The organism is Caulobacter sp. GW456-12-1-14-TSB4 (genome assembly GCF_059424195.1).
Genome location: NZ_JBWKZF010000030.1, coordinates 1 through 54,562, shown reverse-complemented (window position 1 = coordinate 54,562; position 54,562 = coordinate 1). Strand labels below are relative to the sequence as shown.

Here is a 54,562-nt window from a genome sequence, read left to right as displayed (position 1 = left end):
CGATCGGCGGGCTGTCGTTCATGGCCGCCTGGGCGCTGATGGCCTGGCGCGGCTTCTCGATGCCAAACGCTAAGGCCTAGGCCTTCTTCGCGCCCGGCAGGGCCAGGAAGAAGATCGCCAGGGCCGAGCCGACCAGGCAGGCGAACATCACGGCGGCGACCGGCTTGGCCGTGCCGTCGTGCAGCAGGCCGCCGGCCCACGAGGCCAGCGCGCCGGCTCCGAACGAGGCCGAGCCCATCAGGGCCGAGATCGAGCCGGCCCGGCGCGGATCGACGCTCAGCGCCCCGGCCATGGTGTTGCCGCCCATCAGACCATACAGCGACAGCGAGGCGAACAGCAGCGGCAGCACGGTCCACTGGCCGCCCCAGCCGGTGAAGGCCGCGATGGTCAGCAGGAAGGCCGCGACGATCGAGGCGACGCTGGCCTTGCTCAGCACCTGGTCAGGCAGCATCCGGCGCAGCAGCAGGCGGTTGACCTGGCTGGCCCCGATGATGCCGACGGCGTTGAAGGCGAACACCAGGTTGAAGACCAGCGGCGTGTGGCCGTAGGTGCCCATCACCAGGTCCGGCGCGCCCGAGATGTAGGTGAACAGCACCGCCCCGTTCAGCGCCCCGGCGATCGCATAGCCCATCAGCCGACGCATGCGAAACAGCGCCCCGTAGGCGCGCAGCGGGTTCTCGGACCGGGCCTGGGCCTCGGTCTCGGCCGAGCGGGATTCCGACAGGCTGACGATGACCCACAGGCCGATCAGGGCGCCGAAGCCGACCAGCGTCCAGAACACGCCGCGCCAGCCGCCGAAATACTGCACGACGCCGCCCAGCTGCGGGGCCAGCACCGGGGCCAGGCCCATGATCAGGGTCATCAGCGACAGCACGCGGGCGGTGTCGGCGTGGCTGAAGCGGTCGCGGACCACGGCGCGGGCGATCACCGGACCAGCGCAGCCGCCCAGGGCCTGGACGAAGCGGGCGGCGATCAGGGTCTCGATGTTGGGGGCCAGGGCGCAGACCACCGAGGCGGCGACGAACACCGCCACCCCGACGAGCAGCGGCAGGCGGCGGCCAAACCGGTCCGAGGCCGGGCCGTAGATCACCTGGCCGATGGCCATGCCGGCGAAGAAGGCCGCCAGGGTCGTCTGGGTCTGCTCGGGGCCCGCGTGCAGGCTGCGTCCGATCGACGGCAGGCTGGACAGGTACATGTCGATGGACATCGGCGCGAAGGCCGTCAGGGCGCCGAGAAGCAGGACGAGACGCCACGGAACGGCGGCGGGCGGCGAAGCTGTATCGGTCATGGCGCGCCTTCTACGCCCTTTGGACCCTACGGAAACCACAAATGACGCTTGCTAGGGCTCAAAACGGGCTCCACGGTGATCGGCAATCACCTAGAAACACGGGGAGACGCGCGGTCATGACGGTCAACAATCCAGGCCTGCCCGACCCCCAGTACGCCGACGTCAACGGCATCCGCATGGCCTATTATGAGGCCGGCCCGCGCCAGGGCGTGCCCATCGTCTTCTGCCACGGCTTCCCCGAACTGGCCTTCTCGTGGCGTCACCAGATCGCCGCCCTGGCCGCCGCCGGCCGCTGGGTGATCGCCCCCGACCAGCGCGGCTATGGCCTGACCCCCGGTCCCGAGGCGGTCGAGGCCTATGACATGGAGCACCTGACCGGTGATCTCGTCGGCCTGCTGGATCACCTGGGGATCGAGAAGGCGGTCTTCGTCGGCCACGACTGGGGCGGCATCGTCGTCTGGCAGATGCCGCTGCTGCATCCGAACCGCGTGGCCGGGATCATCGGCCTCAACACCCCCTTCACCCCGCGCCTGCCGCTGGACCCGATCGAGATGTTCCGCAACGCCTATGGCGAGGACATGTACATCGTCCACTTCCAGAAGCCGGGCGAGGCCGACGCACGGCTGGGCGCCGATCCCGAGCGCACGATCCGCTTCTTCATGCGCAAGCCCAAGGGATCGCAGGACGAGTTCCTGGGCCGCCCGGCCGAGCGCCGCAGCCTGGCTCTGCAGGACGCCCTGCTCCACTACGATCCGGCCACCGACGACAACCAGTTCCTGGAGCCGGAGGAGCTGGCCTTCTTCGTCGAGGCCTTCCAGCGCACCGGCTTCACCGGCGGCATCAACTGGTACCGCAACTTCACCCGCAACTGGGAGAAGGCGGCGGGCCTGCCGATGCGGATCGACGGCATTCCCTGCCTGATGATCATGGCCGAGCTGGACGTGGTGTTGCCGCCGGCCATGGCCGACCGCATGGGCGACCAGATTTCCGACCTCGAGAAGGTGCTGATCGAAGGCAGCGGCCACTGGACCCAGCAGGAGAAGCCGGCGGAGGTGAATGCGGCGATCCTGGACTGGGTGGAGCGGAAGTTTCCGCTCTAGCTAGTTCTTCGACGCCAGCATCTGATCGGCCCGCCGACGCATGGCGGCGGCCAGCTGCAGCATGGCCAGGGCCGAGACCTCGTCGCGCTCGGCGGCGCGCAGGCTGTAGACATTGGCCATGGCCAGCAACGCCGCGGCCTTGTCGACGCCCTCGGCGCCGAACATCTCGCCGATCTGCCGGTCGAGTTCGGCCAGCTGCACCGGATTGAGCATGCCGAGCAGTTCGTCGTCGGAATAGTCTTCGGGCGCGGGCTGAGTCATGGCGGGCAACATACAGAACCGAATGAAAGGCGAAAACCGCGCCTTTCCTCCGTTCACAGCCGGCGGAAAAACACGTTAGGGTCAGCGACATGGACCGTAACGCTTCCGCCGCCGCCATGAGTTCCGTTGGCCGTCGCAGCCTCTTCCGCGAGGTCGAGCCCTTCTCGTTCGGCTGGATGCCCACCGGCGGTCCGCACGAAATCTACTACGAGGAATGCGGCAATCCGCGGGGCAAGCCGTGCGTGATCCTGCACGGCGGCCCGGGCGGCGCGGTCAATCCGACCATGCGACGGTTCTTCGATCCGGCCAAATGGCGCATGACCCTGTTCGACCAGCGCGGCTGCGGCCGCTCGCGTCCGAACGCCAGCCTGGACGACAACACCACCTGGAGCCTGATCGAGGACATCGAGCGCCTGCGCGAGCATTTGGGCGTCGAGAAGTGGACCGTGTTCGGCGGCTCCTGGGGTTCGACCCTGGCCCTGGCCTACGCCATCAAGCATCCCGACCGGGTGGATGGCCTCGTGCTGCGCGGCATCTTCCTGCTGACCGATCGCGAGCTGGGCTGGTTCTACCAGGAAGGCGCCTCGATGCTGTTCCCCGACGCCTGGGAGCGCTTCCTGGCCCCGATCCCCGAGGACGAGCGCGGCGACCTGATGGCCGCCTATCACCGCCGCCTGGTCGCTCCGGACCGCCGCGTGCAGCTGGAAGCCGCCGCCGCCTGGAGCCAGTGGGAGGGCGACACCATCTCGCTGCGCGGCCCGGACGCTCGCCCCCCGAAGTTCAACGAAGAGGACTTCGCGATCGCCTTCGCGCGGATCGAGTGCCACTTCTTCACCAACAAGGGCTTCTTCGACCACGACGGCTGGATTCTGGCGAACATCGACCGTATCCGCCACATCCCCGGCTGGATCGTCCAGGGCCGCTTCGACGTGGTTACCCCGCTGGACAGCGCCTGGAAGCTGCACAAGGCCTGGCCGGAAGCGCGCTTCGATATCGTCTGGGACGCGGGGCATGCCTCGACCGAGCCGGGCGTGATCGACGGCCTGGTGCGGGCGACCGAGGCGGCGCTGGTCAGCTAGGCCAGCGCACGCACCCTACATCAACGAGCCCTTGCCGCTGGTCACTTCGGTGTAGCGGTGCACGCGCACGGCCTGGACGAGGCCGAAGCCGACCATGACCGTCAGCATGACGGTGCCGCCGTACGACAGCATCGGCATCGGCACGCCCACGACCGGCGCCAGGCCCATGACCATGGCGCCGTTGATCAGCACGTACAGCGAGAAGGTCGCCGTCACGCCGGCCGCCGCCAGGCGTCCGAAGTGGCTGTGGCTGATCGAGGCGATGCGCAGGGCCATGAAGATCACCGCGCCATAGAGGAACAGCACGCCAAAACACCCGACGAAGCCGAACTCCTCGGCCAGGGTGGCGAAGATGAAGTCGGTCTGCTTCTCGGGCAGGAAGTTCAGCTGGCTCTGCGAGCCGAGGCCGAAGCCCTTGCCCAGCAGGCCGCCCGAGCCCAGGGCGATCTTGGACTGCAGGATATGGTAGCCGTCGCCGGACGGGTCCTGCTCGGGGTTCAGGAAGGTCAGGATGCGGTTGCGCTGGTAGTCGTGCAATCCGAACATGATGAAGGGCGGAATGGCCACGGCCGCCAGGGCGCCGATGGCCGCCATGATCCGCCAGGACAGGCCCGCCAGCATCATGATCGCTCCGCCGGTGGCGGCGATCAGGATGGCGGTGCCGAGATCGGGCTGCTTGGCGACCAGCAGGAACGGCACGCCGATCATCGCCGCCGGGATCAGCAGGCGCCAGGAGAGGCGCGCGCTGTCCGACGACAGGCCGTGATAGTAGCGGGCCAAGGCCAGTACGAGGCCGATCTTCATCACCTCGGACGGCTGGAAGCGCACCGGCCCCAGCTGCAGCCAGCGCTGGGCGCCCAGCGAGATGTCGCCGACCAGGTCGACCGCGACGAGCAGCACCAGGCCCAGGATGTAGATCGGATAGGCCGCCGCGAACCACCAGCGCAGGTCGCACATGGCCAGGGCGATCATGATGATGAAGTAGACGCCAAAGCGCAGCAGGTGCTTGTCGGCCCAGGGCTCCCACGAGGCCCCGGCGATCGAGAACAGCATCAGGCCGCCGATGCCGGCGATCATCGCCAGCACCAGGCAAAAGGTCCAGTCCACCTCCATGAACTTGATGATCGGGCGGTCGCGTTCGCCCGGCCGGGTCAGGCCGCCGCTCAAGGTCATATGTGGCCTCCCTGAGGCGTAGTGGTCGGCGTAGTCGGCGCGGGATCGACGGCCGGTTCCGGTGGCGCGGCGCCCTCGACGGGATCCTCCGGCGCGACGCCTTCCATGACGTCGTCCGGGGCGGCCTCGGGCAGAGGCGTGGGATTTTCGATGCGGGCGCGGATCTCGGGATCCTTCAGCAGCGCCACGCGCATGACCTCGCGGGCGCGCGGGGCGCCGGCCGTGGCGCCGCCCATGCCGCCGTGCTCGATGATGACCGCAACCGCGTAACGCGGCGCGTCATAGGGCGCGAAGGCCACGAACAGGTTGTGGTCCTTCAGCCGCCAAGTCGTGGCGTAGCCCTTGCGGTTCTTGACCCCGTCATAGCTGCGCACCTGGGCGGTGCCGGTCTTGCCGGCCATCTGTACGTCGCCCAGGCCCAGCTGGCTCTGCTTGTAGGCCGTGCCGCGCACGTCGTTGGCCACGGCCGCCATGCCGCCGCGGACATAGTTCAGGTGCTCCTGCGAGAATGGCAGGTCGGGCACGGCCGCGCCGCTGGGCTGTTCCACCCCGCCGACCGACTTGATCAGGCGCGGCACCAGGGCCTTCTGGCCGTTGGCCAGGCGCGAGGTCATCACCGCCAGTTGCAGGGCGTTGACGGTCAGGGCCCCCTGCCCGATCCCGTAGCTGGGCGTCTCGCCGGGAAACCAGATCTGGTTGGCCGGATTCTTCTTGAACGCCCGCTTCTTCCAGGCCGGGTCGGGGACGTTGCCCTTCTTCTGGCCGGGAATGCCGATGTCGTAGATCTGGCCAAAGCCCATGGCCCGCGCCGCGTTGGCGATGGCGTCGGGGCCGATCTTCAGCGACGTCTGGTAGAAATAGATGTCGCAGGAGTTCTTGATCGCGTCGTGCAGGTTCTGCGAGCCGTGGCCGCGCGGCTCCCAGCAGCGCCAGGTGCGGCCGCCATAGTACCAGCTGCCCCCGCAGCTGACACGGACCTCGGGATTGATGCCGGCGGTCAGCGCCGCCAGACCCACGGTCGGCTTGAAGGTCGAGCCCGGCGGGAAGACGCCCGTCAGCGACTTGTCCAGCATCGGCTTGCGCTCGTACTCGGCCAGCGCCTTGTACTCCGCGCCCGACAGGCCTTTGACGAAGCGATTGGCGTCGAAGCTGGGGGCCGAGACCATGGCCAGCAGATCGCCGTTGCGGATGTCCATCACCACGATGGCGCCGCTCTCCTCACCCATCACCTCGAGGGCGCGGTTCTGGATGTCGGCGTCCAGGGTCAGCAGGATTTCCTTGCCCGGGGTCGGCGGCACGTCGCCGGCCGGATCCAGGCGCACGACGCGGCCCTGCGCGTCGACCTCGGTCTTGGTGGCGCCGGCGCGGCCGCGCAGGTCCTTGTCGAAGGCCTTCTCGACGCCCTGCTTGCCGATCCGGAAGCCCGGATGGTGCAGCAGCTCCTGATCCTGGGTCGTGTCGTCCTTGGCGGCGGTCAGATCACGGTCGCTGACCTTGGCGACATAGCCGATCACGTGGGCGAAGGCGCCGCCGAACGGATAGACCCGGACCTCCCCCATGTCGGCGGTGACGCTGGGCAGTTCCGGGGCGCGGATGTTGACGCGGCTGAACTCCTCCCAGGAGAGATCCTCCATCACCACGACCGGGGCCTTGCGCGGGGCGCGATCCAGCTCCTTGAGCACGCGGGCCCGGCGCGAGCCGTCGATCGGCACCAGCTTGCTGAGGTCGTCCATGACGGCCTCGGCGTCCAGGTCCTTGTCCTTGTTGATGATCAGCCGGAAGTTCGGGCGGTTGGACGCCAGCGACACGCCGTTGCGGTCGCGGATCAGGCCGCGCGGCGGCGGCACCAGGCGGTAGTTGAACTGGTTGCCGGCCGAAAGCTTCTGGTAGCGCTGGGCCTCGACCAGCTGCAGCTGGGCCAGGCGACCGCCCAGGGCCAGCAAGCCGGCGCCGGTGATGCCGCCCAGCAGGAACGCGCGCCGGTGGAAGACCCCCTGACGCTCGTTGACCTCGAAGAAGAAGATGGACGGTTCGCTCATGGCCTCACCGGAACCGAACGTCCGCGTCCTCGAAGCGATCGACCAGGCGGTGGGCGAACGGGAACAGCAGCGCGGTGACCAGGAACTGCCAGAATACCGCCAGCAGGCTGGGCATGGCCAGGCTGTCGAGCATGGTGAACAGGAAGCCGGCGATCATGGTGATGCCGCTGACGCCCGCGAACCAGGCCCACATCATCGGCCGGCTCTGGCCGGTCATGGCGTTGCGCAGGATCAGCACCATGGCGTAGGCGACCAGCAGCGACAGGCCCCACAGACCGGTCGGCCCGCCCCAGAAGATGTCCAGGAACAGGCCCAGCACCAGCAGGCCGAACGGGGCCAGGATCGAGGGGCGGATCATCGCCCAGGCGAAGGCCGGGACCATGGCGAACACCGGCTCGGGCAATTGCAGGCCCCAGATGCGGATCGGCGCGGCGAACAGCACCGTGGCCAGCATGCACAGCAGCATCGGCACGCCCAGCCAGCGGACTGGATTGAGGGCGCGACCGCCGCTCATGCTCATCGCGGCGCTCCCGTGGGCGCAGGCGTCGCGGTAGCGGGCTTGGGCGTTGCGGGTTTCGGCGCCGCCGGCTTGGGCGCGGCGGGCTTGGCTTGGGTCGCGGCGGGCGGCGTCGCCGTCGGGGCGGCCGGCGGGGTCGTGGTCGTGGTCGCCGGCTTCGGCGCGGGCGCCGCGGCGGGGGCCGACAGGATCGAGGTCTGCGGGTCCTCCGTCGTCACCGGCGGCATGACCTTGGCTTCCAGCTGCTTCTCGTCGGCCAGCTGGGCGAAGTCCTTGAACAGCAGGATGCGGATGTAGTCGATCGACGACTGGTCGGCGAACAGCACCACGCGCCAGCGGCCGTCCAGGCCCTTGACGGCCGCGCCCACCGGCAGGCCGCGCGGCACGACGCCGCCGTCACCCGAGGTCACGACCCGGTCGCCCTGCTGGATCGGATCGACGCCGCGCAGATATTCCAGCTTCGGGTTGGGGCCGCCGTCGCCGGTCAGGATGGCGCGGGCGTTGGTGCGGTCGATCATCACCGGCGTGCGCGAGGCGATGTCGGTCAGCAGCAGCACGCGGCTGACACCGCCGGCGACGCCGACCACGCGGCCGACCAGGCCCCGCTCGTTCAGGACCGGGTTGCCGACCTCGATGCCCCGCTCCGAGCCGGCGTCGGCCAGGCGGGTGTTGGCGAAGGGACCACGGCTGTCGGCCACGACGCGGGCCGAGGCCATCGGGATCGGCGGATCGGTGCGCAGGCCCAAGAGGCTCTTGAAGCGCTCGTTCTGGTCCTGGAGATCGAGGGCGCGGTCGCGCCACTGGCGCATCTCGGCCAGCTCGGTCTTCAGGCGACGGTTTTCCGAGGCCGTGAAGAAGTAGCTGCGGACATAGTCGAAACCCAGGCCCGTCCAGCGGCCCGGCGCGGCGATGGCGCCGCTGACCGGCCGGGACACGACGTCCAGCGACTGGCGGGTGACGCCATAGGCCTGCTCCTGGAGGGTCTCGCGACGATCGGCCAGCAGGAAGGCGACGGCGATGACGGCCGCCACGATCAGGGCCACCGCCGCCGTCCAGGTAAGCGGCACTTTCAGGTCGCCGAGGGGACCTTCGCGAAAGGGCACGAACTCTATCTCCCGGCGCCCCCCGAGGCGCCACTAGAGGAAAGCCTGGCTTAGGCCAGGGTCGATTCCAGGACGCCCTTCATCCACTTCGGATGCTCGAGAACCTTGCCGCAGCCCAGGGCCACGCACGACAGCGGATCGTCGGCCACCGTCACCGGCAGGCCGGTGTGGTCGCGGATCTCGGCGTCCAGGCCGCGCAGCAGCGCGCCGCCGCCGGTCAGCATGATGCCCTTGTCGGCGATGTCGCTGGCCAGTTCCGGCGGGGTCGCTTCCAGGGCCACCTTCACGGCTTCCACGATCTGCCCGACCGGTTCGGCCAGGGCGTCGGCGGCCTGCTTTTCGCTGATGCGGACTTCGCGCGGCACGCCCTGCATCAGGTCGCGGCCCTTGACGTCGATCGACAGGCCTTCGCCGTCGGCCGGCGCGCGGGCGGTGCCGATTTCCTTCTTGATGCGCTCGGCGGTCGTCTCGCCGATCAGCAGGTTATGGTGGCGACGCATGTAGCTGATGATCGCCTCGTCCATCTTGTCGCCGCCGACGCGGACCGAGCGCGAATAGACGATGCCCGACAGCGACAGCACGGCCACCTCGGTGGTGCCGCCGCCGATGTCGACGACCATCGAGCCGGTCGGCTCGTGGATCGGCAGGCCGGCGCCGATCGCGGCGGCCATCGGCTCGTCGATCAGGCCGACGCGACGGGCCGAGGCGTTCAGGCAGCTGTCGTTGATGGCGCGGCGTTCCACGGCGGTGGCGCCCGACGGCACGCACACGATCACCTTGGGGTTCACGAAGCCCTTGCGGTTGTGAACCTTGCGGATGAAGTACTTGATCATCTCCTCGGCGACTTCGAAGTCGGCGATGACGCCGTCGCGCATCGGGCGGATGGCTTCCATGTGGCCCGGGGTGCGCCCCAGCATCTGCTTGGCCTCGATGCCCACGGCGTGGACGATCTTGCGACCGCCGACATTACGCAGGGCGACCACCGACGGCTCATTCAGGACGATCCCCTTGCCCTTCATGTAGATGAGGGTGTTGGCCGTACCGAGGTCGATGGCGATGTCGTTCGAGATCACGCCGAAGAGGGAAGAGAACATTGAAAGCCCTGACTGAGGGGTATGAGGGGCGTAACGGACTTCAGATCGAGGAAGAGGAGCCTGATCCGTTCAGAAGACGGGGTCGGCGGAGAGAAAAAGGCTCCTACTTCAATTCAATGCGAGGACAACATGATTCCCGCATTTGGCGGATTCGATCCGGTCAACACACCTTGGCGCTCGACGGGAGCGCCGCCCCCTGGCCGCGCCGTCGTCCGAACAGCCAAAAGCACGCCGACGCCCGCCCGTTTGCCCTGCGAAAGCTTTGAATTCAAGGCCTATTAGCGGGGTTTTCGAAGGCTTTTGCGGCCAAGGTCGCCAAGCACCCGAACATGGCGAAATCTAGCCGAGCGCGGCCATGACGACCCCGACCGCCGTTATGCCGCCGGCGGCCATCTGGAACAGGGTCAGACGCTCCTTGAACAGACGACGCCCGGCCAGGGCGGCGACGGGCATCTCGACCACGCCGACCGCCCTCACCGGCCCCACGGGCGACAGGCTCATGGCCGTGAACCACAGGCCCGAGGCCGCCGCGCCGCAGAATCCGGCCCCCAGCGACTGCCGCCAGGCCGCCACCACCGCCTTCAGGGCGTCGGGATTGCGCCAGGCCAGCCAGGAGCCCAGCACCACCGTCTGGATGGCCTGCACGACCAGGACGGTGGTGAAGGCGGCCGCCGGCGGATGGCCCGCGTCCAGGGCCAGGGCGGCCTGACGAAAGCAGTTGGCGCACAGTGCGAAGAAGGCGCCCGACGTCAGGCCCGCCAGCACCGCGCCCTTGCGGATCACGACCTCGCCCCTCGGCCACGACAGCGCCGCCAGGCCCGCCGTCGCCACCAGGCCGCCGGCCCAGGCGATCGGGCCGACGTGGTCCTTGAACACTAGGGCCCCGAAGATCAGCGCGAACGGCAGGCCGCTCTGCTGCAAGGCCGTGCCCAGGGCGAAGGACGAGCGGTGCATCGCCGTCAGCATGGCGGCCGTCGCGCCGATCTGGAACATCGCGCCCGCGACGCAGGCGATCCAGAACCGGGCGCGCGGATGGAAGTCCAGCCCCGGCGTCGCCAGAACCACGATCCCGGCGAACAGGGCGGCGAACGGCAGGCCGAACAGGAAGCGGACCAGGGTCGCGCCCCAGGGCCCAGCTCCGCCCATGACCGAGCGCTGGGCGGCGTTGCGGGCGACCTGGAAGACCGTGGCGACGATGGTGATGGGGATCCAGATCATGGCTCAGCGCCTCGCCGCGACGATCAGGCCGGACGCCCAGGCCAGGCGCGTCAAGATCAGGTCCGGATGGCTTTCCAGCCGCGCGACCAGATCGTCAACCCGCGCCTGGTGGCCTTCCGGCCAGTTGGGCTGGGGCAGCATGTCATCGATCACGTAGAGCCCTCCCCGCTTCAGCAGCGCCAGGGTCTGGTCCAGCGCCTCGTATTTGCCCGGCCAGGCGTCGGCGAAGATCAGGTCGAAGCCGCCGGGAGGCTGAGCCATCACGTAGTCCAGCCCATCAGCCAGCACGAAGCGCAGGCGGTCGTCCCTCAAGAGCGCGCGGGCGACGTCCTGGACCACCGGGTCGACATCGACGCTGACCAGGCTGGCGCGGGCGTCCAGGCCCGCCAGCAGCCAGGCGGTGGCCAGTCCCGTGCCTGTGCCGAGCTCCAGCAGCCGTCCGCCGGGCTTGGACGCCGCCAGGAGGCGCAGGAGCGCACCGGTGTCCGCCTCGGAAGGCATGTCGAAGCCGAGCGCGGCCGTGCGCGCCTGGATCTCGCCCCAGGCGGCCGGGGCGGCGCTGGAATGGTCGCCGAGCATCACGTCGTTCCTTACGCGGCCCTTATGCGAAAGGGCCTGTTTCCGAATGGAGCCCTTGCGGGCGTTAGACGCACAAACACCGGGTCGGCCCGTTTCGCGGACCAGTCAGAAGAAGGTTTCACCGACCATGTCGCCCCACCCGTTGCGTCAAGCCGCCCGGTTCCTGCTGGGTGTCCCGACCGAAGGGATCAATCCCGCCCTGGACCGCATGCTGGACCTCGCCGAGGCCACGCCGCTGTGCTTCGTGGCCGTCGCCGGTCCCGGCGCGGGCGAAGCCATGTGCCAGCTGTGGCGTCGCGGCTATCAGCGCGTCGAGGCCGCCCGCCGAGCCACCTGCGGCGCGGCCGACGAGCGCAGCGACGTGCTGCTGGTCATGGACTGCCAGACGCTGCAGGACACCCGCGCGATCGTGGCGGCGACCTACACCATGCTGCGCCCGGGCGGCACGCTGGTGGTCGACGCCAGCGCCCTGCTGGACGAACTGCCCCGCCGCGCCTTGGCCGACAGCCTTCGGGAGCTGGGCATGGACGTGCAGCCCCAGGCGCATCTGGGCGCCGAGATCCTGGCCACGCGGCCGTTCAGCAACCGTCGCGCGGCTTAAGCGACCACGCGACGCGCTTCCGAATAGGGAGCTTGTGGGGAACCCGGCCGATCACGAACGGCCGGGTTTTTCCGTTTGGCCTAGAAGCCGCTGGCGATCGCCGCCTCGGGCCGGCTCTTCTCCTTGCGGGCGAAGAGGTTGTTCAGGGCGTTGACGTACGCCTTGGCCGAGGCCGTGAGCGTGTCGGTGTCGGCGGCCGCGCCGGTGGCGATGCGGCCGTCCTCTTCCAGACGCACCGAGACCTGGGCCTGGGCATCGGTGCCCTCGGTCACCGCGTGCACCTGGAACAGGCGCAGGGCGGCGCTGTGCGGCACGATCTTGTGGATGGCGTTGAACACCGCGTCGACCGGACCATCGCCCGTGGCTTCGGCCGTGCTCGAGACGCCGTCGACGTCCAGGGTCAGCTCGGCCGACTGGCCGTCGGTGCCGGCCACGACGCGCAGGTGCGAGACGCGGATCTTCTCCGAGCCGCGCGCCAGGGCGTCGTCGACCAGGGCGATGATGTCGTCGTCGTAGACGTGCTTCTTGCGGTCGGCCAGGTCCTTGAAGCGACCGAAGGCTTCCTTCAGCGCGTTCTCGCCCAGCTCGTAGCCCAGGTCCTTCAGCTTGGCGCGGAAGGCGTGGCTGCCCGAGTGCTTGCCCATGACCAGGCTGGACGGGGCCTGGCCCACCGACTCCGGCGTCATGATCTCGTAGGTCTCGCGGTTCTTGAGCATGCCGTCCTGGTGGATGCCGCTCTCGTGCGCGAAGGCGTTCTTGCCGACGATGGCCTTGTTGTACTGCACCGGGAAGCCGGTGATGGCCGAGACGTAGCGGCTGGCGCGGGTGATGTGGGTGGTGTCGATGCCGGTCTGGTAGGGCAGACGGTCGCCGCGCACCTTCAGGGCCATGACGATCTCTTCCAGCGCGGCGTTGCCGGCGCGCTCGCCCAGGCCGTTCACGGCGCACTCGATCTGGCGCGCCCCGCCCTGCACCCCGGCCAGGCTGTTGGCGACGGCCAGGCCCAGGTCGTTGTGGCAGTGGGTCGAGAAGACCACCTTGTCGGCGCCCTCGACGTTGTTGACCATCCAGTTGAACAGGTCGGCGTATTCGGACGGGTAGGTGTAGCCCACCGTGTCGGGCAGGTTGATCGTCGTGGCCCCGGCCTTGATGGCGGTCTCGGTGGCGCGGCGCAGGAACTCGCGGTCGCTGCGGGTGGCGTCTTCGGCCGACCACTCGACGTCGTCGCGCAGGTTGCGGGCGTGGGTCACCGAGCGGGCGATGATGTCGATGACGGCGTCCGGCTCCATCTGCAGCTTGTGCTTCATGTGCAGGTCGGACGTGGCGATGACCACGTGGATGCGGCCGCGCTGCGTCGGCTTCAGGGCCTCGGCGCAGCGGTCGATATCGACCTGGTGGGCGCGGCACAGGCCGGCGATGGTCGAGTTCTTGACGATCTTGGCCACTTCGCGGACGGCCTCGAAGTCGCCGTTCGAGGCGATCGGGAAGCCGGCCTCGATGATGTCGACCCCCATCTCCTCGAGGATCTTGGCCAGTTCCAGCTTCTCTTCCAGCGACATCGACGCGCCGGGCGATTGCTCGCCGTCGCGCATGGTGGTGTCGAAAATGACGACGTTGTCGCGCTTTTCAAAAGCGGCGGGCGTTGCGGAAGTCATGGAGATACTCGTCGAATGGGGGTGTCTGCGGGCGGGCTGCGGGTCAATCATCCCCTGTGCGCCCGGCCACGACGAAGCGCGGCCCCTAGAGCGCCCAGGGGTTGGTAAGCAGAAGCGGAAGCAGCTTGCGCGCGACGGTCATGGCGCACTTTCTACACATCGCCTCAGAATCGAGCAAGCAATTTGCGCCAGCCGCGCGATCCGTCGCAGCTGGCGCAAGTTTATTCCAGGTCAGGATTAATTTGGGCGCGTAACGATCGGGAAGTCAGTGGGGAAAGCGTCAAACCATCCCGTCATCCGACCCATCGCCGCGCGATCGCCCTCCAGCTTGATCTCCCCGGTCAGGATTTTCGGGATCAGCGACTTGCCGGTGAACAAGGACTCCAGGAACACCGGCCGCGCGACGGTCAACGTGGCGTCGGCCTTTTCCTCGCCTTGCGCCGGCTGTGCGACCAGTACGCCGTTGCGCACCTCGACCAGAAACCGCTCGCCCCGATCCGGGAAGACGAAGACGATCCGCAGGTGGGCGTCCTGGGCCTTGTCGGGATTCAGGCGCACCGACAGCACGTCGAAGATCATGGCGCTGTCCAAGGCCGCCAGCATGTCCATCGGCGTCATCGAGGTCGGCAGCTTGCGCACCCCGCCTCGCAGCTCGTCGGCCCCGGTCAGGTAGATGTTGCGCCACAGGCTGTTCTCGGTCTGGTAGCCTATCTGGTCGTAGGCCGAGGCCAGCAGGGTCTTGGCTTCCTTGTCGCCGTCGTCGGCCATGACCGCGTGGTTCAGAAGTGTCGCGGCCCAGGCGTAGTCGCCCTTCCCCGCCGCCTCCTTGGCCATCGCCTTGACCTTGGCCGCCCCGCCCATGGCCGCGACGTAGCGCTTGCCCGCATCGGCCGGCGGCGACGGGACCAGGTGCGCCGGGTTGGCGTCGTAGAAGCCCATATAGCGCTGATAGACCGCTCGGCTGTTGAAGCTCATCGAGCCGTAATAGCCGCGGTTGAACCAGTCCTTGGACAGCGTCGGCGGCAGCTCGATCCTCGCGGCGATCTCGTCGCCGGTCATCCCGAGGTTCATCATCCGCACCGTCTGGTCGTGCAAGTATTTGTAGGCGTCGCGGTGATCGGCCAGGAAGTCCCTGACCACCGCCCCGCCGAAGCGCGGCCAACCGTGGCTGGTGATCATGGTGTCGGAGACGTCGCCGAACAGGCGGATGGACTCGGTCAGGTCGTCGGCCCAGGCCTTGCTATCGCGGACCAGCGCGCCCCGAGGCGTCAGGATGTTGTGCATCGAGACATTGGCGTTCTCGGCCATGTCCAGGATGCGCAGGTCCGGGAAGTAGAGGTTCATCTCGGCCGGGGCCTCGGTCGAGGGCGTGTACTGGAAGCGGATCTTCACCCCGTCCAGGGTCAGCTCTTGGCCCGTATGGTCGATGCTGACCGTCGGCGGGATCAGGGTGATCGAGCCCCGGGCGATGGTCTGGCCGATGCCGGAGGTGATCTGCCCCTCGACGCCCGGCGGCAGCATGATGCCGAACTGGTACTGAGCGCGGCGGCTCATGGCGTTGCCGGCCAGGATGTTCTCGGCGGCGACCTCCTTCATGAAGCCTTCGGGCGCGACGATGGCGACCTTGCCCGCCTTGACGTCGGCCTCGTCCACCACGCCCCGCACGCCGCCGAAGTGGTCGCTGTGGCTGTGTGTGTAGATCACCGCCTTGACCGGCAGCTTGCCCAGCTTGTCGTTGACCAGCTCCAGCGCCGCCTGGGCCGTCTCCTTCATGGTCAGCGGGTCGATGATGATCCAGCCGGTGTCGCCTTTGATGAAGGTGATGTTGGAGATGTCGAAGCCGCGCACCTGATAGACGCGGTCGCTGACCTTGAAGAGCCCGTGCTTGGACAGCAGCTGCGCCTGTCGCCACAGGCTGGGGTTCACGGTCGCTGGCGGCTCGCCCTTCAGGAAGTCGTAGGCCGCCAGGTTCCAGGCCGCCTGGCCGTCGGCGCGCTTGATCACCGGATCGGCGCGAGTCCCTAGGAAGCCCTGGTCGGCGAAGGCGAAGTCCTGGCGGTCGGCCATCGGCAGGGTCGCGGCGAAGGCCTTCTGCTTGTCGGCCGTGATCGCGCTGGCCGGGTCCTCGGCCCTGGCAACACCCGCGACCATCGCCAGAACCGCGACGCCCGCCGCCAGCATCCCCTTGCGCATCCCGTGCCTCCGCATTTTGAAACTTTATAGTTTCATTCTACATAACACCCATGAGCGGAGTCGCGAAAGTCCCTACGCCGAGAGGTCGCCCCGGCCAGCCCAAGCCCCGGGTGGACAAGGCCGCGCGCGGTCAGGCCGTGCTGGACGCCGCCGTCGAGGTGTTCGCGGAGAAAGGCCTGCAGGTCGCCACCATGCAGGACGTCGCCGACCGCCTGGGCGTGGCCAAGATCCTGATCTACCGGCTGTATCCCTCGCGCCAGAGCCTGATCGACGCCCTGTTCGGCGAGATGCTGGCGAAGATCGCGGCCGACGCCGGCCGCCCCTGGGGCGGCTACGGCTCCAGCATCGCCCGGCTGGTCGAGATGTCGCGCGCCGCCAATCCCAAGCTTGCGCTGCTGCTGCTGCGTGATGCGAGGGGCGCGCCCGAGGCCGCCGCCTGGCGCGCAGCGCTGGAGGCCTTGCTGACCAAGCTGATCGAGCCGTTCGTCGCAGCTCCGGAAGGCGTGTCCGAGGCTCAGCGCGCCACCTGCCAGCACGCGGCCCGCACCTTCATGCCGTTCGTGATCGAGGCCTGGGCCGCGGGGGTCGAGGAGACCGACGGCATGGACGACGCCACCCGCACCCGCTGGTTCGGCGAGATCGTCAGAGCGTGGCGGGAAGCGACCTACGCTGCGGCGGGCCTCAGCCCTCCTGCTCTTCCCCCGCCTCACGGCGCTTGAGCCAGGCCCGGCTGACCAGGCCCATGCCCAGCCAGATGACGATGGCCAGGGCGATCATGACGATGTGCTGCTTGCCGCCGCCCTTCATGGCCTGGACGATCGAATTGCCGGCGAAAGCGGTCAGGGCGATCTTCGGCACGATGCCGATGGCCGTGCCGGCCGCGAAGTCACGCAAGCGCATCGGCGTGACGCCAGCGGCCATGTTGACGACGATGAACGGCGCCGAGGGCACCAGGCGCACGATCAGGCTGGCCATGAAGCCGTTCTTGCCGATCATCCGCATGAACTTGTTGACGCCCTCGCCCGCGAAGTCGCGCAGGATCTTCGCGCCGTAGGCCCGCCCCAGCCAGAAGCCGACCAGGGACGACACCAGCGTGCCGATCCAGCTATAGGCAAAGCCCGTCCACGGCCCGAAGGCCACCACCGCCGCGGCGATCAGCACGAACTGCGGCACGCCCAGGAAGGCCATGATCGCGAAGGCCGCCACGGCCATCGGCAGGGCCCACGGCCCGCTGGCCGCGCCCAGCCAGTGCTCGACCGCCGTCTCGCCGTTGACGCCCAAGAGCTGCGCGCCGAACAGGAAGACCACGCCCACCCCGCCAAACAGCACGAACGAGACCGCCACCGTGCGCCAGGCGCGGGCGTCCATATTGGTCACGAAGTCGAGTATGCGGCGGATCACGGTCCCTCCTCGCGCAGGCGCCGCCCAGGGTCAAGCGACGCCGCCGAAACAGCGGCGGGACAGGTGCAAACGAAACGGGCGAATTTCCGGCCGACTCCGCCGAACCGCGATCCGGGGACATTAACACTCGCCCGCCACGACAATTCGGTTGCGGTCCCGTCACATGACAGCGTTACTTATCCACAGGCTGCAAGGGCCGAAAACCTTGGCCTGATAGGGAGTTCCAAAGTGAAGACCCTGGCTGTGATCTCGCGCAAGGGCGGCGCCGGCAAGACCACCTTGTCGATCAATTTGGCCATCACCGCCCACCTGGCGGGCCTCAAGATCATGCTGGCCGACATCGATCCCCAGCGGTCGGCGTCGGACTCCCTGCGCGCCCGCACCGGCGACGGCCCGCTGCTGGCCGAGATCAACGCCGGCAAGCTGTTTTCCACCCAGACCCAGGCCCAGCACGGCGACTTCGACGCCCTGGTCATCGACACCCCCGCCGCGCCGGAAGCCGACGTGCTGCAGGCGATCAACAGCGCCGACCTGTGCGTGCTGGTCTGCCGCCCGACCTTCCTGGACATCGCCTCGGTGGTGCGCTCGGCCGAGGCCGTGCGTCGCCTGGGCAAGAGGGGCGTCATCGTGCTGAGCCAGGCCCCCTCGCGCCGCAACGGCGTCGAGCCGCCGGCCGTGATCAAGGCCGCCGAGGCCCTGCGCTTCACCGGCATGCCGCTGGCCCCGATCGGCCTGCGCGCCCGCACCGCCTTCCAGCAGTCGGTGGCCCATGGCCGCTCGGTCTGCGAATGGGAGCCGGGCTCGGCCGCCGCCGAGGAGATCTCGCGCCTGTGGGACCTGATCGCGCCGATGCTGCTGGGCGACCAGGTCAAGACCCTGGCCGCCAACCAGGCCTGAAGGCGCTCTTTCCCGACCTTCACCAGAATGTCGCCTAACCGCGTTGCGCCGCAGCGAACGGGCGCGTAAAGACCCCCGCAATCCTGAAACGGTCCCGTCTGTCGGACCATCATGCACAGGGGAGTCCTGCACCATGTCGCTCGAGTCCGCCGCACTGCGGCGCATTGCACCGTCGGCCACCATCGCCATCAGCGCCAAGGCGCGCGCGCTGAAAGCCGTCGGTCGTGACGTGATCGCCCTTTCCGCGGGCGAGCCTGACTTCGACACGCCGGACAACATCAAGAACGCCGCCATCAAGGCGATCCAGGACGGCAAGACCAAGTACACCGACCCGGACGGCATGCCCGAGCTGAAGGCCGCCATCTGCGCCAAGTTCAAGCGCGAGAACGGCCTGGACTACAAGCCTGCCCAAGTCCACGTCGCCCCGGGCGGCAAGCCGGTGATCTACAACGCCCTGGTCGCCACCCTGAACCCGGGCGACGAAGTCGTCATCCCCGCGCCGTACTGGGTGTCGTACCCCGACATGACCCTGCTGGCCGGCGGCACGCCGGTGTCGGTCGAGACCACCGCCGAGAGCGGCTTCAAGATCACCCCCGAAGCCCTGGAAGCGGCGATCACGCCGAAGACCAAGTGGCTGATCATCAACAGCCCGTCGAACCCCTCGGGCGGCGCCTATACCCGCGCCGAGCTGCAGGCCATCGCCGACGTGCTGCTGCGCCACCCGCAGGTCTGGGTGCTGACCGACGACATGTACGAGCACCTGGTGTTCGACGACTTCGAGTTCACCACCATCGCCCAGGTCGAGCCCAAGCTCTATGACCGCACCCTGACGATGAACGGCGTCTCCAAGGGCTACGCCATGACCGGCTGGCGCATCGGCTACGCGGCAGGCCCCGAGCCGCTGATCAAGGCCATGGCCAAGATGATCAGCCAGACGACCTCGAACCCCTGCTCGATCTCGCAGCACGCGGCCGTCGAAGCCCTGAACGGCACGCAGGAGTTCATCAAGCCGAACGCCAAGCTGTTCCAGGAGCGCCGCGACCTGGTCGTGTCGATGCTGAACCAGGCCACCGGCCTGCAATGCCCGACCCCGGAAGGCGCCTTCTACGTCTATCCCTCGTGCGCCGGCCTGATCGGCAAGACCGCGCCCTCGGGCAAGGTCATCGAGACCGACGAGGACTTCGCCGGCGAACTGCTGGAAGCCGAGGGCGTGGCGGTCGTGCATGGCGCGGCGTTTGGCCTGTCGCCGTTCTTCCGCATCAGCTACGCCACCGGCAACGACGTGCTGGAAGACGCCTGCTCGCGCATCCAGCGCTTCTGCGCCAGCGTGAAGTAGTCATCCCTATCGCCCGCCGGTCCGGCTGCCAGCTGGATCGGCGGAACGCGTTTTCTGCCCGCTTCGGTCCTGATATCGAAACCGAAGTCGCCGAAGCGCGCTAAGAAAACCTGTCGCGCTTGGCGGCCAAATGGAGGTCGCCAACATGGCGCGCACACCCAACTATTCCTTCGAGCGCCAAGAGCGCGAGCGCCAGAAAGCGCGCAAGGCCGCCGAAAAGGCCGCCGAGAAAGCCGCGGCCAAGCAGGCCGCCCAGTCGGACGAGGCCCCTCCCCGGGACCAAGACGACAACTGAAAGAGCCTTTGTGACCCATTCGACGATGTACAACCACGAGACGGTCTCGCTGGACGGCGAGCACTTCTCGGGCTGCGAATTCCGCGGCTGCCGGCTGATCTATGCCGGCGGCGAAGCGCCGATCTTCGACAACTGCCGCTTTGAAAACTGCGAGTGGAAGTTCGAGGACGCCGCCGAGCGCACCCTGGCCTTCATGAAACTGGTCTGGAACAACGGCGGCAAGGCCCCGGTCCAGGCGTTGATCAAGGAGATCACCGGCGGGGGCCGGTGATCTCCTACTCCGGTAGCTGGAACAGCGCCTCGACGCTGGTTTCCAGCACCCTGGCCAAAGTCAGCGCCAGGATGGTCGAGGGCGTGAAGACCCCGTTCTCGACGGTGTTGATCGTCTTGCGCGACACGCCGGCCCGCTCGGCCAGGTCCGCCTGGGTCAACCCCTTGGCCGTCCGGACGTCACGCAGGCGGTTGTTCAGCCGTTCATGCATCGCGTAAGGCGCGCCGCTCCAGATACGAAAACACCAGAAGCGGCGTGGCGGTCCCGAAGGTGATCACCATGTGCAGCGCTTCGCGGGTGGTCACCTCCTCGAACTGGCTGAGGAAGTAAAGGCCAAAGCCCGTCGCCATCATCGCCCAGAAGCCCCAGGCGATGGCGACGCGGCGATGCGCCAGGGTCGTCTCGTCGTTCATCAGATGACGCACGTCACGCCCTTGCAGGAAGCCGCCGCCGGTGGCCAGGGCGATCAGCAGCACCACCGCGTTCACCGCCCAGGCCCCGAGCTTGAAGCGCGCCAGCGGGGTGTTGTCGTGCAGCGCGCCGTTCGAGATGTAGACCGTCTGCAGGCCCAGGAAGAACATGGCCAGCACCGCGAACATCCTCGCTCGCCGCTTAGCCAGCCGCTCGGCCTTGTCGACCAGACTCACTTCGCTCATCGGTTTGCTCCCCCAGCGATGATGTAACGCTGAGGTTACATGTAACCTTGAAGTTACACGAAGGCAAGCGCGCCTGAAGCCCGCCTAGTCGTCGATCCAGTCGGTCATGCCCTCCCGGACATGGACCTCGCGCAGGGCCGGCCGCTGGCGGATGGCGTCGAGATAGCGCTTCAGGTTCGGCCATCGGGTCGCGGGCCTCGGCATGTTGCGCGTCCAACGGCACAGGATGGTGGCGAGCAGATCCACGGTCGTGAAGTGGTCGCCGACCAGGTAGTCGCGGTCGGTCAGGCGGGAGTCCAGCCGCTCCAGGCCCGCCTCGATCCGCTCGCGGGCCGTGGCCTGCACCGCGTCCTGCGCTTCCCCGCCCGCCGGCTCGTGCGGGTAGAACCAGGCGCGGAAATTGGGCTGGAAGCTGTTGGCCAGCCACAGGGTCCAGCTGAGATATTCGGCGCGCTCGGGCGTGCCCAGCGGCGGCGCGAAACCGGCTTCCGGATGGCGTTCGGCCAGCAGGGTGGCGATGCCGGCCATCTGGGTGACCGGCGCGCCGTCGATGATCAGGGTCGGCACCACGCCGTCGGGATTGAGCGCCAGATAGTCGGGCGTCTTGTGCTCGCCCTTGTCGAAATCGAGTAGACGGGCCTCGAACGGGACGCCCAGTTCCAGCAGCATCCAGTGGATGGCCGTGCCGGCCGTGCTGGGCGAACCATAGAGCGTGTACATCGAACCCTCCCCGCTGATGCGCGGATAGACCGATGCTTCTGGGGCCTGGTCAAGCAAAAGGCCCCCGCCCGGCTGGGCGGAGGCCTTGGAGGCTACCGAGCGCTCAGGCTCAGTGCTTTTCGCGCCATTGGGCCTTGGCGTCGTCCTTCGTCAGGGCCAGGTGGACCTTGTCGTCATCGATATATTCGACCCACGACAGCGGGATCATGTGGTGCTTGAAGCCGCCGCCCAGGTCCAGCTTGGCCAGCTCGATCTCGCCGCCCATGACGTGGTCAACGCGACCGACATGACCGCCGTCCGAACCGACGACTTCCTGGTGTTCCTTGATCTGCGAGAGGTCGATCATCCGTCGTCTCCTGGATTGCACGAGACCATCGCGGTCTCTCGGGACATCAAACGGCCACGCCTCCAGCCAAGTTTCAGCGGCTAAGCTTCATGAGCGAAGTTTCACTTGCCATGCACGCAAGGATTGTTCTTGATACGTTCCGGGCATTTTTGGCCGATGGAATTCAAGGACGAAGCATGAGCTTCCGCGCCCTTCTCGCCTGCGCCTTGCTGCTGGTCGCCGGTCCCGCGCTCGCTGATCCCGCCATCGGCAAGCGGGTCGATGCGGTGTTCGCCGACGACGCGGTGACCCTGACCGAGGCCGGCAAGACCGTGCTGGTCTATCGCACCAAACCGCTGGACCCGGCCGCCGAGCCCGGTCGCTCGAACTATGTCGGCGCGCTCTACGCCCCGGACGGGACGGCCCTGACCGAGGACAGGCCCGGCGACCACCCGCATCAGCGCGGCGTCTGGTGGGCGTGGATGAAAGTCCAGACGGACGGCAAGACCGTGGCCGACGGCTGGTACATGAAGGGCCTGTCCTACTTCGTGCGCGAGAAGCACTTTCTGGGTGACGCCGACGGCGGCGGCGCGCTGACCGTGGACGTCGACTGGATGGTCAATTCCGGGCCCGAGCTGGCCTATGTCGCCCGCGAGACCACCAAGGTGACGGTCCGTCCGCTGAAGGCCGGCGCGCGGCGGGTGGAGTTCGACACCACCATCACCTCGCGCGTCGATGCCTTAGGCCTAGGCGGCAGCGAGGACGATCGCGGCTTCGGCGGTTTCTCGATCCGGCTGGTCGATCCCGAGCACCTGGCCTTCGCCTCGGGCGGCAAGACGATCGTCCCGAATGGCGCGGCCATCGACGCCGGCGGCAATATGGGCTTCGCGTGGACGGGCGAGAGCGCACCGCCCTGGGCGGTGGGCCTGGCCTGCAAGGCCAATGGTCAGGCGGTGACGCGCTGGATGCTGTATAACGACCGCTCGATGCAGAACTGCGTCTTCCCCGGCCGCGCGCCGCTGGTCCTGAGGAAGGGCGAGGCGTTGCATCTGCAGGAAACCTTGGTCATTCGTCCCGCCCCGAAGAAGAAGACCCCGTAAGCTCATGGCCGACATCGTCAATCTCAACCAGGCCCGCAAGGCCAAGGCCAAGGCCGACGACAAGGCCCGGGCTTCCGAGAACCGCGCCAAGTTCGGCCGCACCAAGGGCGAGAAGACCCTGGACGCCGCCCGCGCCGACAAGCTCAAGCGCGACCTCGACGGCGCCAAGCGCGAGGACTAGGACGCTGGCTGGCTTGAAGAAACGCTCGGTGAACCTGGCCGGCCACGCGACCTCGCTGGCCCTGGAGCCGGAGTTCTGGGCGGTGCTGGATAAGGCGGCGGCGGATGAGTCGGTGAGCCTGGCGGGACTGATCCAGCGGATCGACCTTGAGCGCGGGGAGCGGCCGCTGGCGTCGGCGTGCCGGGTGTTCGCGCTGAACAAAGCTAGCGGCTAGCGCGACGAAACCTCGCCCTTCGACAAGCTCAGGATGAGGTTTCTACTGCGATGCTCAGAGTAGTCCTCACCCTGAGCCTGTCGAAGGGCGAGGACGGGCCTACCGCGCTTCCGGGGTCACCGCCGGCCGCCGCTGCGTCGGAATCGGCGGCGGTTGCGGGTTTGGCGCCGAACGCAGGGTCCGGGATAGGTCCGGCAGGCCCTGGCGCCAGTCGGCCTGGTCGCCGGCCATCACGCCCAGCTTCCAGGCGCCCCAGACGGCCGCGACCAGCACGACCACGACCAGCATCGCGGCCCAGAAGCCGCCGCTGTCGCGATGCGCCTGTCCGTTGTGGGTGAGGGTCTTGGCCATGATCAGCTCCCCGGGGCCTTGGGCGCGTCAGGCAGCTTCGGCGCGTCCGGCAGTTTCGGAACCGAGGCCGAGATGTTCACGTCGACCTGCTTCTTGTGGGACATGCCGCCCGTGAACACGAAGAAGGCGAGCACCGCGACGATGACGACAAGTCCGCCGACTATGAACGCCAGGCCACTGTTGCCCCCGCCGCTGCTGCTGGTTCCTTCGGCCATGAGTGTCTCCTCGCCCTTCGGCGCTTTTGCGTTGGCGGATCAACGATACGCGGACGCGGAGGTTCCGCTTTGAGCATGCAGAGGGACTTAAGTCCCGCGCGGTTTGTGCTACATATGTTCCATGTATCCCGATGACGACTCGGCCGGTTTCCCGGGCGACCTCCCCTCTCCGCGCATCTCCGACCTGGCCCGGCCACAGCCGCCGGCGAACGGTCACGCCATGCCCAACTATCTGGACGGGCTGAACCCCGAGCAGCGCGAGGCGGTCGAGACCACCGAGGGTCCGCTGCTGGTCCTGGCCGGGGCCGGCACCGGCAAGACCCGCGTGCTGACCACCCGCCTGGCCCACATCCTGGCGACGGGCAAGGCGCGGCCGTGGGAGATGCTGGCCGTCACCTTCACCAACAAGGCCGCGCGCGAGATGCGCGAGCGGATCACCCACATCATCGGCCCGGAGGCCGAGGGCCTGCGCTGGCTGGGCACCTTCCACTCGGTGGCCGCCCAGATCCTGCGCCGTCACGCCGAGCTGGTGGGACTGAAGTCGAACTACACGATCATCGACACCGACGACAACGAGCGGCTGCTCAAGCAGCTGATCGAGGCCGAGAACATCGACGCCAAGCGCTGGACCCCGCGGATCCTGTCGCAGATCATCGACAACTGGAAGAACCGCGGCTGGACGCCCGATCGCGTCCCGACCAGTGAGGCCGGCGAGTTCGCCAACGGCAAGGGCATCAGCCTGTACCGTCAGTACCAGGAGCGCCTGCGCATCCTGAACGCCTGCGACTTCGGCGACCTGTTGCTGCACAATATCAGCCTGTTCACCGGCCATCCCGACGTGCTGGACGAGTTCCAGCGCCGCTTCAAATACGTGATGGTCGACGAGTACCAGGACACCAACGTCGCCCAGTACCTGTGGCTGCGCCTGCTGGCCCAGGGCCGTCAGAATGTCTGCTGCGTCGGCGACGACGACCAGTCGATCTATGGCTGGCGCGGGGCCGAGGTCGACAACATCCTGCGGTTCGAGCGCGACTTCGCCGGGGCCAAGGTCGTGCGGCTGGAGTGCAACTACCGCTCGACCGAGCACATCCTGGCGGCGGCGTCCGGCCTGATCACCGCCAACAAGGGCCGCCTGGGCAAGACCCTGTGGACCCCGGCCAAGGGCGGCGAAAAGGTCAAGGTCAGCGGCGTCTGGGACGGCGAGGCCGAGAGCCGCATGATCGCCGACGAGATCGAGCGGGCCAAGAAGGCCGGCCGCAAGTACAACCAGATGGCCATTCTGGTCCGGGCCTCGTTCCAGATGCGCGCCTTCGAAGAGCGCTTCGTGATGTTGCAGATCCCCTACAAGGTGGTCGGCGGCCCGCGCTTCTTCGAACGGGCGGAAATCCGCGACGCCCACGCCTATCTGCGCCTGATCCAGTCGCCCGACGACGACCTGGCCTTCGAGCGCATCGTCAACACGCCCAAGCGCGGCATCGGCGACACCTCGGTGCAGAAGCTGCTGCAGATCGCCCGGCTGGAAGGGATTTCGACCGTCGAGGCCGCGCGCGTGATCATCGGCAGCGACGACCTGCCGGCCCGCACCCGCACGGCGCTCAGCAACTTCATCCGCGATCTCGACCGCTGGCGCTCGCTGATCGGCTCTGTGCACCACCAGCGCCTGCTGGAGACGGTGCTGGAGGAGAGCGGCTATACGGACGCCTTGCGCCTGGACAAGGGCCCGACCAGCCAGACGCGGCTGGAGAACCTGAAGGAACTGGTCCAGTCGATGAGCGCCTTCGACTCGCTCGAGGCCTATCTGGAGCACGTGTCGCTGGTCATGGACCTGGACCGCGAGGCCACCGGCGACGCCGTCTGGATCATGACCCTGCACTCGGCCAAGGGCCTGGAATTCCCGCTGGTCTTCCTGCCCGGCTGGGAGGAAGGCGTGTTCCCCAGCCAGCGCAGCATGGACGACAAGGGCGAGAAGGGCCTCGAGGAAGAGCGCCGCCTGGCCTATGTCGGCATCACCCGCGCCCGCGAGGAAGCTCGCATCAGCTTCGTGGCCAACCGGCAGGTCTATGGGCGATGGACGTCGCAGCTGCCGTCACGGTTCGTCGATGAGCTGCCGCTGGCCCACGTCGATGCGGCGTCGGAGACCGGCTACTACGGCGGTGGCCCCGGCATGCAGGCGACGGCCGCTTCACGCTGGGACGACCCGGGCGTCTCGGCCTTCCAGGCCGGCAGCAGCTATGACAGCCCCGGCTGGAAACGCGCCCAAGAACGCACGGCCGGCTTTGGCGAACGCAACGCCGCCTGGCGGGGGCCCCAGGGCGTCCGCTCCGGCTCATCCGCCCGCTCGGCGCCCATCGAGGGTGAAGGCCGCCTGGTGGCGGTGTCCGCCCCGACCGCCAGCGCCTATTCGCGCGGCGACCGGGTGTTCCACGTCAAGTTCGGCTACGGCGCGGTGACGAGCATCGAAGGCAACAAGCTGACCGTCGCCTTCGACAAGGCCGGCGAGAAGAAGGTCATCGACAGCTTCGTCGAGAAGGCTTGAGGGGCGCCTGACCAGCCCCCTCCACCGCCGTTCGGCGGTCCCCCTCCCCCAAGAGGGGGAGGAGAGCAACTTCTCTCCGCCCCGTTTGGGGGCGGACAGACCTGCATGAGCAGGTCAGGTGGGGGCCTGTGCTGAGCCAATCGCCCGCGCTCCCATGCCACAGGGGTTGAACGCGACACGCGGCTAACCATATGGTACTCAGGAAGCAGCCAAACGCTTCAGCCCAAAGACGGCTGGACCTCACGGCGCTCCATCGCCCACCCGCCATTACCAACGGCGCCGGGCGGATATCTCCACCCCTTATGAACTATCGGGTCCGGCGACACGCCCGACCCCTGTCTGGAACTTTATGAAAACCAACGTTACCCGTAAGCCCGCCACCAAGAGCGCGGCCCATATGACTAAGACCTTCCGCGCCGCGACGCCGTCGCGTCCGGCTCAAACCGACTGGGCTTGGCCCGGTCTCACCCGCGCCGAGCTGCGCGAGCACATCATCGAACAGATCGGCTAGAGCCTGTCCGTTTCTGATGGAAGCCATCAGAAACGGATAAACAGGCTCTATCTCCAACATTTAGAGCGTGGCAGGCGCCGAAACCGCTCACACTTTCGGCTGCCACGCTCTAAGCGCGGCTCCGCCGCTCCAGGATCATCGTCTCCCAGACCCCGACCACGACAAGGGCCAGGGTCGAGAGGACCGACAGCACCAGCGGGCTGACATGGCCCGCGATCGGGATCAGCAGCGCCAGCAGGGCCAGGCCGACCAGCCGGGTCCGCGACAGCGCCTTGAACACCGCCAGCTTGAAGCCCAGCACCCCGAGTAGGAACAGGGCCGGCCCGCCGATCACGGCGGCGGCGACCTTGAAGTCCGCGTGACCCGTCGCGTGGTGGATCACCCACTCGTCCCCGACCGCCGCCACGATGATCCCGGCGATCGGGACCAGGTGGCTGTAGGTATAGGCCAGGCGCGCGATCGCCCCGGGGTCCTTTGACTCGGCGATCGCCTCGCTGGCCGCCTCGGCCGTGAACGAGAAATAGATCCACCACATGGCGATGCTGCCCACCAACGACGTGGCGAAGGCGGCGATGATCTCGAACGTCCACGGCAGGCCGACCACCGTCGCGCCGGTGACGATGATCGACTCGCCCAGGGCGATGATCGTGAACAGCGCCGTGCGCTCGGCCATGTGGCCGCCTTCGACGACCCAGTCGCTGGTGTTGGAGCGGCCCAGGCCCGGTGTCCAGAACCCGACCGCCGCCGACAGGTAGTCGACGCCGATGGCGATGGCCCAGGCGATCAGCCGCGCCTCGCCCTCCAGCAGGCCGCCGGCGATCCAGAACCCCGCCGACAGCGTCACCCAGGCCTGGATGCGGCCGACGTTCATCCGATGGCTCTTCTCGCCCCAGGCCCCGACCAGGAAGAACAGGCTGCGGCCGACCTGGATGAAGGCGTAGGCGCAGGCGAAGGCCAGGCCGCCCTTGCCGAACGCGTCCGGGATGGCGGCCGACAGCACCAGGCCCGCGGCCATCAGCAGGAACATCATCAGCCGCACCGGCACGCGCTCGGGATCCAGCCAGTTGGTGATCCACGAGGTGCAAACCCACGCCCACCACACCGCCGCCAGCAGCATGGCCGCATGCAGCACGCCCTCGGCCGTCGGATGAGCCAGCACCGCGTGCGACAGCTGGGTGACCGCGAACACGAAGACGAGATCGAAGAACAGCTCCACATAGGTGACGCGGGCGTGCTCGTGTTCGCGGCGTTCGCGCAGCAGCGGTTTCTTGGTCATGACGGCCCCTTTCGCCGTCACCCTAGTGGCGACCTCTTGAGTCTCGCGAGCGACAATTCGAACCAAAGCCCTCGTCGCGCGCTATGCCGACATGGACCAGCGGCTCGAACAGATCCTGCGCAACCTGAAGGGCTTCGCCCTCACCCGCCCCGTCGCCTATGGCGCCCCGGTCTGCGCCTTCGTCGGCGTCCTGGCGGGTATGGCCATGCAGACCGGGCCGCAGGATGTCGGCTACGCGCCTGAAATGGAACCCGCCCGCTACGCTCAGCAGGACTATGCCGAGCCGATCTCCTGGCCGTCGGGCAAGGTCCCGGACTATGTGGTCGGCACTGACTTCCTGAAGGCGACGCAGCCCCCGCCGCCCATCCAGTACGCGGACTACGAGCCGCCGCCGATGCCGGACCTGCCGCCCTATGTTCCGGCCGAGCACGGCCCGGCGACACCGCCGCCTCCGGCCGACGCGCCGCACTGGGCGTCGCAGCGCGGCGACATCCTCGACGTCTCCCTGCCCGAGGATCGCAAGCCCCAGCCGATCCCGACGGTGCTGGCCGACGCCGCCGACGCCGCGGCCACCGGCATGACCACGCGCTAAGGCTCGCTTTTCGCGCCCGTTGGCGCTAACAGGCGCGCCATGACCGACTATACGCCCCAGCAGATCGTCGCCCGCGGCACGCGCGTCGAAGCCGAGACCGCCGCCGACGCCATCGACAACCATCCGGGCCTGGAAGGCGCCACCTACTCGATCCTGGAAGAGGACGAGGACAAGGGCGTCTGGCGCATCGACGCCTTCCCGACGACCGACGACGAAGACGCCAGCCTGATGGCGCTGCTGGGCGAGTACGACCTGAAGGTCGTGCGCGACACCCTGGCCGACGCCGACTGGCTGGCCATGGCGCTGTCGGGCCTGCCGCCGGTGCGCGCCGGCCGCTTCTTCGTCTACGGCATGCACGATCGCGGCCGCCTGCCGGCCAGCACCGTCAACCTGCGCATCGAGGCCGGCGCGGCCTTTGGCACCGGTCACCACGGCACCACCGTCGGCTGCCTGCAGGCCTATGACCGCCTGATCAAGGCCAAGCGCTTCAACAAGGTGCTGGACGTCGGCGCCGGCACGGGCCTCTTGGCCATCGCCGCCGCCCGCACCGGCTCGAAGCTGGCCGTCGGCACCGACATCGACAAGCCGTCCGTGCGGATCTCCAAGGAGAACGCCAAGGTCAACAAGGCCAACGCCAAGTTCGTCCACGCCTCGGGCCTGTCGAACCCGCTGGTGGCCAACAACGCCCCCTACGACCTGGTGTTCGCCAACATCCTGGCCCGCCCGCTGATCAGCCTGGCCCAGGACATCAAGCGCGCCCTGGTCCCCGGCGGCACCGTCATCCTGTCGGGCCTGCTGCGCACCCAGGAGCGGATGGTCAAGGCCGCCTACCTGTCGCGCGGCTTCAAGGTCGTCAACCGCATCCACCGCGACGCCTGGGCGACGCTGGTGCTGCAGCGGCCGTAAAAAGACTCTCCTCCCCCGCTGGGGGAGGTGGCCCGAAGGGCCGGAGGGGGCAGCGCGGCAGAGGCCGAGTAGGCCCCCTCAGTCGCTCCGCGACAGCTCCCCCGGCGGGGGAGCATCTTCCCAGCGCATGCGGACAGGCTTAAATCCTCCCCATGCGCCAGACCTTCGACGAATCCACCGACCCGTCCTTCGGGCCCAAGCACGTCCCGCTGATCCGCGCCGCCATGGCCGCGCAGGGCCTGGACGGCTTCCTCGTGCCGCACGAGGACGAGCACCAGAACGAATACCTGCCCGCCGCCAATGACCGCCTGGCCTGGGCCAGCGGCTTCACCGGCTCGGCCGGCGCGGGCGTGATCCTCAAGGACCGCGCCGCCGTGTTCGTCGACGGTCGCTACACCCTGCAGGTCCGCGACCAGGTCGACCAGGGCGTGTTCGAGATCCGCGACCTCGTCGAGGGCGGCGTGCCGGCCTATCTGGAGACCACCGACAAGGGCGCGGTGATTGGCTACGACGCCCGCCTGCACAGCCCCTCGGCGTTGGAAGGCCTGAAGGCCGCCGCCAGCCGCGCCGGCGCGACCTTGAAGCCCGTGGCCGCAAATCCGATCGACCAGGCCTGGGGCGAGGCCCGTCCCCCCCAGCCGATGGCCCCCGTCGTGCCGCAGCACGTCGAATATGCCGGCGAGGACTCCAGCTCCAAGCGCGCGCGGGTCGGCGCGTCGATCGCCGCCTTCGGCGCCGATGCGGCGGTGATCACCGCCCCGGCCTCGATCGCCTGGCTGTTCAATGTCCGCGGCGGCGACGTCATCCGCTCGCCCCTTCCGCTGGCCCAGGCCATCCTCAATGCCGATGGCACGGCGCGCCTGTTCCTGGAGCCGGCCAAGGTCACCACCGACCTGCCGGCCTGGCTGGGCAACCAGGTCTCGCTGGAGACCCCGAACAAGCTGGCCGAAGCGCTGGGCGACCTGTCGGGCAAGGCCGTGGTCGTCGATCCGGGCCAGTCCTCGGCCTGGTACTTCGACACCCTGGCCGCCGCTGGCTCGAAGATCGTCCGCGCCATGGACCCCTGCACCCTGCCCCGCGCCTGCAAGAACGGCGTCGAGCTGGACGGCACGCGCGAGGCGCACAAGCGCGACGGCGCGGCCCTGACCCGGTTCCTGCACTGGCTGGCCACCGAGGGCCAGATCAACCCGCCGGACGAGAAAGAAGCCGTCGCCAAGCTGGAAGGCTTCCGCGAAGCCACCGGCAAGCTGAAGGACCTGTCCTTCGACACCATCGGCGCGGCCAACGGCCATGGCGCCCTGCCCCACTATCGCCCGACCGAGCGCTCCAACGAACGCGCCGCGATGGGCTCGCTGCTGCTGGTCGATAGCGGCGGCCAATATCTGGATGGCACCACCGACGTCACCCGCACGGTCGCCATCGGCGAGCCGAGCGCGGAGATGATCAACCGCAACACCCTGGTGCTGAAAGGCCATCTGGCCATCGCCCGCCTGCGCTTCCCGGCCGGCACCACCGGCTCGGCCATCGACGCCTTCGCCCGCGCCGCGCTCTGGGCCCACGGCCTGGACTACGACCACGGCACCGGTCACGGCGTCGGCGTCTATCTGGGCGTCCACGAGGGTCCGCAGCGGATTTCCAAGGCCCCGAACCTCATCGCCCTGCAGCCCGGCATGATCGTCTCGAACGAGCCCGGCTACTACAAGGACGGCGAATACGGCATCCGGATCGAGAACCTGGAAGTCGTCATGCCGGCCGAGGACGTGGCGGGTGGCGACCGTCCGATGCACCGCTTCGAGGCCCTGACCCTGGCCCCGATCGACCGCCGCCTGATCGACAAGGCGTTGCTGACGGCCGAGGAAGTGGCGCAGTTCGACGCCTACCACGCCCGCGTGCTGCGCGAGATTGGGCCTCGGGTGGAGCCGGAGATTCGGACCTGGATGGAAGAAGTCTGCGCACCGCTCTAGGGCGGCGGAGCTGTCCCCCTCCACCGCCGTTCGGCGGTCCCCCTCCCCCAAGAGGGGGAGGAGAGCGCTCAACTCTCCGCCCCGTTTGGGGGCGGACAGACCTGCATAAGCAGGTCAGGTGGGGGCCAGTGCGGCGTTACTTCAACCGCGTCCACTTCTGCGTCTTGCACAGCGGGGCGACGATGCAGCCCTTCAGCTTCAGCTCGTTGTCGCTGAGCAGTTCGATCGTGCCCGAATAGGTGCCGCCATCCTCGGGGTTGTAGACCTTGCCGCCGGTCCACTTGGTCGGGCCGCCGGTGAAGTCGTACAGCATCTGCAGGTTCTTCAAGGTGCGGCCGCGCTGGGCCTCGTCCTTGTTCTTGATGTCCTTGCGGGTCGGGTCGGTCTTGATGTGGTCCGAGGTCACCAGCTTGCCGCACAGGCTGTTGCCGCAGCGGGCGATCTCGACCTGGCCGCCGTTGCCGGGCGTGGCCCACAGGCCGGTCACGTCGGCGGCGAAGGCCGAGCCCGACACCAGAGTCAGGGCGGCGGCGATCATGGCGGTGCGGATCATCTGTTTCTCCCTAGCAGCGCGTCTTCCAACGCGCGTTTAAGTCCCTCGTTGCGCGATCCCTTCACAGAGGACAAGGGCCAAGGCGAAAACGAGGCGGGAATTGCGGTTGTGGCGATCCGCCTCAGCTCCAGGCGCGGGCCTTGCGGACGCTGACCGCCCCCTTCGGCGGCGTGTAGCCGTCGTGGTCCAGGCGTCCGAGCGTCATGCCCAGCCGTCCCGGCAGGTCGCGCACCTGGCTGACCCCGTTCAGGCTCATCGCCGCCAGCGCCACCCGCCCGCAGGCATAGGCGTCGGCCGCCGCGTCGTGGTGCTCGAACTCGACGCCCAGATGACCGCAGACCACGTTCAGCTTGTGCGACGGCAGGTCCGGCCAGACGCCGCGCGCCACCTGCACCGTGCACAGATAGTCGAAGCCCGGCGCCCGCACGCCGTAGTGCTCGCAGGTCCGGCGGATCACGCTGACGTCGAACGAGGCGTTGTGGGCCAGGACAAGCGCGCCCTCCAGTTCGGGTCGCAGGCGCTCCAGCACGTCCGGCCACTCCTCGGCGTCCTCGACATCCTGGGGACCGATGCCGTGGAAGGCGATGTTGAACCGCGCGAAGCGGTTGCCGGGCGGGCGGATGTAGTGGTGCTCGATCCGCGCCACCTCGCCGTCCTCGATCCACGCGAGACCGATGGAGCACGGGCTGGACCGCTGCTCGTTGGCGGTCTCGAAGTCCAGCGCGATGACCTTCATTGGGCGATCATCGCTAGCCATTCATCCTCGGTCTTGGTCTCGATATTCAGTTCGTTAGCCGTCTTCAGCTTTGAGCCCGCGCCTGGCCCGTAGACGACAAGGTCGGTCTTCTTCGACACCGACGAGGCGACCTTGGCGCCGAGGTTCTCTGCCTGGGCCTTGGCCTCGTCGCGGGTCATCTTCTCCAGTGCGCCGGTGAAGACGATGGTCTTGCCGGCCACGGCGGTGTCCGTCTTGGGCTTGGCGACCGGCTGGATGTCCAGCTGTGCGACGAGGTTGGCGACCTTCTGGCGGTTGTGCTCTTCGGCGAAGAAACGGGCCAGCGACTGGGCGGCCACCGGGCCGACGCCGTCGACGGCGGCCAGATGCAGATAGTCGTCCCGCGGCGCGCCCGAGGCGGCCTCGACCAGCCCTTGGGCGAAGGCGTCCCAGGTCCCGTAGCGCTGGGCCAGGGCCGCCTTGGCGGGTTTGGTCAGCTTGGGGACCGCGTGAGCAATCTTGATCTCCAGGTCAGTCGCTTCTGGCCATGGGTCGGCGATCAACCCGCCCTTCCCCGCTTCGATCAGCAGGTCCAGCGCCTTGGGACCGACGCCCTGGGCGGCGGAGAGTTCCAGATAGGTCTCGCCCGGCAGGCCCTTGGCGGCGGCCTCGGCGGCGGCTTGCAGGTCCTCGAAGCGGTCGAAGTTGCGGGCCAGCACGGTCGAGGTCGTCTCGCCGATGTCGCGCGCGCCCAGGCCGTAGATCATCCGGTCCATGCCGATCGTGCGCCGCGCGTCGATGCCCTTGATCAGATTGGCCACCGAGGTCTCGCCATAGCCGTCGCGCTCGCGCAGGGCCGTCAGCTTCTCCTCGTCCTTGGCCAGGCGGAAGATGTCGGCTGGCTCGGTGATCCAGCCCTCGTCGAAGAAGGCCTGCAGCTGCTTCTCGCCCAGGCCCTCGATGTCGAAGGCGCGGCGGGACACGAAGTGGCGCAGGTGCTCGACCCGCTGGAACGGACAGGCGAACTCGCCGGTGCAGCGGCGCACCACCGATTCCTGGCCAGAGGCGTTGACCTCGCGGGCCAAGGCCGTTTGCAGCGGGCATATGCAGACGTGGGGGAATTCATAGACCGGCGGCTCCGGATCGGGGCGCGCGGCGATGTCGACCTCGACGATCTGCGGGATCACGTCGCCGGCGCGCTGCAGGACAACGGTGTCGCCGATGCGGACGTCCAGGCGCGCGATCTCGTCGCCATTGTGTAGCGTGGCGTTGGTCACCGAAACACCGCCGACCGTGACGGGCTTCAGACGAGCGACAGGCGTATGGGCGCCGGTCCGACCGACCTGGATGTCGATGGCCTCGAGGATCGTGCGGGCCCGCTGGGCGGGGAACTTGCGGGCGATGGCCCAGCGCGGCGAGCGCGAGACGAAGCCGAGGCGGCGCTGCTGCTCCAAGTCGTCGACCTTGTAGACGACGCCGTCGATGTCGAAGTCCAATGTCGGGCGCAGGGTTTCGAACTCGGCATAGACGTCCAGCAGGCCTTGCGCGTTCTCGACGCGGCGGGCCGGCGGGGCCGTGGTGACGAAGCCCCATTCGGACAGCTTCTCCAGCGCGCCCCACTGGCTTTCGGCGAACGGCGCGGAGACCAGGCCCCAGGCGTAGCCGAAGAACCGCAGCGGCCGCTGGGCGCTGATCTTCGGATCGATCTGGCGCAGCGAGCCGGCGGCGAAGTTGCGCGGGTTGGCGTAGGTGCGCTGGCCGGCTTCCTCGGCGGCCTGGTTGAAGGCGGCGAAGGCCTCCAGTTCGACATAGACCTCGCCCCGGATCTCAATGACGTCGGGCCAGCCCGAGCCTTTCAGGCGGTGCGGGATGTCGGCGATGGTGCGCAGGTTGGCGGTGACGTCCTCGCCTACCCGGCCGTCGCCCCGCGTCGCGCCCTGGACCAGCACGCCCTTCTCGTAGCGAAGCGAGGCCGACAGGCCGTCGATCTTGGGTTCGGCCGTGTAGGCCACGGTGTCGGACGGCGACAGGCGCAGGAACCGCCGGATGCGGGCGTCGAACTCGGTCGCCTCGTCGTTGGAGAAGGCGTTGTCGAGGCTGAGCATCGGCACGCCGTGCTCGACCGGCGAGAACTGCTCGGCCCTTGCTGCCCCCACCCGCATGGACGGGGAGTTGTCGCGGATCAGGTGCGGGAAGCGGGTCTCGATGTCGAGGTTGCGGCGCTTGAGGGCGTCGTAGTCGCCGTCGCTGATCGTGGGGGCGTCCTGCTGGTGATAGCGCAGGTCGTGGGCGGCCAGCGCGTCGGCCAGGCGCTCCAGTTCCTCGACGGCCTGGGCTTCGGTAAGGTCGGCGATGGAGATCAGGGACACGAGCGGCGAATCCGAAAGGCGGGAAGTCCCGGCACGTTAGCAAATCTGGCGCCGACCTTGCGATACGACGTGAACAGGAGCCCGCCATGTTCAAGTCCGCCACAGTTCCCGCCCAGCCCGCCCTGTCGCGCGACGGCCCGCTGGACGCCCTGCGCTTCCTGGCGGCGCTGTTCATCGTGCTCTATCACGTGGCCGAACGGGCTCCGGTGTCGCTGTTCAGCCTGAACCCGGCCTTCGGGCGTGGTTATCTGGCGACCGACTTCTTCCTGATGCTGTCGGGCTATGTGCTGGCCCGCACCTACGGCCCGCGCGTGCTCGGCGCTGAGGTCAACACCCTGACTTTCCTGAAGCGTCGCGTGCAGCGGATCTGGCCGCCCCACCTCGTCATGCTGGTCCTGTTCGTCGTGTTTTTCGTCGGTACATCGGCGATCGGCCTGGCCCCGCAGAACCCGCAGTGGTTCCAGTGGGACCAGCTGGCTCCGCAGGTGTTCCTGGTCCAGAGCTGGTTCGTGCCGGGGACTTCGGGCTGGAACATCCCGACCTGGACGCTGTCGGCCTTGATCGTGGCCTACGCCCTGTTCCCGGTCGTCTGGCGGCGCGTGGCCGTGGTCAAGTCGCCGCTGATGCTGCTGGCCCTGGGCGTCGTCGCCTACCTCGCCATCGACTACGCCGCCCTGTTGGTCTTCAAGGTTCCTGGCTATCAGCTGCCGCTACGCTTTGGCCTGATCCGGGGCGTGCCGCTGTTCATGATCGGCCTGCTGGTCGCCCGCCTGCCAGTCGTCGAGCAGGCCAGCCGCCACGCTTTGCCGTTGGCGATCGCCGCTTTGGTCGCCGTCATCGGCATCCAGGCCGTGGGCAAGTTCGACCACTTCAGTCTGGCCCTGCTGGGCTTCCTGATCTACGCGGCCGGCGCTTCGAAGCCCCGCGCCTGGCGCTGGGCGGGCGCGGCGGGGAAGCTGTCGTTCTCGCTGTTCCTGACCAACACCCTGACCGCCGTGGTGTGGTTCGGCGTGGTGCGGATGGTCGAGGCCAAGCTGGGCCTGCCGTCGGCGGCGCAATGGGCGCTGTGGGCGCTGGCCATCCCGGCCACGATCGTGGCGGCCTGGGTGTTCGAGCGTCTGGTCGATGCGCCACTGCAAAAGTGGATCAAGGCCCGCACCCAGACCGCGCCCGCTGCGGCAAGCGCGACGGCGACGGCCTAGGCCATCAAGGCCCGCGCCGCCGCCCGGGCGGCTTCGGTCACCTCGGCGCCGGACAGCATCCGGGCGATCTCTTCCTCGCGCTCGGCGGGGCTGAGCGGCTCGACCTTCGTGCGGGTCGAGGTGTCGTCGCCCGACTTCGAGATCCGCCAGTGGGCGTCGCCACGCGCGGCCACCTGGGCAGAGTGGGTCACGACCAACACCTGAGCGTTGGCTGCCAGGCGCTTCAGGCGCAGGCCCACGGCGTCGGCCACGGCCCCGCCGACGCCTTGATCGACCTCGTCGAAGATCATCAGCGGCTGCGGACCGCCGCCGCGTCCCGCCAGCGCCGCCTTCAGCGCCAGAGCGAAGCGGGCCAGTTCGCCGCCGGAGGCTATGGCTTCCATCGGCCCGAACGGCGCGCCGGGATTGGTCGAGATCTCGAAGGCGATGCGGTCCAGGCCCGTCGGGCCGGCGCGGTCCTCGGCCAGCGGCTCGACGGCGACGCGGAACCGGGCCTTTGCCAGCTTCAGCGGGGCCAGCTCGGCCTCGACGGCCTTGGCCAGGGCGTCACCGGCGGCGCGGCGCTCGGCCGACAGGGCCTCAGTGGCGAAGAGATAGGCCTCGCGAGCCTCGGCGGCCTCGGCGTCGGCGGCCTTCAGGGCGTCCTCGGAGGTCTCGATGGCCTGCAGCCGGGCGGCGAACTCGGCGCGCTTGGCCGGCAGGTCCTCGACCAGGATGTTGAGCTTGCGGGCCATGCCGCGCAGGGCGAACAGGCGCTCCTCGGCCTTTTCCAGGCGATCGGGCTCGAACTCAAACGACTCGGCGACGGTGTCGATGGCGGCGCTGGCTTCCTGGGCCTCGACCAGGGCGCGGTCAACGGCGTCGCAGGCGGCCTGCAGCCGGGTCATGGCCGGCCCATCGGCGGGCGCGCCGGCCTGCAGGGCGCGGTCGCGGGCCCGTTCCAGAGCGCGATAGGCCTGGGCCAGCTTGCCGGAGAAGTCGCTGCCCAGAGCGTCCTGGGCCGTGGCGACGTCGGTGATCACCTTCTCGGCCGAACTCAGCAGCGCCCGTTCTTCGGCCAGGCTCTCCTCCTCGCCCTCGCGCGGGTCGAGACGGTCGAGTTCGGATAGGCGGAGGGTCAATTCCTCGGTCTCGGCGGCGGCGCGGCTGGCGAGATCCCGCAGGCCCTCGGCCTTCTCGCGGGCGGCGCGCCAGGCGCTCCAGGCGCCGCCGACGGCCCCGACGCTGACGCCACCGAAGACGTCCAGTAGGTTGCGGTGGGTCTTGGGATCCAGCAGGCCGACGGTCTCGTGCTGGCCGTGGACCTCCAGCAGCAGCGCGCCCAGGTCCTTCAGCACCCCGACGCTGGTGGCCTGATCGTTGACGAAGGCTCTGGAGCGGCCGTCCGGCGACAGCTGGCGGCGCAGGACCAGGTCTTCATCCCGGCCGTAGTCCAGGCCCTTCTCGTCGAGATAGGCGAAGGCGGGATGGTCGGCCGTCAGGGCGAAGATGGCGGTGGCCGAGGCGTGGCCGGCGGCCCCTCGGCGAACCAGCCCGGCGTCGGCGCGCGCGCCGGTGGCCAGGCCCAGGGCGTCGAGGATGATCGACTTGCCGGCCCCGGTTTCGCCGGTCAACGCGGTCAGGCCCTCGCCGATGGCCAGGTCCAGGCTCTCGATGAGCACGACGTCACGGATGGATAGGCCGATCAGCATGATGCGCAAGATCGCCGGGAATCAGGATTTTTCAAAGCGCAAAGGTAGAACGAAACGGGATCAGGCGTCTGACCCCGTCGCTTCTACATGCCCAGGACGCCCATCAGGCCCTTCTTGGACTTCTTTTCGCCCGGGGGCGCCAGGGTCGTGTCCTTGTCACGCGACAGGGCGCGCTCAAGGGCGTTGCGCTTGGCGCCGGCCTTCAGCGGCTCGACGGCGGGGCGCAGGCCGTTGTCGTTGAGCAGCTTGTAGGCGTCGGCGTACCAGCGATCGCCCGGGAAGTTGTAGCCCAGGACCGCGCCGTTGCGCTTGGCCTCGTCGGCCAGACCGATGGTCAGATAGGCCTCGACCAGACGGAACAGGGCTTCAGGCGTGTGCGAGGTCGTCTGGTGACGCTCGATCACGGTCTTGAAACGGCCGATGGCGGCCAGGGTCTGGCCGTTCTTCAAATAGTAGCGGCCGATGGCCATTTCCTTGCCGGCCAGCTGGTCGTTGACCATGTCGATCTTCAGGCGGGCGTCGGTGGCGTATTCGGTGTTCGGATAGCGCTGGACGACGTCGCGCAGCGAGGCCAGGGCCTGCTCGGTCGCGGCCTGGTCACGGTTCACGTCGACGATCTGCTCGAAGTAGCAGATGGCCTTCAGATAGTAGGCGTACTGGGCCGACGGGTTGCCCGGGTACAGCGAGATGAAGCGGTCCGAGTCGCCGATGGCGTCGGCATATTGGTTGCCCATGTAGTGGGCGTAGCCGGTCATCAGGATCGAGCGGCGCGACCATTCCGAATAGGGGTGCTGGCGCTCGACTTCGCGGAAGTAGTCGACGGCTTCATTCCAGTTGCCGCGATCCAGGCGGTTCGCGCCCGTGGCGTACAGCAGTTCGACCGGGCGCTCTTCGTAGGCGAGGGTCGGTTTCTTGGCCTTGCCCGCGCAGCCCGCCACCGAAACGGCGACCAGCACAGCGGCGATCGTGACGGCCGAACGTCCCTTGAAATTACGAAGCACGGAGTCTCTCACCCTCGAAGCAAACGTGCGCCGCAGCGCCGTGCAAGGCTTCTACACCACGCCGTCGAAGGCGCAAATGCGAACGCCGAGCCCGACTCTCGGAGTACGACTAAACCGCTTCAGCTAGCGCCGGCGCATGAGCGCGCAGGCGCCAGGCGCGCGGTTGGGCCAGCAACGCTCGAACCACGGCGTTATTGAGGCCGTGACCGGCCAGGACGCCTTCGAAGCGGCCCAGGATGGGCTTGCCCAGCACGTAGAGGTCGCCGATGGCGTCCAGCGCCTTGTGGCGCACGAACTCGTCCGGACGGCGCAGGCCTTCCGGGTTCAGCACGCGGTCGCCGTCGATGACCACGGCGTTCTCCATCGAGCCGCCACGGGCCAGGCCGATGGCGCGCAGGGCTTCGACGTCGCGGACGAAGCCGAAGGTGCGGCAGTCGGACAGTTCCGAGCGGAACGATTCTTCATCGACCACCAGGTCTACGGCCTGACGACCGATGGCCTTGGAGCCGAAGGCGATCTCGAAGGCGACCTCGAAGCGGTCCGACGGGGTCAGGCTGGCGTGCTTGTCGCCCTCCTCCACCGTGATCGGCGCCAGGATCTCGATATATTGGCGGACGGCTTCCTGCTTGCGGCGGCCGGCGCGGTCCAGGATTTGGACGAAGGGCTCGGACGAGCCATCCATGATCGGCACTTCCGGGCCGTCCAGCTCGACGACGCAGTTGTCGATCGACAGGGCCGCCAGGGCCGCCATCAGGTGCTCGATGGTCGAGACGCGGACGTCGTCGCCGTTGCAGATCACCGTACCGAGTTGCGTTTGGCAGACCGACTGGGCGGTCACGGGGACGCGGTTGTCGCGGTCCTGCACATCGGTCCGCACGAAGACGATCCCCGCGTCGGGGGCCGACGGACGCACCGAGACGCGCACGTGCGCGCCCGTGTGCAGGCCGATCCCCGCGAAGATCACCGGTCCTGCGACCGTGTGCTGAAAATAACCCGAAGCCGACACTAGAGACACCTATCGTTCGATGGACGACTCTGCGGTCGTCCTTTCGCCCCGACTACCACTTAAGAAGGATGCTGCGTCGCGGCAAAGCAAAGTCTGTTTCGGATTGTTACGCGCTAAACGACTGACTTAATTACAGTTTTGTCACGCGAACGCATGCGTTGAAACAGATCGCCGATCGACGATCCGTGCTCGGGAATCTTGTTCCCGGCTCCCCTAGCTCCTGCGACGAAGCGGGACTACGCTCCGCCGCCAACAGGATAACCGTTTCCGGGAATTTCGGTTTCATGATCAAGAGCTTGCGTCTTGCCGCGTCCGTCGCGGCCCTCACTGTCGCTCTCGTGGGGGCCGCCCATGCGCAGGCGCCAGCGAAGCCGCACGTCTTCACCGCCAAGGACATGGCCAGCCTGGATCGCCTGTCCGATCCGCGTGTCTCACCGGACGGCCGCTATGTGCTCTATTCCGTCCGGACCATGAACTATCCGGCCAACAAGGCCGCGATGTCGCTGTGGGTCGCCGACCTGAAGGCCAGGATGATGCCGCGCCGGCTGGCGATCTCCGACGGCGGCGCCGCCAACGGCCGCTGGAGCGCCGACGGCAAGACCATCTGGTTCTCGTCCAGCCGCGCGGGCGGGACTGAGCAGGTGTTCAAGACCGATATCATGGGCGAGACGGCGACTCAGGTCACCTCCACCCCGTTCGACGTCCAGGCCTTCAAGGTCGCGCCGGACGGCAAGACCATCGTCGTGGGCCTGGCCGTGTTCCCCGAATGCGCCGACTTCGCCTGCACCGAGGCCAAGCTGGCGGCCAAGACCGCGACCAAGGCCACCGGCGTTGTGTTCGACCGCCTGTTCGTGCGCCACTGGGACACCTGGAACGACGGAACCAAGAACCACCTCTTCGCCTACACGCTGGACGTCAATGGCGTCGCGGCCGGCCAGCCGATCGACCTGATGAGGGGCTTCGACGGCGACACGCCGACCAAGCCCTATGGCGACGACAACGACTTCACGATCAGCCCCGACAGCAAGAGCCTGACCTTCTCGGCCAAGGTCGCCGGCAAGGACGAGCCTTGGACGACCAACTACGACATGCGGGAAGTCCCGCTGGACGGCTCGGCCAAGCCGGAGAACGACACGGCCGGCAACAAGGCCTGGGACACGACGGAAATCTGGTCGCCCGACGGCAAGATGTCCGCCTATCGCGCCATGAAGCGTCCGGGCTTCGAGGCCGACCGCTTCGGGATCATGATCTGGGACGAGACCACCAAGAAGGAGCGCGAGCTGGCTCCGACCTGGGACCGCTCGGCCGACTCGATCGCCTGGAGCCGTGACGGCAAGACGATCTACGCCACCGCCCTGGACGTCGGCCAAGGCAAGCTGTTCGCCATCGACGTCAAGACCGGCAAGGTCACCGCCCTGACCGGCGAGGGCCACGTCACCGCCTTCGACGTCGGCCCGAACGGCCTCGTCTATGCCTCCGATTCGATGAAGAGCCCCTCGGAGCTGTTCATGCTGCCGGCCAAGGGTCCGCCGATCCGCATCGCCAGCGTCTCCAGCGAAGCTCTGAAGGACGTCGCCTGGGGCGAGCCCGAGCAGTTCAGCTTCAAGGGCTGGAACGACGAGGAGGTCCACGGCTTCGTCGTGAAGCCGGCCAATTTCGACCCGGCCAAGAAGTATCCGGTGGCCTTCCTGATCCACGGCGGCCCGCAGGGTTCGTTCAGCAACAGCTGGTCGTACCGCTGGAACCCGCAGGTCTACGCCAATGCCGGCTACGCCGTGGTGATGATCGATTTCCATGGCTCGACCGGCTACGGCCAGGCCTTCACCGACGCGATCAGCCAGCACTGGGGCGACCGCCCGCTGGAAGACCTGCAGAAGGGCTGGGCCTTCGCGACGTCGAAGTATTCGTTCCTGGACACCGACCGCGCCTGCGCGCTCGGCGCCTCGTACGGCGGCTACATGGTCAACTGGATCGCCGGCAACTGGAACCAGCCCTGGAAGTGCCTGGTCACCCACGACGGCGTCTTCGACACCCGCGCCATGGGCTACGCCACCGAGGAGCTGTGGTTCACCGAGTGGGAGAACGGCGGCCCGCTGGGCGCGGCCAACACCACCTACGACAAGTTCAACCCGGTCGACCACATCGGCCAATGGACCAAGCCGCAGCTGATCGTCCAGGGCCAGCTGGACTACCGCATCCCCGTCGAACAGGGCCTGGGCGCCTTCACCGCCCTGCAGCGCAAGGGCGTGCCCAGCAAGCTGCTGTACTTCCCCAACGAGAACCACTGGGTGCTGAAGGCCCAGAACTCGGTGCAGTGGCACAAGGAGGTGCTGGACTGGCTGGATCAGTGGACGGGGAATAATCGCCCCGGCAAATGATCTGACTTAACACCGTCTCCCCGGGGAAAGCCGGGGCCCAGATGCAAGAGCGCCCGCGTTCCAGACAGGTTCGCGGGCGTTTCTGCATGCGCCTCACAGCCATACGATCTGGGCCCCGGCTTTCGCCGGGGAAACGGATGATGGCTGGGCTCAGAACCCCCCCGTCGCCACCGCGAACGTCAGCCGCGCCTTCTTCTCCAGGTCGCCCATCTCTCGGCCTTTCAGATACGGCCGCACCAGCGCCGCCGGGGCCACCGCCGGGAAGGCCGCCACGGGCAGGTTCTTCACCTCGCCGCGCGCCGCCTTCAGTTGTTCCTCGACCCGTGCGGCCACGTCGGCCTGCGTCCAGGCCTCGGGCAATCGCGAGCGCCCCGAAACCTTCAGCCGCCAAAGCCCCGTCAGGCCGAACGCCCGCGCCGCGCCCTTGACGGCGTGCGGGTCGGCGCTCGGGTCCAGCCGACGAGCGGCCAGCACCGCCAGCGCCCCGGCCGTGGCGTCGACATAGGCCAGCACCGCCGCCTCGTCCTTCAGCGGACCTTCGTCCAGGTCGGCGAACCGCGCCTCGGCCAAGGCCGCCAGCACGTTCGGATCGAAGCCCGACGCGGCCAAGGCCTCGACATTGGGATGCTTGCGCGGCGGCTTGCCGGCGGCGATCTCTTCCATCGCCTCGCGCCACCAGGTGATGCGGATCTCGCCCATCAGCGCGTTGGAGACGCCGCCCGCCACCCGGGCCAGTTCGTAGTTCAGGCCGTAGAGCGCGATGACATCGGCCCGCGCGGCCAGGTCGCCGATGAAGCGGCTGGCCAGCCAGCGGTCGGGATCGACGCGGCGGACGAGGTCGTCGAGGGTTTCGGTGTCGGCCATGAGCTCAGAAACGGAAAAGGGCCCGCCAAGACGGCGGGCCCTCCCCTTACACGAATTCGCGGCGGTGTTTAGCCGAACAGCGTCTGGTTCATCGCCATGGTCGCCAGCATCGGCAGGCTGAGCAGGGTGTTGATGCGGCTGAACAGCATGGCCGTCCTGGCCGCCTTGGCCTTGGCGTCCGCATCGACCTCGATGATGCCGAGCGCGCGCTTCTGGTTCGGCCAGATGATGCCCCAGACGTTGAGGAACATCACCGTGGCCAGCCACATGCCGGTGCCGATGAAGGTGAAGCCCATGTCGACGCCGGGGGTATAGCCGCCGGCCAGGCCCAGGGTCGCCGCTTCCAGCAGGTAGCCGCGGCTGAAGGCCAGGATCACGCCCATCACCCAGGTGGCCAGGGCCGCCCAGCGGAACCAGAACAGCGCTTCGGGCGCGATGTACTTGCTGACCGCCGGCTTCAGCTCGGCCGGAATCTGCGGCATCACGCGGATCTGCACGAAGTTGAAATAGTACAGCAGCCCGATCCACAGGATGCCGAACATCACGTGCAGCCAGCGGAAGACGGCTTGGAAGTAGCTGCTGTCATGGCCGTGCGGGCTGTGCCCGTAGCCAAGGATGATCACCAGGGCCAGCACGAAGCTGACGATCATGGTGTTGCGGAAGTTGGAAAGCAGGCCAGACATCGGTTTCCCCCTCGGATCCCTATTGCTTGAGCGGGACCATAGGGGCGTTTCGAGAGTCGGGTAAAGTTTTCAGCCTTTTAGGCTGAGGCGCCGAGAACCTCGCCCTTCGACAAGCTCAGGATGAGGTTCTCTACTGCGGCGTCGAAAGTAGTCCTCACCCTGAGCCTGTCGAAGGGCGAGGACGGGACCGCTAGACCGCGATCAGCGCGGCGGCCAACCTGCGGCCCTCGCTGGCCAGGACGTTGTAGGTCCGCGCGGCCGCTTCGGTGCTCATGAACTCGAGGCCCACGCCGGCGGCCTTCAGGGCGTCGCGGACGACGCGCGGCGGCAGGCCGTTGTTGAGGCCCGTGCCCAGCAGCACGAACTCCACGGCCCCGCCGGCGGCGAACACTTCGGCGAAGTGCTCGGGGGTCAGGTCGGCCAGCGACGTGGCCGCCCAGTCCTGCGGCTGATCATCGAGGATCAGCAGCGAACCGGGCCGCCAGTCGCCGGAGACCCGGAAACCGCCGCCGCCCCAGGCGTCGATGGAGGGCGGCTGGCGCATCAGGGGCGCGAGGCCGCGCCGAGCTTGATCGGCGTGGCTTCGTCGTCGTTACGCTTCACGCCCCAGATCAGGATCATCGGCAGCGCGATATAGATCGACGAATAGGTGCCGATGATGATCCCGAAGATCATCGTGAAGACCAGCGGGAACAGGACCGGGCCGCCGAAGATCATCGTGCCGCCCAGGGCCAGCAGGGCCGTGGTGCCGGTGATGATCGTCCGCGACAGACGCTCGTTCTCCGACAGGTCGATGATGTCGCGCAGCGGGGTGGTCTTGTACTTGCGCAGGTTCTCTTTCAGACGGTCGAAGGTGATGACCTTCTCGTTCATCGAATAGCCGATGACCGTCAGCAGGGCCGCGATCTCGGTCATCGAGAACTCGATGCGCATCACCGACAGCAGGCCCAGGGTCAGGACGATGTCGTGGATCACGGCCACGACCGCGCCCGTGCCGTACGACAGGCCGAAGCGGAACCAGATGTAGCCCAGGGTCAGCAGCAGGGCCACGCCCAGGGCCTTGAAGCCCGACAGCAGCAGCTCGCCCGAGACCTTGGCCCCGACTTCCGAACGGCTGGTCACCTTCAGGTCGGGGAAGCGCTTCACCAGCTCGGTCTCGACGTGCTTGGACGCGTCGCTGGGCTTTTCGCCCTTGGCCGGCAGGAACTTGACCATGGCCGAGTTCGGCGAACCGAAGCCCTGGACCTGGCCGTCATGGGCGCCGATCTGGTCCAGCGCGGTACGCAGCTGGGCCAGCGGAGCCGGACGCGACATCTGCACCTCCAGGGCGACGCCGCCCTTGAAGTCGATGCCCAGGTTCAGGCCCTGGAAGACCAGCAGGCCGATCGAGGCGACGAGCAGGACCGCCGAGATGACGGCCGCGACGGGGGCCCAGCGCACGAACCGATAGTGGGTCGAGCGCGGGATGTAGCGAATGAGGGGCCAACGCATGGTCGGATCTCCTATGCGATCGGCAGCTTCTTCGGCTTGGTGGTCTTGAACCACCAGCCGATGAGCACTTGCGTGATAAGAATGGCGGTGAACAGCGACGTGAACACGCCGATCACCAGGGTCCAGGCGAAGCCCTTCACCGGGCCCGAACCGAAGCTGAACATGATCAGGCCCGAGATCAGGCTGGTGATGTTGGCGTCCAGGATCGAGGTCAGGGCCAGCTTGTAGCCGTGGTCGGCCGCGGCCATGGGCGTTCGCCCGGCGTTGGCCTCGTCGCGCATGCGCTCATAGATCAGCACGTTGGCGTCGACGGCGACGGCCAGGGTCAGGATCAGACCGGCGATGCCCGGGAAGGTCAGCGTGGCCTGGGTCATCGACATGATGCCGATGATCAGCAGGACGTTGACCAGCAGGGCGATGGCCGCGAAGCCACCGAACAGGCCGTAGGCCAGGATCACGAAGATGAACATCGCGGCCGCGCCGATGGCCAGCGAGATCGAGCCGGCCTTGACGGCGTCGGCGCCGAGCTCGGCGGTCACGGTGCGTTGGTCTTCGACGTTCAGCGGGGCCGGCAGGGCGCCCGAGCGCAGCAGCAGCGACAGCTCGTTGGCGCTCTGGACGGTGAAGCTGCCAGTGATGATGCCGGAGCCGCCGGTGATCGGGTCGTTGATCGTCGGGGCCGAGATCACCTTCTTGTCGAGGACGATGGCGAACCGCTTGCCGTGGTTGCGCAGGGTGATGTCGCCGAATTTCCGCGCACCCGCGCTATTGAAATTGAAGCCCACGGCCGGCGCGCCGTTCTGGTCGAAGGTCTGCGAGGCGTTGGTCAGTTCCTCGCCCGAAACCACGGCGCGCTTCTTGACGACGTAGAACGGCGCGAAGCGGTCGCCCGGCAGCATTTCCGAGCCCGGCGGGATGCGGCCGGCCTGCATGTCCTCGGCGGTGACCGTCTCGTCGACCATCTGGAAGGTCAGCTTGGCGGTCTTGCCGATGACGGCCTTCAGGCGCTCGGGATCGCTCTCGCCGGCCGCCTGGATCATGATCCGGTTGGTGCCCTGGCGGTTGATCGAGGGCTCCTTGGTGCCCAGGCTGTCGATACGGCGACGGATGGTCTCGATCGACTGGTCGACCGCCTTGGCCGCGTCGGCGCTGGCGGCTTCCGGCACGAAGCGGACTTCGATCAGGTTGTCGCCCTTGCCCTGGACGGAGACGTCCTTGCCGCCGATCACGCCGGCCAGCGGCGCGCCCAGGTTCCGGCGCAGCAGGTTCAGCGCCGCGTCGTAACGCGAGGCGTCGCCGATGCGCACGCTGATGACCTCGCCCTGCTGGGCCAGTTGGCCGAACGGGATCTGCTCGCTGCGCAGCTGAGTGCGGGTGTCTTCCACCAGGTTCGACAGACGCTCGCGGTGCAGGGCGTCGGTGTCGACTTCATAGAGCAGATACGAGCCGCCTTGCAGGTCGAGGCCGAGGTTCAGCTTCTGGTGCGGCAGCCAGCCGGGCATGGCGTCCAACGCCTTTTGCGGAAGGACGTTGGGCAGGGAGAACAGGATGCCGAAGATCACCGACAGGGTGACGGCGATGATCTTCCAGCGGGAGAGGGTCAGCATGGATCAGGGACTTTCAGGCGACGTCGCTAGAACGCCTCGCGAAGATTTAGTTCTTGGCGTCGTTGGCGGCGGCCGGCTCGCCCTTGGCGCGGACTTCCGTGATCATGCCCTTGACCACCTTGACGGTGACGCCGGTGGCGATCTCGATGCCGACTTCCTTGTCCTCGACGCGCATGACCTTGCCGATGATGCCGCTGGACAGGACGACCGTGTCGTTGCGCTTCAGGTTGGTGAGCATCGTCTGATGCTCCTTGGCGCGCTTCTGCTGCGGGCGGATCAGCATGAAGTAGAACAGCACGACCATCAGAAGGATGGGCGCCAGCTGCAGGAATTGAGCGTTCAGACCGGACATAACGTCTCCAAGAAAACCGATACGGCGCGCCAGCCAAAAAGAGCCAAGCTCATAGGGTCGCGCCAAGTCGGCGGAAGCTATGCGTTCGCCTCCCCTTTTGCAATGAGAGCGCACCCGGTATGCAGCGTGTCCATGACTGACGCGTCCCTTTCTCTGCTCGCCCGCATCGCCGACGCCCTGGAGCGCATCGCCCCGCCGCCGCCGCCCGCGCCCGACTTCTCGGCCGCGCGCCTCTTCCGGCATGAGCCCAAGGACGGCGCCTTCGTACCGGCCGCCGATTATCCGCTGTCGCTGGACCTGCTGGTGGGAATCGAGCGGCAGAAGGCCCGCTTCGTCGAGAACCTGCGCCGCTTCGCCCTGGGCGTGCCGTCCAACCACGTGCTGCTGTGGGGCGTGCGCGGTACGGGCAAGAGCTCGGTGACCAAGGCCGCCTTCGTCAGCCTCGCCGACGAATTCCCGGCCCTGAAGCTGATCGAGGTCGATCGCGACGAGGTCGCGGCCCTGCCGCCGCTGTTCGATCAGCTCCGCACCCGCAACGAGCGCTTCGTGGTGCTGTGCGACGACCTCTCGTTCGAGGACGGGGCCGTGGCGGCCAAGGCGTTGAAGTCGGCGCTGGAGGGTGGGGTCTCGGGTCCGCCCGAGAACGTGCTGTTCGTGGCCACCTCGAACCGCCGCCACCTGATGCCGCGCGACCACGTCGAACGCCAGGGCGCCATCGCCGCCGCCGAGAACGCCGAGGAGGAGATGAGCGTCTCCGACCGCTTCGGCCTGTGGATCGGCTTCCCGCCGATGGACCAGGACACCTACCTGGCCGCCATCCGCGCGTACGCCGAGCAGTTCGGCCTGAGCGCTCCCGACCTAGACCGCCGCGCCCTGCAATGGTCGCAGATGCGCGGGGCCCGCTCGGGCCGCGTAGCCTGGCAGTTCGTGCGGGATCTGGCCGGCGAGCTGGGGGTGCCGTTGCCGAGCTAGGCCTTACAGGGGCGCGGACCGAGGCCTATATAACGGCGATCGTTGTCCTGAGGAGCGCCCCGATGGGCCAGCCCTGGTTTCGTACGAAGTCATACGGTTATGGCGCGGGTCTGCCGATCCGCTGGGAGGGCTGGGCCTTCCTCGCGATCGTCCTCGCCGCCCTGATCGGTGTCGAGTTCCTGCCCGCCGCCTTCACCGCCGCGCACCCGTGGCTGCGCCAGGCCCTGCGCATGGGCGTGATCCTCGGCTCTGTCATCATCGTCTGGCGCAAGAGCGACAAGCCCTGGGCCTGGCGCTGGGGCGGCAAATAGAAAAAAGGCCCGCCTCTCTCGAAGCGGGCCTTTTGTCTTAGCGCGGCAGGACCAAGGCCGGGTCGACCGGCTTGGCCTTGTCCTTGACCGTGGGGGCGTAGCGCATCTCGAAGTGCAGCTTGGGCTCGTTGGTGCCGCCCGTGGCGCCGACGGCGCCCAGCTGCTCGCCCTGGCGCACGTCCTGCTGCATCTTGACGTTGATGCTGGAGAGGTGGGCGTAGGCCGTGACCCAGCCGTCGGCGTGCTTGACCAGCACCAGGTTGCCGAAGGTCGGGACCTGGTTGCCGGCATAGGCCACCTTGCCGTCGGCGGCCGACAGGACCGGCGTGCCCGAGGCGGCGCGGATGTCCAGGCCGTCGTTGCGCTGGCCCGTGCCCTTCACGCCGAAGGCCGAGATGATCTCGCCGCGCACCGGCCAGGCGAACTTGCCCTTGCCCGAGGCGATGATCTCGGCCTCGGTCGGGGCGGCGCTGCTCTCGATGATCGGACGCGTGGTCGAGGCCGGCGGCGGGCTGACCGGCTGGGCGGCGACCGGCGCGCTGGGACGCGGATAGGCGTTGCCCGTGTAGGGCTGCGGGCTGGACGGCGTCGAGGGCGCGGCAGCCGACGGCGAGCTGCTGTCGACGCGGGGATAGGTGTTCGAAGGCTGCGCCGCCGGCGGCGTATAGGCCGGCGTGGTCGGGCGGCTGGCGACGCTGGTGGTCGTGGTGCGGACCGGACCCTTGTCGCGATAGCCGTCGGGCAGCAGGACCTTCTGGCCCTTCTTGATCGAGGCGCTGGAGCGCAGATTATTCTCGGAGGCCAGTTCCTTGACGCTGACATTGAAGCGCTTGGAGATGCCGGCCAGCGTATCGCCACTCACGGCCACATAGGCCTTCTGCGTCGTCGCCGGACCCTTGATCTTGGCGCCCAGCTTCAGCGGCTTGGTGGTGCTGATCTTGTTGTCGTCGGCCAGGTCGCTGACGCTGACGTCGAACTTGCGGGCGATCGAGGTCAGGGTGTCGCCCGACTTGACCGTGTGGACCTGGCGCGGACCGGCGACGGTGGTGACCGAGCCGGTGACGCTGAGCGTCGTGGTCGAGGTGGTGGCCGGAGCGGCGTCTTCCTCATCGTTGCGGGCCGGCGTCGGAGCCGGGCGCGAGGGCGTCGGGCGGCTCGTAGTCGGACGGGTCGGTTCGGACTCGACAGGCTGAGCGGCGGGCGTGCCGGCCAGGACGGTGGTCGTCTTGATCGGGCCCTTGTCCTTGTAGCCGTCCGGCAGGACCAGCTTCTGGCCCTTCTTGATCGCCGAGCTGGCCTTCAGGTCGTTCTCGCCGGCCAGGGCCGCGGCGGTGACGTTGAAGCGCTTGGCGATGGCGAACATCGTGTCGCCGGTCTGGACCACATAGGCCTTCTGGTCGTCCTTGGCCGGGCCCTTGATCTTCTGGCCCAGCTTCAGGTGATACGGGGCCTTGAGCTTGTTCAGCTCGACCAGTTCGGCGCGGGTCGCGCCGAAGCCACGGGCGATGGCGTCCAGGGCGTCACCGGATTCGACCGTGCGCACCTGCGGCTTGCCCGGGACATTGACCACCGGACCGGTGACGGTGCTTGTGACGACGGTCTTGGGCGGCGCGGCGCGCAGCTGCGGCGCGGGGGTTTCGCGGACGGGGATCGGCGTGCTGTCGCGCATCGGCGGCAGTTCGGACTGGCTGACCGACGGGGCCGGAGCCGACGCAGCGATCGGCTGCGGACGCGGCAGGGTCTCGGCCTCGCTGGGCGCGGTCGAGATGGTCTCGGAGGCCTGCGGGGCCGGTTGGGTCGCGGGCGGCTGGGTGATCGGGAAGTTCGGCGTGAAGCGCTGACCCGCGGCGTACGCGGCGTCCGCATGGGTGCCGAGCGTTCCAGCCGTCAGGGCGATCACCGCCGCTTGCGTCCACAACTGCCTCATAACCCTCTCCTCTCCCGCCGAGGCCACCAAAGGGCTCCGCCAGGGTAAATCAACCTTTAACACCAGGGGCCGCGGAACGCCGCGCCCCCCAAGCTTCACTGATCCTTCGCAACGCCGGCCAGCAAAGGCACGAAGCGCACGTCGCACAGGATCTCGACCCGGAAGCCCCCCTTGCCGTCGCCGGCATAGCGGCGAAGGCTTTGAACTGGCCCCTTGCCCACCGGCGCGACCAGCACGCCGTTGGGTTTCAGCTGCGAAAGCAGCCGCTTCGGATCATCTTCGGCCGCAGCCGTGACCATAATACGGTCGAACGGCGCTTGTTCGGCCCAACCTTCACCGCCATCGCCGAACTTGGTGATGACATTGGTCAGGCCCAGCGTGTGGAAGCGCCCCTCGGCCTCCTTCATCAGGGTCCGGTAGCGCTCGATCGTATAGACGAGGCGTGAGACCTTGCTGAGGATCGTGGTCTGGTAGCCCGAGCCGGTGCCGATCTCCAGCACACGGCAGCGCGGCTCGATCGTCAGGGCCTGGGTCATCAGGCCGACGATATAGGGCTGGCTGATGGTCTGGCCGCAGGCGATCGGCAGGGCCGAATCCTCCCACGAGCGGTCCTTGAACAGGTCCGGCGTGAAGAGGTCGCGCGGCGTGGTCTCGATGGCCTTCAGCACCTGGGGATCGGTGACCCCCTGGTCGCGCAGGGCCTGCATCAGGCGCGGCAGGTCGGCCTTGGCGTTCTCGGCGGCCTTGGTCGTCCGTCCGCTCATGCGCCCTCCCCGGAGGGGCTCAAGGCTGCCTTGAGTTTCGGCGGAGCGCCGCCCAGCACGCCCTTCAGCTTGTGGACGGTCTCGTTGTGCGTCAGGTCGATGTGCAGCGGCGTGACCGAGATGCGGCCCGAATAGACCGCCTTCAGGTCGGTGCCCTCGGCCGGCTCCGAGGCCTTGGCCGAGAAGCCCATCCAGTAATAGTCGCGACCGCGCAGGTCGGTGCGCTTTTCCATGTTGCGCAGCAGGCCGTCGCGGAAGCCCTGGCGGGTGACCTCGACTTCGGTGACCTGATCGGGCGCCACGGCCGGGAAGTTGACGTTCATGATCACGTCGGCCGGCCAGCCCACTTCCAGCAGGCGCTGGACGATGCCCGGGCCATAGGCCTCGGCCGTCTCCCAGTGGGCGACGACCTCGTCGTGGAAGAAGTTCATGGTCTGCGACAGGGCGATCGAGCGGATGCCGTGGGCCATGCCCTCGATCGCGCCGGCCACCGTGCCCGACAGGGTGACATCCTCGGCCAGGTTCTGGCCGCGGTTGACGCCCGACAGCACCAGATCCGGCTGCGGGCCGTCGATCAGCTGCTGCACCGCCATCATCACGCAGTCGGTCGGCGTGCCCTCGACGGCGAAGCGGCGCTCGTCCAGCTTCCGCACGCGGATCGGGTCCGACAGGGTCAGGGCCCGGCTGGCGCCCGACTGCTCGTATTCCGGCGCGCAGATCCAGACGTCGTCGCTAAGGGCGCGTGCGATCGTCTCCAGGCTCTTGAGCCCCGGTGCGTTGATGCCGTCGTCGTTGGTGAGGAGGATCCTCACGCAGCGCCTCCGATGTGGGTCAGCCCGCCCATATAGGGCTGCAGCGCGGCCGGAATATGGATGCGGCCGGCCTCGTCCTGATAGTTTTCGAGCACGGCCACCAGGGTGCGGCCGACGGCCAGGCCCGAACCGTTCAGGGTGTGCACGAAGTGGCCGCCCTTCTCGCCGGTCTTGCGATAGCGGGCGTCCATGCGGCGGGCCTGGAAGTCCCCGCAGTTCGAGCACGAGCTGATCTCGCGATACATGCCCTGCGACGGCAGCCAGACTTCCAGGTCGTAGGTCTTGCGGGCGCCAAAGCCCATGTCGCCAGTGCACAGCAGCATGGTGCGGAAGGGCAGCTCCAGCTTCTTCAGCACGGCCTCGGCGCACTCGACCATGCGCTGGTGCTCGGCTTCCGACTGGTCCGGCGTGGTGATCGAGACCAGCTCGACCTTGTAGAACTGGTGCTGGCGGATCATGCCGCGCGTGTCGCGGCCAGCCGAACCGGCCTCGGCGCGGAAGCTGGGCGTCAGCGCCGTCAGGCGCATCGGCAGCTCTTCCTCGGCGACGAGTTGCTCGCGGACGATATTGGTCAGCGAGACCTCAGCGGTGGGGATCAGCCAGCGGTCGTCGGTGGTGTGGAACAGATCGTCGGCGAACTTCGGCAGCTGGCCGGTGCCGAACAGCGCCTCGTCCTTGACCAGCAGCGGCGGGCTGATCTCGGTGTAGCCGTGCTCGACCGTCTGCAGGTCCAGCATGAACTGGCCGATGGCGCGCTCCAGGCGGGCGATCTCTTTCTTGAGGACCACGAAGCGCGCCCCGCTCATGCGGGCGGCGGCCTCGAAGTCCATGCCGCCCAGGGCCGCGCCCAGGTCGACGTGATCCTTCGGCGCGTTCAGGCGGCCGGCCGGCAGCTTGGCGGCGTCGCCCCAGGCGCGCTGCTCGACATTGCCGTGCTCGTCCTCACCGGCCGGGACTTCCGGGGCCGGGACGTTGGGCAGGCTGGCCAGCAGCGCCTTCAGCCTGGCGCCGACCAGGTGCTCCTCTTCCGAGGCCGTCGTCATGACGCCCTTCAGCGTCTCGACCTCGGCCATCAGGCGCGCGGCTTCCGCCTCGTCCTTCTTGGCCTTGGCCTGGCCGATCAGCTTGGAGCTCTCGTTGCGCTTGGCCTGGGCCTCCTGCAGGGCGGTCTGGGCGGCGCGCAGCTGGACGTCGAGCTTCACGGCCTCGGCGGCCGCGCCCGACCGGCCCTTGGCCGACCAGACGGCGTCAAAGGCTTCGGGATTGTCGCGGATGGCCTTGATGTCGTGCATCGAACGCTAGCTCAGAAGAGGCAGGAGAAACGCCCTCTCTAAGGCGCGTCGGCGGGGGCGCCAAGCTTTCCGGACGGGCGGGCGGCCTCTCCACGGCTTCGTGATCCCGCCCGCGAGGCCGCCAGACCGCCCCGCATTGCGCGAAAACCCAAATCCGGGAAACATGCGACCACCTGACGCAGGTCTGAAAAGCCTGATTTTGCGCGCGATACCGGTATCCAGGCACGAACAATCTAACTGTTAACGGAAATTAGCCGCGCTTTGTCACACGGACTTAATGCCGATCGCCGAAAAGCCCCGCCAACTTCAGTACGCGTTCTTTTCGAGGCCCTCCCCGGCCCGCTCGATCATTCCAAGGAATTTGAAATCATGAAGACGTTCGCCGCTTTCGCCGCCCTCGCCATCGTCGCCGCCGTCGCCGCTCCGGCCAGCGCCAAGACCGCCGAAGTCCGCGTTTCCATCATCGGCAAGAACTCGGTCCAGATCGAAAACGAGATCAAGACCGCCGCCGCCACCGTCTGCGGCGCCGGCGACGTGACCTGCATCGACAGCGCCACGATGAACGCCCACCGCCAGCTGGCCTCGATCATGCGCGCTCGCGACACCGGCAAGCCGGCCGCCGTCGAGACCGTCTCGGTCGTCCGCATCTCGCTGAAGGGCAAGACCCAGGATCAGATCCACGCCGAGATCCGCACCGCCGCCCAGACCGTCTGCAAGGCCCAGCGCCCGAACTTCAGCGTCGTCAGCTACTCGGCCTGCATCGCCGACACCGTCCGCGCCGCCAAGGCCCAGCTGCAAGCGCGCGTCGGCGCCGCTGCTTAAGTTTCACTCGCGTATTTGAGTGGAAAAACGGAAGGCCCCGCGGCTTAAGTCGCGGGGCCTTCTTCCGTTCTAGCCCCTCCCCTTGATGGGGAGGGGTTGGGGT

The 54,562-nt window shown here is 68.0% G+C and carries 56 protein-coding genes and 1 pseudogene (1 of these 57 cut by a window edge); 21 read left to right on the top strand and 36 right to left on the bottom strand.

All coding sequences use genetic code 11. The features are described from left to right. On the top strand, positions 1–80 hold the end of the coding sequence (locus tag AC07YH_RS21990; protein ID WP_494749058.1) for a DUF423 domain-containing protein. It extends 304 nt beyond the left edge of the window; the window shows 80 of its 384 coding nt (coding positions 305–384); its start codon lies beyond the left edge, outside the window; it ends in the stop codon at positions 78–80. Here AC07YH_RS21990 and AC07YH_RS21985 read toward each other — a convergent pair. Beyond that, positions 77–1,288: a multidrug effflux MFS transporter gene (locus AC07YH_RS21985; protein ID WP_494749057.1), complete on the bottom strand. Its 1,212-nt coding sequence runs from the start codon at positions 1,286–1,288 to the stop codon at positions 77–79. The genes AC07YH_RS21990 and AC07YH_RS21985 overlap by 4 nt on opposite strands. A 116-nt stretch (positions 1,289–1,404) precedes the next feature. Between AC07YH_RS21985 and AC07YH_RS21980 the strand changes: the two genes are divergently transcribed. Continuing rightward, positions 1,405–2,388: an alpha/beta fold hydrolase gene (locus tag AC07YH_RS21980; protein ID WP_494749056.1), complete on the top strand. Its 984-nt coding sequence runs from the start codon at positions 1,405–1,407 to the stop codon at positions 2,386–2,388. On the opposite strand, the gene AC07YH_RS21975 is transcribed toward AC07YH_RS21980, so the two are convergent. After that, on the bottom strand, positions 2,389–2,649 hold the full coding sequence (locus AC07YH_RS21975) for a low temperature requirement protein A (RefSeq protein ID WP_494749055.1): 261 nt from the start codon (positions 2,647–2,649) through the stop codon (positions 2,389–2,391). An 89-nt stretch (positions 2,650–2,738) separates the two neighbouring features. Between AC07YH_RS21975 and pip the strand changes: the two genes are divergently transcribed. After that, the gene (gene pip / locus AC07YH_RS21970) at positions 2,739–3,728 is read left to right on the top strand and encodes a prolyl aminopeptidase (RefSeq protein WP_494749054.1); all 990 of its coding nucleotides are present in this window, start codon (positions 2,739–2,741) and stop codon (positions 3,726–3,728) included. Positions 3,729–3,743: 15 nt separating this feature from the next. On the opposite strand, the gene rodA is transcribed toward pip, so the two are convergent. The 7 genes from rodA to AC07YH_RS21935 form a co-directional block, all read right to left on the bottom strand. Then, on the bottom strand, positions 3,744–4,901 hold the full coding sequence (gene rodA / locus AC07YH_RS21965; RefSeq protein WP_494749053.1) for a rod shape-determining protein RodA: 1,158 nt from the start codon (positions 4,899–4,901) through the stop codon (positions 3,744–3,746). Next, positions 4,898–6,940: a penicillin-binding protein 2 gene (mrdA, locus tag AC07YH_RS21960; RefSeq protein ID WP_494749052.1), complete on the bottom strand. Its 2,043-nt coding sequence runs from the start codon at positions 6,938–6,940 to the stop codon at positions 4,898–4,900. Before mrdA ends, rodA begins: the two co-directional genes overlap by 4 nt. A 4-nt stretch (positions 6,941–6,944) precedes the next feature. Next, positions 6,945–7,460, bottom strand: coding sequence for a hypothetical protein (locus AC07YH_RS21955; protein ID WP_494749051.1), 516 nt, complete (start codon positions 7,458–7,460; stop codon positions 6,945–6,947). Then, a complete protein-coding gene (gene mreC / locus AC07YH_RS21950; RefSeq protein WP_494749050.1) occupies positions 7,457–8,560 on the bottom strand; it encodes a rod shape-determining protein MreC in 1,104 nt (367 codons plus the stop codon). The genes AC07YH_RS21955 and mreC overlap by 4 nt, the downstream gene beginning before the upstream one ends. 50 nt (positions 8,561–8,610) lie before the next feature. Then, entirely contained in the window at positions 8,611–9,654 is a 1,044-nt protein-coding gene (locus AC07YH_RS21945; RefSeq protein ID WP_004623009.1) for a rod shape-determining protein, read from the bottom strand. Between the two features lie 339 nt (positions 9,655–9,993). Beyond that, positions 9,994–10,872: a DMT family transporter gene (locus tag AC07YH_RS21940; protein ID WP_494749049.1), complete on the bottom strand. Its 879-nt coding sequence runs from the start codon at positions 10,870–10,872 to the stop codon at positions 9,994–9,996. 3 nt (positions 10,873–10,875) lie between these two features. Then, complete coding sequence (locus AC07YH_RS21935; protein WP_494749048.1) at positions 10,876–11,451, bottom strand: O-methyltransferase; 576 nt, start codon at positions 11,449–11,451, stop codon at positions 10,876–10,878. Between the two features lie 127 nt (positions 11,452–11,578). On the opposite strand from AC07YH_RS21935, the gene AC07YH_RS21930 reads away from it, so the two are divergent. After that, positions 11,579–12,052, top strand: coding sequence for a hypothetical protein (locus AC07YH_RS21930; RefSeq protein WP_494749047.1), 474 nt, complete (start codon positions 11,579–11,581; stop codon positions 12,050–12,052). 80 nt (positions 12,053–12,132) lie between these two features. Here AC07YH_RS21930 and AC07YH_RS21925 read toward each other — a convergent pair whose 3' ends face one another. Together AC07YH_RS21925 and AC07YH_RS21920 are read right to left on the bottom strand one after the other, a co-directional pair. Beyond that, positions 12,133–13,707 (bottom strand): 2-isopropylmalate synthase, encoded by a 1,575-nt coding sequence (locus AC07YH_RS21925; RefSeq protein ID WP_494622191.1) that lies wholly within the window; start codon positions 13,705–13,707, stop codon positions 12,133–12,135. A 237-nt stretch (positions 13,708–13,944) separates the two neighbouring features. Continuing rightward, positions 13,945–15,900, bottom strand: a complete 1,956-nt coding sequence (locus AC07YH_RS21920) for an alkyl/aryl-sulfatase (RefSeq protein WP_494749046.1) — start codon at positions 15,898–15,900, stop codon at positions 13,945–13,947. Between the two features lie 50 nt (positions 15,901–15,950). Here AC07YH_RS21920 and AC07YH_RS21915 point away from each other — a divergent pair, with 50 nt between their 5' ends. Continuing rightward, positions 15,951–16,619: a TetR/AcrR family transcriptional regulator gene (locus AC07YH_RS21915; RefSeq protein ID WP_494749045.1), complete on the top strand. Its 669-nt coding sequence runs from the start codon at positions 15,951–15,953 to the stop codon at positions 16,617–16,619. Here the strand turns inward: AC07YH_RS21915 and AC07YH_RS21910 are convergent. After that, positions 16,582–17,301 carry a TVP38/TMEM64 family protein gene (locus tag AC07YH_RS21910; RefSeq protein ID WP_494749044.1) on the bottom strand — a complete coding sequence of 240 codons (720 nt, stop codon included), beginning with the start codon at positions 17,299–17,301 and terminating at the stop codon, positions 16,582–16,584. The two genes, AC07YH_RS21915 and AC07YH_RS21910, sit on opposite strands and share 38 nt — an antisense overlap. 228 nt (positions 17,302–17,529) lie before the next feature. Between AC07YH_RS21910 and AC07YH_RS21905 the strand changes: the two genes are divergently transcribed. The 4 genes from AC07YH_RS21905 to AC07YH_RS21890 all read left to right on the top strand — a co-directional run bounded on the left by AC07YH_RS21905 (position 17,530) and on the right by AC07YH_RS21890 (position 20,100). Further along, on the top strand, positions 17,530–18,198 hold the full coding sequence (locus AC07YH_RS21905; protein WP_494749043.1) for an AAA family ATPase: 669 nt from the start codon (positions 17,530–17,532) through the stop codon (positions 18,196–18,198). A gap of 133 nt (positions 18,199–18,331) precedes the next feature. Then, the gene (locus AC07YH_RS21900; protein ID WP_494749042.1) at positions 18,332–19,534 is read left to right on the top strand and encodes a pyridoxal phosphate-dependent aminotransferase; all 1,203 of its coding nucleotides are present in this window, start codon (positions 18,332–18,334) and stop codon (positions 19,532–19,534) included. 145 nt (positions 19,535–19,679) lie between these two features. After that, entirely contained in the window at positions 19,680–19,829 is a 150-nt protein-coding gene (locus AC07YH_RS21895) for a hypothetical protein (RefSeq protein WP_494749041.1), read from the top strand. 10 nt (positions 19,830–19,839) lie between these two features. Next, on the top strand, positions 19,840–20,100 hold the full coding sequence (locus AC07YH_RS21890) for a hypothetical protein (RefSeq protein WP_494749040.1): 261 nt from the start codon (positions 19,840–19,842) through the stop codon (positions 20,098–20,100). A 4-nt stretch (positions 20,101–20,104) separates the two neighbouring features. Here the strand turns inward: AC07YH_RS21890 and AC07YH_RS21885 are convergent, their stop codons facing one another. The 4 genes from AC07YH_RS21885 to AC07YH_RS21870 all read right to left on the bottom strand — a co-directional run bounded on the left by AC07YH_RS21885 (position 20,105) and on the right by AC07YH_RS21870 (position 21,822). Next, complete coding sequence (locus AC07YH_RS21885; protein WP_494749039.1) at positions 20,105–20,311, bottom strand: helix-turn-helix transcriptional regulator; 207 nt, start codon at positions 20,309–20,311, stop codon at positions 20,105–20,107. Then, a complete protein-coding gene (locus AC07YH_RS21880) occupies positions 20,304–20,756 on the bottom strand; it encodes a hypothetical protein (protein WP_494749038.1) in 453 nt (150 codons plus the stop codon). Before AC07YH_RS21880 ends, AC07YH_RS21885 begins: the two co-directional genes overlap by 8 nt. 84 nt (positions 20,757–20,840) lie before the next feature. Continuing rightward, positions 20,841–21,476, bottom strand: a complete 636-nt coding sequence (locus AC07YH_RS21875) for a glutathione S-transferase family protein (RefSeq protein ID WP_494749037.1) — start codon at positions 21,474–21,476, stop codon at positions 20,841–20,843. A 109-nt stretch (positions 21,477–21,585) separates the two neighbouring features. Next, positions 21,586–21,822: a DUF2171 domain-containing protein gene (locus AC07YH_RS21870; protein WP_494749036.1), complete on the bottom strand. Its 237-nt coding sequence runs from the start codon at positions 21,820–21,822 to the stop codon at positions 21,586–21,588. A 176-nt stretch (positions 21,823–21,998) separates the two neighbouring features. Between AC07YH_RS21870 and AC07YH_RS21865 the strand changes: the two genes are divergently transcribed. Genes AC07YH_RS21865 through AC07YH_RS21855 form a run of 3 tightly spaced genes read left to right on the top strand, consistent with a single transcriptional unit; the run spans position 21,999 to position 23,296 of the window. Then, positions 21,999–22,901 (top strand): DUF6807 family protein, encoded by a 903-nt coding sequence (locus AC07YH_RS21865; protein WP_494749035.1) that lies wholly within the window; start codon positions 21,999–22,001, stop codon positions 22,899–22,901. 4 nt (positions 22,902–22,905) lie between these two features. Beyond that, positions 22,906–23,082, top strand: a complete 177-nt coding sequence (locus AC07YH_RS21860; protein WP_492841159.1) for a DUF4169 family protein — start codon at positions 22,906–22,908, stop codon at positions 23,080–23,082. A 4-nt stretch (positions 23,083–23,086) separates the two neighbouring features. Then, positions 23,087–23,296, top strand: a complete 210-nt coding sequence (locus AC07YH_RS21855) for a ribbon-helix-helix domain-containing protein (RefSeq protein WP_494749063.1) — start codon at positions 23,087–23,089, stop codon at positions 23,294–23,296. Here the strand turns inward: AC07YH_RS21855 and AC07YH_RS21850 are convergent. The 3 genes and pseudogenes from AC07YH_RS21850 to AC07YH_RS21840 all read right to left on the bottom strand — a co-directional run. Beyond that, a pseudogene (locus tag AC07YH_RS21850) lies at positions 23,297–23,394 on the bottom strand (hypothetical protein); the annotation flags it as partial. It lies immediately after the preceding gene. 1 nt (position 23,395) lies between these two features. Beyond that, positions 23,396–23,647: a hypothetical protein gene (locus AC07YH_RS21845; protein WP_494749034.1), complete on the bottom strand. Its 252-nt coding sequence runs from the start codon at positions 23,645–23,647 to the stop codon at positions 23,396–23,398. Positions 23,648–23,649: 2 nt separating this feature from the next. Beyond that, positions 23,650–23,862, bottom strand: coding sequence for a hypothetical protein (locus tag AC07YH_RS21840; protein ID WP_494749033.1), 213 nt, complete (start codon positions 23,860–23,862; stop codon positions 23,650–23,652). Between the two features lie 121 nt (positions 23,863–23,983). Between AC07YH_RS21840 and AC07YH_RS21835 the strand changes: the two genes are divergently transcribed. Further along, positions 23,984–26,398, top strand: a complete 2,415-nt coding sequence (locus AC07YH_RS21835) for an ATP-dependent helicase (RefSeq protein ID WP_494749032.1) — start codon at positions 23,984–23,986, stop codon at positions 26,396–26,398. Between the two features lie 620 nt (positions 26,399–27,018). Here AC07YH_RS21835 and AC07YH_RS21830 read toward each other — a convergent pair. After that, positions 27,019–28,185, bottom strand: coding sequence for a low temperature requirement protein A (locus tag AC07YH_RS21830; protein ID WP_494749031.1), 1,167 nt, complete (start codon positions 28,183–28,185; stop codon positions 27,019–27,021). Between the two features lie 91 nt (positions 28,186–28,276). On the opposite strand from AC07YH_RS21830, the gene AC07YH_RS21825 reads away from it, so the two are divergent. From AC07YH_RS21825 to AC07YH_RS21815, 3 genes are all read left to right on the top strand, one after another. Beyond that, positions 28,277–28,777 carry a hypothetical protein gene (locus AC07YH_RS21825; RefSeq protein WP_494749030.1) on the top strand — a complete coding sequence of 167 codons (501 nt, stop codon included), beginning with the start codon at positions 28,277–28,279 and terminating at the stop codon, positions 28,775–28,777. Positions 28,778–28,816: 39 nt separating this feature from the next. Further along, positions 28,817–29,683, top strand: a complete 867-nt coding sequence (locus tag AC07YH_RS21820) for a 50S ribosomal protein L11 methyltransferase (RefSeq protein ID WP_494749029.1) — start codon at positions 28,817–28,819, stop codon at positions 29,681–29,683. Between the two features lie 152 nt (positions 29,684–29,835). Next, the gene (locus tag AC07YH_RS21815; protein WP_494749028.1) at positions 29,836–31,647 is read left to right on the top strand and encodes an aminopeptidase P family protein; all 1,812 of its coding nucleotides are present in this window, start codon (positions 29,836–29,838) and stop codon (positions 31,645–31,647) included. Positions 31,648–31,783: 136 nt separating this feature from the next. On the opposite strand, the gene AC07YH_RS21810 is transcribed toward AC07YH_RS21815, so the two are convergent. The 3 genes from AC07YH_RS21810 to ligA all read right to left on the bottom strand — a co-directional run bounded on the left by AC07YH_RS21810 (position 31,784) and on the right by ligA (position 35,284). Then, the gene (locus AC07YH_RS21810; RefSeq protein ID WP_494749027.1) at positions 31,784–32,200 is read right to left on the bottom strand and encodes a DUF2147 domain-containing protein; all 417 of its coding nucleotides are present in this window, start codon (positions 32,198–32,200) and stop codon (positions 31,784–31,786) included. A 121-nt stretch (positions 32,201–32,321) separates the two neighbouring features. Next, a complete protein-coding gene (locus AC07YH_RS21805; RefSeq protein ID WP_494749026.1) occupies positions 32,322–32,957 on the bottom strand; it encodes a 3'-5' exonuclease in 636 nt (211 codons plus the stop codon). Further along, positions 32,933–35,284 (bottom strand): NAD-dependent DNA ligase LigA, encoded by a 2,352-nt coding sequence (gene ligA / locus AC07YH_RS21800; protein ID WP_494749025.1) that lies wholly within the window; start codon positions 35,282–35,284, stop codon positions 32,933–32,935. Before ligA ends, AC07YH_RS21805 begins: the two co-directional genes overlap by 25 nt. An 86-nt stretch (positions 35,285–35,370) precedes the next feature. On the opposite strand from ligA, the gene AC07YH_RS21795 reads away from it, so the two are divergent. Next, the gene (locus AC07YH_RS21795; protein ID WP_494749024.1) at positions 35,371–36,486 is read left to right on the top strand and encodes an acyltransferase family protein; all 1,116 of its coding nucleotides are present in this window, start codon (positions 35,371–35,373) and stop codon (positions 36,484–36,486) included. On the opposite strand, the gene recN is transcribed toward AC07YH_RS21795, so the two are convergent. From recN to lpxC, 3 genes are all read right to left on the bottom strand, one after another. Beyond that, positions 36,483–38,177, bottom strand: coding sequence for a DNA repair protein RecN (gene recN / locus AC07YH_RS21790; RefSeq protein WP_494749023.1), 1,695 nt, complete (start codon positions 38,175–38,177; stop codon positions 36,483–36,485). The two genes, AC07YH_RS21795 and recN, sit on opposite strands and share 4 nt — an antisense overlap. An 83-nt stretch (positions 38,178–38,260) precedes the next feature. Next, entirely contained in the window at positions 38,261–39,190 is a 930-nt protein-coding gene (locus AC07YH_RS21785) for an outer membrane protein assembly factor BamD (RefSeq protein ID WP_494749022.1), read from the bottom strand. Positions 39,191–39,287: 97 nt separating this feature from the next. Continuing rightward, on the bottom strand, positions 39,288–40,184 hold the full coding sequence (gene lpxC / locus AC07YH_RS21780) for a UDP-3-O-acyl-N-acetylglucosamine deacetylase (RefSeq protein ID WP_494749021.1): 897 nt from the start codon (positions 40,182–40,184) through the stop codon (positions 39,288–39,290). A 284-nt stretch (positions 40,185–40,468) separates the two neighbouring features. On the opposite strand from lpxC, the gene AC07YH_RS21775 reads away from it, so the two are divergent. Continuing rightward, positions 40,469–42,562, top strand: coding sequence for a S9 family peptidase (locus tag AC07YH_RS21775; RefSeq protein ID WP_494749020.1), 2,094 nt, complete (start codon positions 40,469–40,471; stop codon positions 42,560–42,562). Between the two features lie 150 nt (positions 42,563–42,712). On the opposite strand, the gene AC07YH_RS21770 is transcribed toward AC07YH_RS21775, so the two are convergent. The 6 genes from AC07YH_RS21770 to yajC form a co-directional block, all read right to left on the bottom strand. Continuing rightward, on the bottom strand, positions 42,713–43,426 hold the full coding sequence (locus AC07YH_RS21770; RefSeq protein WP_494749019.1) for a squalene/phytoene synthase family protein: 714 nt from the start codon (positions 43,424–43,426) through the stop codon (positions 42,713–42,715). A 68-nt stretch (positions 43,427–43,494) separates the two neighbouring features. Then, positions 43,495–44,109, bottom strand: a complete 615-nt coding sequence (locus AC07YH_RS21765; RefSeq protein WP_494749018.1) for a urate hydroxylase PuuD — start codon at positions 44,107–44,109, stop codon at positions 43,495–43,497. A gap of 190 nt (positions 44,110–44,299) precedes the next feature. After that, positions 44,300–44,653 carry an Mth938-like domain-containing protein gene (locus tag AC07YH_RS21760; RefSeq protein WP_494749017.1) on the bottom strand — a complete coding sequence of 118 codons (354 nt, stop codon included), beginning with the start codon at positions 44,651–44,653 and terminating at the stop codon, positions 44,300–44,302. Next, positions 44,653–45,600 (bottom strand): protein translocase subunit SecF, encoded by a 948-nt coding sequence (secF, locus tag AC07YH_RS21755; protein ID WP_494749016.1) that lies wholly within the window; start codon positions 45,598–45,600, stop codon positions 44,653–44,655. Before secF ends, AC07YH_RS21760 begins: the two co-directional genes overlap by 1 nt. A gap of 11 nt (positions 45,601–45,611) precedes the next feature. Further along, positions 45,612–47,207, bottom strand: a complete 1,596-nt coding sequence (gene secD / locus AC07YH_RS21750) for a protein translocase subunit SecD (protein WP_494749015.1) — start codon at positions 47,205–47,207, stop codon at positions 45,612–45,614. Between the two features lie 46 nt (positions 47,208–47,253). Next, a complete protein-coding gene (yajC, locus tag AC07YH_RS21745; protein ID WP_494749014.1) occupies positions 47,254–47,559 on the bottom strand; it encodes a preprotein translocase subunit YajC in 306 nt (101 codons plus the stop codon). Between the two features lie 132 nt (positions 47,560–47,691). Here yajC and AC07YH_RS21740 point away from each other — a divergent pair, with 132 nt between their 5' ends. Both AC07YH_RS21740 and AC07YH_RS21735 read left to right on the top strand, forming a co-directional pair. Beyond that, a complete protein-coding gene (locus tag AC07YH_RS21740) occupies positions 47,692–48,531 on the top strand; it encodes an ATP-binding protein (protein ID WP_494749013.1) in 840 nt (279 codons plus the stop codon). 62 nt (positions 48,532–48,593) lie between these two features. Beyond that, a complete protein-coding gene (locus AC07YH_RS21735; RefSeq protein WP_494749012.1) occupies positions 48,594–48,842 on the top strand; it encodes a hypothetical protein in 249 nt (82 codons plus the stop codon). 37 nt (positions 48,843–48,879) lie between these two features. On the opposite strand, the gene dipM is transcribed toward AC07YH_RS21735, so the two are convergent. The 4 genes from dipM to serS all read right to left on the bottom strand — a co-directional run bounded on the left by dipM (position 48,880) and on the right by serS (position 53,637). Continuing rightward, a complete protein-coding gene (gene dipM / locus AC07YH_RS21730) occupies positions 48,880–50,769 on the bottom strand; it encodes a cell division endopeptidase DipM (RefSeq protein ID WP_494749011.1) in 1,890 nt (629 codons plus the stop codon). Positions 50,770–50,864: 95 nt separating this feature from the next. After that, on the bottom strand, positions 50,865–51,533 hold the full coding sequence (locus tag AC07YH_RS21725; protein WP_494622115.1) for a protein-L-isoaspartate(D-aspartate) O-methyltransferase: 669 nt from the start codon (positions 51,531–51,533) through the stop codon (positions 50,865–50,867). Further along, a complete protein-coding gene (gene surE, locus AC07YH_RS21720) occupies positions 51,530–52,345 on the bottom strand; it encodes a 5'/3'-nucleotidase SurE (protein WP_494749010.1) in 816 nt (271 codons plus the stop codon). Before surE ends, AC07YH_RS21725 begins: the two co-directional genes overlap by 4 nt. Continuing rightward, positions 52,342–53,637 carry a serine--tRNA ligase gene (gene serS / locus AC07YH_RS21715; RefSeq protein ID WP_494749009.1) on the bottom strand — a complete coding sequence of 432 codons (1,296 nt, stop codon included), beginning with the start codon at positions 53,635–53,637 and terminating at the stop codon, positions 52,342–52,344. The genes surE and serS overlap by 4 nt, the downstream gene beginning before the upstream one ends. 369 nt (positions 53,638–54,006) lie before the next feature. Here serS and AC07YH_RS21710 point away from each other — a divergent pair, with 369 nt between their 5' ends. Then, the gene (locus tag AC07YH_RS21710; protein ID WP_494749008.1) at positions 54,007–54,459 is read left to right on the top strand and encodes a hypothetical protein; all 453 of its coding nucleotides are present in this window, start codon (positions 54,007–54,009) and stop codon (positions 54,457–54,459) included. Positions 54,460–54,562 lie beyond the last annotated feature (103 nt).

Coding starts and splice junctions, on each gene's coding strand:
- AC07YH_RS21985 (WP_494749057.1), bottom strand. CDS start 1,288: ATGACCGATACAGCTTCGCCGCCCGCCGCCGTTCCGTGGCGTCTCGTC.
- AC07YH_RS21980 (WP_494749056.1), top strand. CDS start 1,405: ATGACGGTCAACAATCCAGGCCTGCCCGACCCCCAGTACGCCGACGTC.
- AC07YH_RS21975 (WP_494749055.1), bottom strand. CDS start 2,649: ATGACTCAGCCCGCGCCCGAAGACTATTCCGACGACGAACTGCTCGGC.
- pip (WP_494749054.1), top strand. CDS start 2,739: ATGGACCGTAACGCTTCCGCCGCCGCCATGAGTTCCGTTGGCCGTCGC.
- rodA (WP_494749053.1), bottom strand. CDS start 4,901: ATGACCTTGAGCGGCGGCCTGACCCGGCCGGGCGAACGCGACCGCCCG.
- mrdA (WP_494749052.1), bottom strand. CDS start 6,940: ATGAGCGAACCGTCCATCTTCTTCTTCGAGGTCAACGAGCGTCAGGGG.
- AC07YH_RS21955 (WP_494749051.1), bottom strand. CDS start 7,460: ATGAGCATGAGCGGCGGTCGCGCCCTCAATCCAGTCCGCTGGCTGGGC.
- AC07YH_RS21945 (WP_004623009.1), bottom strand. CDS start 9,654: ATGTTCTCTTCCCTCTTCGGCGTGATCTCGAACGACATCGCCATCGAC.
- AC07YH_RS21940 (WP_494749049.1), bottom strand. CDS start 10,872: ATGATCTGGATCCCCATCACCATCGTCGCCACGGTCTTCCAGGTCGCC.
- AC07YH_RS21935 (WP_494749048.1), bottom strand. CDS start 11,451: ATGCTCGGCGACCATTCCAGCGCCGCCCCGGCCGCCTGGGGCGAGATC.
- AC07YH_RS21930 (WP_494749047.1), top strand. CDS start 11,579: ATGTCGCCCCACCCGTTGCGTCAAGCCGCCCGGTTCCTGCTGGGTGTC.
- AC07YH_RS21925 (WP_494622191.1), bottom strand. CDS start 13,707: ATGACTTCCGCAACGCCCGCCGCTTTTGAAAAGCGCGACAACGTCGTC.
- AC07YH_RS21920 (WP_494749046.1), bottom strand. CDS start 15,900: ATGCGCAAGGGGATGCTGGCGGCGGGCGTCGCGGTTCTGGCGATGGTC.
- AC07YH_RS21915 (WP_494749045.1), top strand. CDS start 15,951: ATGAGCGGAGTCGCGAAAGTCCCTACGCCGAGAGGTCGCCCCGGCCAG.
- AC07YH_RS21900 (WP_494749042.1), top strand. CDS start 18,332: ATGTCGCTCGAGTCCGCCGCACTGCGGCGCATTGCACCGTCGGCCACC.
- AC07YH_RS21895 (WP_494749041.1), top strand. CDS start 19,680: ATGGCGCGCACACCCAACTATTCCTTCGAGCGCCAAGAGCGCGAGCGC.
- AC07YH_RS21885 (WP_494749039.1), bottom strand. CDS start 20,311: ATGCATGAACGGCTGAACAACCGCCTGCGTGACGTCCGGACGGCCAAG.
- AC07YH_RS21880 (WP_494749038.1), bottom strand. CDS start 20,756: ATGAGCGAAGTGAGTCTGGTCGACAAGGCCGAGCGGCTGGCTAAGCGG.
- AC07YH_RS21875 (WP_494749037.1), bottom strand. CDS start 21,476: ATGTACACGCTCTATGGTTCGCCCAGCACGGCCGGCACGGCCATCCAC.
- AC07YH_RS21870 (WP_494749036.1), bottom strand. CDS start 21,822: ATGATCGACCTCTCGCAGATCAAGGAACACCAGGAAGTCGTCGGTTCG.
- AC07YH_RS21865 (WP_494749035.1), top strand. CDS start 21,999: ATGAGCTTCCGCGCCCTTCTCGCCTGCGCCTTGCTGCTGGTCGCCGGT.
- AC07YH_RS21860 (WP_492841159.1), top strand. CDS start 22,906: ATGGCCGACATCGTCAATCTCAACCAGGCCCGCAAGGCCAAGGCCAAG.
- AC07YH_RS21845 (WP_494749034.1), bottom strand. CDS start 23,647: ATGGCCAAGACCCTCACCCACAACGGACAGGCGCATCGCGACAGCGGC.
- AC07YH_RS21840 (WP_494749033.1), bottom strand. CDS start 23,862: ATGGCCGAAGGAACCAGCAGCAGCGGCGGGGGCAACAGTGGCCTGGCG.
- AC07YH_RS21835 (WP_494749032.1), top strand. CDS start 23,984: ATGTATCCCGATGACGACTCGGCCGGTTTCCCGGGCGACCTCCCCTCT.
- AC07YH_RS21830 (WP_494749031.1), bottom strand. CDS start 28,185: ATGACCAAGAAACCGCTGCTGCGCGAACGCCGCGAACACGAGCACGCC.
- AC07YH_RS21825 (WP_494749030.1), top strand. CDS start 28,277: ATGGACCAGCGGCTCGAACAGATCCTGCGCAACCTGAAGGGCTTCGCC.
- AC07YH_RS21820 (WP_494749029.1), top strand. CDS start 28,817: ATGACCGACTATACGCCCCAGCAGATCGTCGCCCGCGGCACGCGCGTC.
- AC07YH_RS21815 (WP_494749028.1), top strand. CDS start 29,836: ATGCGCCAGACCTTCGACGAATCCACCGACCCGTCCTTCGGGCCCAAG.
- AC07YH_RS21810 (WP_494749027.1), bottom strand. CDS start 32,200: ATGATCCGCACCGCCATGATCGCCGCCGCCCTGACTCTGGTGTCGGGC.
- AC07YH_RS21805 (WP_494749026.1), bottom strand. CDS start 32,957: ATGGCTAGCGATGATCGCCCAATGAAGGTCATCGCGCTGGACTTCGAG.
- AC07YH_RS21795 (WP_494749024.1), top strand. CDS start 35,371: ATGTTCAAGTCCGCCACAGTTCCCGCCCAGCCCGCCCTGTCGCGCGAC.
- recN (WP_494749023.1), bottom strand. CDS start 38,177: ATGCTGATCGGCCTATCCATCCGTGACGTCGTGCTCATCGAGAGCCTG.
- AC07YH_RS21775 (WP_494749020.1), top strand. CDS start 40,469: ATGATCAAGAGCTTGCGTCTTGCCGCGTCCGTCGCGGCCCTCACTGTC.
- AC07YH_RS21770 (WP_494749019.1), bottom strand. CDS start 43,426: ATGGCCGACACCGAAACCCTCGACGACCTCGTCCGCCGCGTCGATCCC.
- AC07YH_RS21765 (WP_494749018.1), bottom strand. CDS start 44,109: ATGTCTGGCCTGCTTTCCAACTTCCGCAACACCATGATCGTCAGCTTC.
- AC07YH_RS21760 (WP_494749017.1), bottom strand. CDS start 44,653: ATGCGCCAGCCGCCCTCCATCGACGCCTGGGGCGGCGGCGGTTTCCGG.
- secF (WP_494749016.1), bottom strand. CDS start 45,600: ATGCGTTGGCCCCTCATTCGCTACATCCCGCGCTCGACCCACTATCGG.
- secD (WP_494749015.1), bottom strand. CDS start 47,207: ATGCTGACCCTCTCCCGCTGGAAGATCATCGCCGTCACCCTGTCGGTG.
- yajC (WP_494749014.1), bottom strand. CDS start 47,559: ATGTCCGGTCTGAACGCTCAATTCCTGCAGCTGGCGCCCATCCTTCTG.
- AC07YH_RS21740 (WP_494749013.1), top strand. CDS start 47,692: ATGACTGACGCGTCCCTTTCTCTGCTCGCCCGCATCGCCGACGCCCTG.
- AC07YH_RS21735 (WP_494749012.1), top strand. CDS start 48,594: ATGGGCCAGCCCTGGTTTCGTACGAAGTCATACGGTTATGGCGCGGGT.
- dipM (WP_494749011.1), bottom strand. CDS start 50,769: ATGAGGCAGTTGTGGACGCAAGCGGCGGTGATCGCCCTGACGGCTGGA.
- AC07YH_RS21725 (WP_494622115.1), bottom strand. CDS start 51,533: ATGAGCGGACGGACGACCAAGGCCGCCGAGAACGCCAAGGCCGACCTG.
- serS (WP_494749009.1), bottom strand. CDS start 53,637: ATGCACGACATCAAGGCCATCCGCGACAATCCCGAAGCCTTTGACGCC.
- AC07YH_RS21710 (WP_494749008.1), top strand. CDS start 54,007: ATGAAGACGTTCGCCGCTTTCGCCGCCCTCGCCATCGTCGCCGCCGTC.